This is a genomic window from Pseudoduganella namucuonensis, assembly GCF_900116645.1.
Classification (GTDB): Bacteria; Pseudomonadota; Gammaproteobacteria; order Burkholderiales; family Burkholderiaceae_D; genus Rugamonas; species Rugamonas namucuonensis.
Window position 1 is genome coordinate 1 of the sequence record NZ_FPBO01000034.1, and the last position, 56660, is coordinate 56660.

Consider the following 56660-nt stretch of genomic DNA (forward strand, 5'->3'; position numbering starts at 1 on the left):
AAAGCTGGAGTTCCTGAGCGACAATGGTGGCGCCTACCGGGCCCATGCGACGCACGCGTTGGCGCGCGAGATGGGGCTGGAGCCGATTCATACGCCGGTGTGCAGCCCGCAGTCGAACGGGATCGCCGAAAGCTTCGTGAACACGTTTAAACGGGACTACGTCAGTCTGATGGACCGCAGCAATGCCCAAGTCGTTCTCGCCCAATTGCCAGACGCTTTTACGCATTTCAATGAGGTTCATCCGCACTCGTCGTTGAAGTTGAAATCCCCTCGCATGTTCAGGAGGGAGCTGGCGCGCCGGGCTCAGGAAAGCGGCGTTAACTAAGCGATAGGCTGTGTCCGGTTATACGGGGGCAAGATCATTGCCAAGCTAGTCATCTTCATCCTCTAGAGCTTCTTTTGACTTACGCTGACGTGCGATCGCATGGCGCGCGTCCGTAAGGAGTTCGTCATACAAGTTAAACGCTGGCTCAACACGGCTCAACGAAGCGATCATTTGCACGCAGTGTTGCTCCATCCGAATGTCCTCCGGAAATGGTTCATAGGGAGTTCCGCGGCGAATTCCGGACTGTGCTGCTGCTGCGATTGCTGAGCGAATTTCATCTACCGTTCCCTCACCAATAAGTTCCGCGGCGTTTAGGATGTCTCTGATGAATTTTTGATGCTCATAAATGAGGGTCGGCTGGCTTTCTTGCAGGACTCTGGCAACGAGTGCGGCATGTGCTTGGGTGCCGGAGGACACCCACGCCAAGAGTAGGTCAAGAAGAGGTTGGTCGTAGTCGCCGCAGAGGCCGGCGAATGCTTCACCGAACCGCCTTACACTGGGCATGTCCTTCGATTTAGTGAGCGCCCAGTCGAGAAGTTCCAGCAGCAGACCTGGTCCACCCTCGACTGCCATCAGTCCAAGACCCGTTCCGTTGTATTCCTTGCTCAGCGGATTGTAAGACCAGTCGTTTCGCCGCGTCGCCTCGATTAGTCGCTCCTTAACGAGCTCGACAACGGCTCTGGGTTCTTCTTTAACTGACGCTACGAGGAACGTCCGCACCCAATAGTCGTCCAATTCTTTCAGCACAGCGAGCTTCTTCAATAGCTCGCCTCGTTTGCTTGCGACATCACCTTTCGGGATGGTATCGCCGCCGGCGACCCATATGAACATTTCGTGAGTTGCCCTCATATTGACTTCAAAGTCCGCCAAACAAATGAGTTCGATCGCCAAGGCTGGGCTTCTGCTGGCAATTTGGCGCGCGAGGTTTGACGCGACAAACAGAACTGCCGAGTCTCTGGACTTAAAGATACGCTTGAATAGGTCTACTTCGTGTTGCATGTAGGGACGAGATGGTTCGAACCTAGCGTATGCCTCAGCGAGTTGCGCCAACACCTCAGCGGAACCTTCCGAGCGAGCGACGTAATCATTCACAAGACTGGAGTCGCCGGCCTCGACGACTATGCTTAGCGCTTTACCTACATATGGAGCGAGGTGGCCGGCTCGGGTTTCGTTATTCCTTAGGAGCAGTTCGGTGGCCAGACCTGGTACTGCACCGAGCAGATGATTCACGAGAAGGTAGGGTGATCCATATCCATCATGTCCGACGTTGACGATTTCCTCCAGGCACGCATGCACTTCGTCGAGTAGGTGGCCTGTCTCAGGGAATGCCGCTACGAGATCTGCTGTCAGGAGCTGGCGGTCTCTGTCGTGTTCCTTGCGTTCGAGCGATTCGCTGAGCTCCCATGTTTCCGTTCCCCAGCCGTCGACAAGCACCCGCGTGAGCCGGGTCCTCAGGTCTCGATTCAACAAGGCGAGGATGGATCGAGCCTCAACCGATGTCTCTGGCCAGTGTTGAAACGCATGCCAGGATACCGACTCCGCGACCCGAACCAGTACAACGGGCGACACATGAACTTCGCTCAGCACGACCTGAAGTTCCCGCAAGAGCTTCACGTGTTCGCACTTCCAAGCATGGTCGGACGTGCCGTTGTGCATTGGTCCTCGCAAGGCTTGAGCCATCGTCTGGGCAGCGAGAAATGCTCTGCGAGGTGGGCCTTCCCGCAAATACTTAAACAGTGCTCCTGTTACCTCATTTCTGACGCTCTGAGCTCTCTCCAAGGGAAGATGGTAGTGGCTGATGGTAATGGTCAAGCGCGAGTAGCTCGTTGCTTCCATCTCAGTGCCCAGCGCTCCCTCCAGAATGGCAAAGGGTGTATAGGTCGAGTCGAGGGACGCGGGCCTTTCTAGAAGTTCGAGCGCGAAACTCACGACCTTGCGTATATACTCGACCGGCTTGTTTGGTTGAAATTTAGCCAACTCCTTGAGGATGCGAATGCCGTGACTCGAATGTTGATGTAGTTCCCGACCGTCGTTGCGACCGGCAGTCCACAGGAGATGACATGCTTCCTGGAGATGGTTGTACGTGTACGCTGCGTCGCGTACCATGTTACACACGGACGAGTTGTCTCCATGTCCTTCGGCAATGAGTCGCTTCGCGAAATTCATCGCAAATCTCGGCTGATAGTATGCAACGGCCTCGACAGCTTCCACGTGAGGATTTCGGTATCTCTCGCCCCAATGCAGCTTGGTGCCGAGACTGTTCAGGACCGTGCTGTCATCTGTCTGGCCTTCGCGTAAGCGCCAGTCCAATCTCCCAAGATTGACGAACAAGTTCTTCAAATGGTCCGCACTCGCGCGGTCGAACACCTGTGTGACGCGTATGTTGGCTGTGCCATCCGAGTTGAGGTAGCTCGAGCGAATAATTTCGTCCGCCAACAGGTCTGGGGCAATTCTCGAGCGAACCCCGCGCTTGAACAGAACGCCGGCTGCACCCAGAAGGCGCAGCAGCCGACTAGCGTCCGGCTGCTCAATTCCTTCTGTCTCCAGCAAGATGCTGAGCAAGCCTGGATCGTCTGGGATGATGGGCTGAAGGAGCGCGACGACCCGCAAAATGGCTCGTAGTCTCGGAATGTCTTGTCCCGTAACCAAGGTGGCAGTGATGACGTCTTGAAGACGCGAGAGCACATAGGTACGAAATTCTTGTGCGTTCCCCAGGAGCGACACTGACACATCATCGCGTGCGACCAACTGTGCGGCCAAGACCGTGACCAGCGGCGTTGTGTGAGTTGCATCGGCGATTTCGACAGCGGCTGCTTGTGGACCTTCACACTTAGAGAGAACCGATTCGGCTAATGCTTGTGCTTGTTCTTTGGTCTGCTGACGCATATCAACAAACTGAACTTCCGGTTCCAAGAGGCTCACGTTAGCGGCCTGGAGTCGCAGCGTCTCCTTTCCGTAGGGGCGAAGCGATAGAAGCAACCGCGTGTTGTTTTCGGGTACTGCCGCGTGCCTGAGGAAGGCGGCGAGGTCGTCACGCTCATGGGCATCATCGACAACAAGCAGTGTTATCCCGCCGCGAGTGTTGCGCAGCTTGTCCAAATGATGAGCTTTGACCTCTTCGGTTGGCGACACAAATCGAACGTGTAGGGATGTGTTCTCCGTAAGGCGCTGGGTGGCTTCGCGAAGAACACGGCTTTTGCCGGACCCAGGCGCCCCGACGAGACACGTTAGGAAGACAGATTCATCCCGGGCATGCTGAACAATCTGTGACACCTCCGTGTCACGACCGACAAATTCCCAGCAATGATTGAAGAAGCGGTCCGAAATGAGGAATGGCTTGAAGAAGGCCTCTGGAGTTTGAAAGGGGCCTGGCTCATCAATCCCAAGTAGGTCCAAGCGCTGGCCGCTGAAATAGCGGTCAACTATGTCTAGGCGGTCGTCCAGCGGCAGGTCATGGAGCTTTCGAGTGATGTCCTCTCTATCCCACAACTCCCAGCCAGCATGCGCCGCCATTGCATCGCGAGCTTTCGGACTCGCCACGCTAGACAGCAGGAGTACCTTGAGGTCTGCAGCGTAGGTTTGCTCTGCCACTGCTGTGTGAACCTTCTGGGCACCAAACTCATTGACTCGTTTGCACTGAAATGTATGGATGCCGAAGGGGCCGGTCGCGACGATATCGATGCCGTTTTGCTTGTGGCCTGCGCCACCGTAGCGATGCACATTGCCTCCGCGAGGACGATACATCCGGTCCAAGAGGACTGCACAGAAGCTTTCGAAGGTATCGGGCGGCAGTGCTGAGAGCGGGAGGGGGCGATCATGTGACGTTGCGGTTTTGTCGCGAGGAGCTTCTGTTGCCACTTGGTATCCGGCAGCTATATGGAGCTCATTTTCCTTGGCACCGACAAGCCTTTCCAAGGTCGGAATATCATTCGACCGTGGGCGAGCGAGCCCCTTTTCCCAGCGGCTTACCGACTGTTGAGTCACGCCAAGCGCTGTGGCCAACTCTTGTTGCTTAGCGAACCCTGCGGCCAGGCGGAGCCGAGCGAGCAGTTCGCCGAATGCCACATAGGCTGGAGATGTAGGAATTGCTGGCATATAATTGTACCTGTTCAAACACACATAAAATAGTGTACCATGAACTGGATTTCTCAATATTGTGACCTTTAGTCGTCGGAGGTGCCATGGCGCACAACCCAAGCTCTAATCGTGGAAAAGCCGCGCCAAGCCGCACCTCGCCTGACGATCCGTACTGCGAGTTCCAGGACGATCGCGAACGCCGCCATGCGCTTGTATCCCGCGACCTTCGCATCGTTGGGTGCCGCTTAGTCACTGTGGTCGGAGTTGTCATCCTGGCGCTTTGGACGCCTGCTGGCAGTATGATCGGACTCTTTGCTCGGATGCTCGGGCGCTTCTAACGCAGGTATCACCCATTGGATGGGCAACATATGACAACTATCTTTTTCTCGTATAGCCACAAGGACGAGGTCCTTCGCAATGAACTCGAAGCTCACCTCGCTTTGCTTAAGCACGAAGGTTTTGTCGACGCGTGGCACGACCGTCGAATCGTTGCCGGAGACGAACTCGACGACGCTATCTTCAGCAAGCTGGAAGCGGCGGATATCATCTTGCTGCTTGTGAGTTCGGACTTTATCAACTCGGCCTACTGTTATTCGCGAGAAATGGCGCGTGCCATGGAACGTCATCACGCCGAAGAGGCTCGGGTTATACCTGTCATATTGCGCCATTGCGACTGGGCCAGAGCCCCCTTTGGCAAGCTCATGGCTATTCCTCGAGATGGCAAGCCCGTCGCCTCCTGGCCTGACAGGGATGAGGCTCTGGCGGATGTGGCAAAGCAGGTTCGGCAAGCTGTCGAGGCGATTGGCGCTGACACGGCAAACACTATGGCGAGACCCGCAGTATCGGTGCATTCAGCTGTTGTGGCTAGCCTTCCTCGTTCGAGCAACGTGCGGCTCAAGCAGGAGTTCACCGAGAAGGACGCGGATGACTTTGTCCATTCGACATTCGACTACGTTTGTAAGTTTTTCGATGGCACGATCCAAGCTATTGGAGAGCGCAATCCGGATATCACGGGCACGTTTGAGCGCATCGACTCGCGTCGCATAGCGGCAATCCTCTATCGCAACGGGAAGAAGATTGCGGAGTGCTCAGTTCGGCTTGGTGGACTTGGTCGCAACAATGGAATTGCTTTTTCGCACGACTCTTCAGCTCAGTCAGGCTCGTTTAACGAGCTGCTGACTACAGAGGCGGGCGACCAGTCGCTGCATTTCAAGTCGATGGGGATGGCGTGGGGAGGTGGTCGGGACAAGCGCCTGTCTCAGGAAGGCGCTGCCGAGTTCCTGTGGGATTTGTTCATTCGGCAGGCGCAGGCTTAAGATTGGCCCCGACGTGACAGCAGTGAGTAAGCTCTTTCGCAACGAGAGGTACTTCATCAGCTGCGAAAAACTGATGCAAAAGAAAAACGGCCCGAAGGCCATTTTTTGAAATCCTTACCCACTTTAGTAGGAGCGATGCGCGCCTGGGCGAGATGGTGCAACTTCCACTGTTCCTTCGGCACCTTGTTCCACTGCGGCAACAGGCTCGCCTATCGCCTCCACGGCATCGGTGCTTTGGGGCCGGTCGACGGTAGCCGCCGGGGTCATCTTTGCTGTGATCTTGAAAACCGCAGCACCCTCAATGTGACGTCCATGGCGCGCAGCGCTAGCCGTCAGCAACGCTCTTGCTTTTTCCGCCACAGCAACTTCCGACGGAAACAGGTTCCGGTTGCCGAGATCAAAAGTGAATTTTTTGGTAGCCATGATTGGTGTAGTCTATATCCATTTGGGTCGATCCACAAGAAACAGCGGAACGACATTCCTCAGCGTCAATTGTCGCGAGAGTGCGTTATCGGACCTGCTGTCCAAAGTGGTCTGCCTTTTTTCCGCTGAAACCAGCGTCAGTAACACACCCAGGCTATCCTTGGGAAGCCCGATTTCCTGAGTCCGCCCGCCTGCATCACGCCACAATCCGATGGCACGCGCCGGTCGCGCTTCCAGCCAATTCGAACGGTCTACCATGGCGGCGCTCGTGAAGCTCAAAACCGCAGAACCGGGATCTTCTGCCAATACTGTTGCGTAGCGGCCTGGCCAACGGACCGCTAGTTGCGGGCCATCCATCAAAAGCGCAATGACCAGGTTGGGCCCAACGGCGCGGATCACGTTCATGGCAGGGTCGGCCCGGGCCAAATCTTCACAGATGAGCGTCGTGATCGACATGTCCTTCCGTAGACCGAAAAATGGCAGCTGTCGGTTGCTCACATCGATATCTTCCCACCACTGCTTGTTCTCATGACTCGCGTCAAAGTCTAACGCATATCGATCGACTTGTGACTTGTCAAGGCGCCACCGATGGTGCTTGTTTTGCTGCCGAACTACCGCACCTTCCTCGCCAGGTCGAATGACAAATGTTTGAGCGCGGTTATACGTCTTGCCTGTCTCCTGATCGACATCCAGGACGCCCGCAATGAGGAATTCGATCCCGGAATTCTTGAGCGCCGCCACCAACTCTTTTGCTACCTCGGGAGACAATGCGCATTCTGGCAGCACGACACCATTTGGTGCCCAGTCAGACTGCGCCTGCGCTTCTCGTATCAATGGAAGAAATAATTCCTCCGCCATGCGCTTTCCGGTGATACGCCCCTGCGGCGAGTCAAGCCAGTGTTGCACAAGGGTGAAGTAGGCTGGGATGTTATAGCCGCTACCAAATTTCTCCTGTTTCGAGCTCAGACGGAAGCTAGTGGCATGGATCGTGAACGGAAACGGTACTAGCAGCAGGCGCACATCATAAGGCAGGGCAGCATCCGCGCGGGAAGCTGAGCGTTCCGTACTCGACCAAGTCCAGGATGGGTCGATAATGCTTCTCGGCGGCAGGAGCGCAAGATAATGGCTCAGGGACCGAATCGTGCAGCCAACGGACGCGGTGATCGATTTGGGCATTACGATGGCGCGATCCGGTGGCACCTTGCAGCACATCGACGTCGGAAGGTGAACCATAAACGTCGGATCCGGTCCTTTGTCCGCCATGCATGCCATAGTGAGCCCGGCAAAGGCGCGCCCGCCGACTTCCTCGTCCGTCACGTCCCAGCCGACACCAATACTGGTCTCGTCGGCAATGGCGAACAAGGAGAGCAGGCAATGCACTGCCTGCGCGTTGCCACAGACCGACGCGACATCGACATTACCGAAATCGTTGAGCAACTGATCCCATAGACGGATTACATCGCCGGGTGCTTGAAAACAGTCCCGATTCCACGCATTCGCTGCCATGGAAACGAAGTCCAGAAACTCTCCGTGTGTGGCAAGATTTGTGCGGTCAGGACTGGCGAGCGTGTAACAGCCGGACTGTTCGATGATTGAGCCCATGATCGCAAAAAGGTCAGGGGGCCAGTTCGGACATTCAATTTTTCCGTCAACCCGGCCGCCAATCGATCCAGCGGAACCAGTAACGAGACCTGAGTAAGCGTCGGTGCCAGCAGGCGTGAGATGAAGAATGTATTCGCGAATATTCAAGGGACGGCGACCAGCGCAAAGGATGGAGGGGGCGGAACCTAGACAGGATTTGACTGCGTCCGATTGCACGAAGTGTAGCAGATTATGAGGTTGCCACGGATGCCCAGTCCCACGAGGTTGGCTGGGCATTGTCCAGACCGTTTGAGTGCGCACCGGTCTGCGGCAGACCTGTTTCGCGCACCTTAGAGCTTGCCCGCCTTGAACTGCTCGACCGCATACGCGCAGGCGCGCGCCGTCAGCGCCATGTAGGTGAGCGAGGGATTCTGCCAGGCGCTGGATGTCATGCAGGCGCCGTCGGTCACGAACAGGTTGGGCACGTCGTGCGCCTGGTTGTAGCCGTTCAGCAGCGAGGTCCTGGGATCGCGCCCCATGCGCGCCGTGCCCATCTCGTGGATGCTCAGGCCCGGCGGCCATTCGTCGGTGGACTTGATGTACTTCTTGATGTCCTTGATCCCCAGCGCCTCCATGATGTTGGCCGCCGTGTCCGAGATATCCTCCTGCATCTTGCGGTCGTTGTCGGAGAAGGTGCAATCGATGTGCAGCTGCGGCATGCCCCACTTGTCCTTCCTGGTCGGATGCAGGCTCACCATGTTCTCGTAGCGCGGCAGCATCTCGCCCGAGCCCACCAGCCGGAAGCGCCATTCGCCCGGCGCGCGCACCATGGTCTTGTAGTCCTTGCCGAAGCCCGGCTTGGCCGCCGTCTCGCGCCAGCCAGCGCGCTTGGCGTCGCCGGACAGCGAATAGCCGCGCAGGAAGCCGGGATGCTGGTCCACCACGTTGCGGAAGCGCGGGATCATCGGCAAGGTCGGGCGGCGGCCGGAATAGAACTCGTCCTCGTGGCCCTCGATGCGTCCGGTCGCGCCGGCGCCGTACAGGTGGTCCATCAGGTAGTGGCCCAGCACCCCGGAGGAGTTGGCCAGGCCGGTGGGGAAGGACGGCGAGGTGGAGTTGAGCAGCACCTGGGTGCTGCCCAGCGCGGACGCGCACAGGAACACCACCTTGGCGTGGAACTCGCGCGTCTCCATGGTCTCGGCGTCGATCACGCGCACGCCTGTGGCGCGGTTGGTCTTGGGGTCGTAGATCACGCTGTGGACGATGGCGTTGGTGGCCACGCTCAGGCGGCCCGTGGCGGCCGCCGCCGGCAGGGTCGAGCTCTGGGTGGAGAAGTAGGCGCCGAAGGAGCAGCCGCGATTGCACATATTGCGCGCCATGCAGTTGCCGCGTCCCTGTTCCAGGTGGGCGGCGCTGGGCGCGGTGAGGTGCGCGCAGCGGCCCATGATCATGCGGGCAGGCGCGAAGGCGGCGTCGAACCTGGCCTTCAGCGCCTTCTCCACCGTGTTGTACTCGAACGCGGGCAGGAACTCGCTGTCCGGCAGCACGTCCAGGTTCTCGACGCCGCCGCTGATGCCGACGTGGCGCTCCACGTGGCTGTACCATGGCGCCAGGTCGGCGTAGCGGATGGGCCAGTCCACGCCATGGCCGTCCTTGGCGTTGGCGCCGAAATCGAGGTCGCTCCAGCGGTAGGTCTGGCGCGCCCACGTCAGCGAGCGCCCGCCCAGCTGATTGCCCCGTATCCAGCTGAAAGGGCGGTCCTCCGGTGTGCTGTAAGGCATGTCGCGGTCGTTGTTGAAGAAGTGCTTGTTGTACTCGTCGAAGGCGGCGCATTTGCGCTGCCGCGCATACTGGTCCTCGGCCTGCGCGCGGCCGACCAGCCCGCGGTTGGGCATCCTCCAGGGTTCGACGCCCTCGCCGCTGTAGTCGGCGCGGTGCTCCACGGGGCGGCCGCGCTCCACCATCAGCGTGCGCAGGCCGCGCTCGCACAGTTCCTTGGCGGCCCAGCCGCCGGTGATGCCCGAGCCGACCACGATGGCGTCGAATTGTTCGGCGCTGGTCTTGATGTAAAACGATGCTGCTTGCGTCATGCTCATTCTCTCCAATGCGGGCTTACAGCGCCCAGTTGCGGCGGTTTTTCTTCAACGGCAGGTCGCCCTTGTAGCCGCCCGGCACCGGCAGGTAGACCAGCTCGCGCGTGGCCCCGGCCTCCGACGTGTAGTAGGCAAGGGCGGTGTAGCTCTTGAGCTGCTGGAAGAAGCGCTGGTCCTCGTCGTTGAAGGGTTCCTTGCCCGCGTCGAGCGCGTGCAGCAGCGCGGTCTGTCGCGCCGGCGCCAGCGCCGTGAAGCGCTTGCCGCCCCGGGCCCGCGCGGCGGCGTCGATGCGCGCCAGCCCGGCCAGGAAGCGCGCTTGGTCCTCCGGCGCCGCGCAGGCGCGCAGCAAATGGCTGATGGTGTGGTGCGCGCCGACGGCCAGCGCACCCGGCGTGTCCGTCCTCGGGATGATCAACTCGGCCAGCACGGCGGTCAGCGCCAGCGCGTCCGGCGCCAGCAGGCCGGCGGCGGGTTTGGGCGCGGCCAGCGCCGCCAGCGCGTCGCCGGACAGCGCCAGGCCGCACAGGCCGGCCAGGCGCAGCAGGGTGGCGCGGCGCTCGCCGCTGAAGGCCGGCGCCGCGCCGCGGCCCGCTTCCTCGGTGTTCATGGTGGTGTCTCCAGTGTGTTGTGGGTGTTAGTAGGCGCCCAGCGCGTTGATCTTGCCGGCGGCGACCGAGCGCTGGTATTCCTTGGGCGTGAGCCCGACCACGCTGCGGAACTGCTTGGTGAAGTAGCTTTGCCCGCCGAAGCCGGTCTCCAGCGCCACCCGCGCGATGCTCGCGCTGCCGGGCAGCAGGCGGCACGCCTCGTGCACCTTCATGCGCAGGATGTATTGCTTGGGCGTGAGCAGGAAGTGCTGCTTGAACTTGCGCTCGAAGGTGGACATCGACATGCACGACAGGCGCGCCAGGTGTTCGACGCTGACGTCGTCGGCCAGGTGCTCCTGCATGTATTCGATCGCGTCCTTGAAGGCGTGGTAGGGGGCGATGATGTCCTGCGAGCGCTGGGCGTCGCGGCTGAAACCCTCGACGCCGATGATCGCGCCGCGCTGGTCGCGCAGCGGCGCCTTGGTGGTGAACAGCCATGTCAGCACGCCGTTCTCGCTGCCGATGACTTCGAGCTTGTTCTTGACGGCGACGCCGCTGGCCATCACCGCCAGGTCGTCGGCGCGGATGCGGTCCGCGATGTCGCGGCGGAAGAAATCGTGGTCGCGCTTGCCGATGATGTCGTCGACATGGGGCAGCCGGTGCCTTTCCTGCAGCAGGCGGTTGCCCCACACGAAGCGGCCCTCCCTGTCCTTGGCGAAGTAGAAGGTGTCGGACAGTTCGTTGAACAAGCCGCTGGGCGGGGAGATGCCGTGGATGGCGAAGAAATCGGCCCGCGCCGCGGCGGCCGGGGCGGCGCCGGCGAGGCGTGGTTTTTTGTCACTTTCGGCCGCCGGGTAGCCACTGGCGACCACCATGCCGATCCCGATCCTCACCGTGCCCATATGCGCTCCGCCCAATGTCTATCACGGCTTCATGGTAGCACCGGGGTGAAAAAGGCGGTGTCATGAATTCGGAGATTTTTATAACAAATTCGGCAAAGCGGCCCGTGTCCGCGCGCTCAGGGATAGCGTGGCCGGGACATCCGGAACAGCTGCTCGCCGGTGATGGCGAAGTAGTCGCCGGGACCGCCGCCGCGCAGGATGGGACTGGCGGCGGCCGTGTCGTAAACGCCGTCCTTGAGCAGGTGCGTGGCGATGTGCACGCCCACCACCTCGCCCAGCGTCAGCCACACGCCGACGTCGCCTCCAGCGGTGTTTTTCAGTTCGACGATTTGCGTCATGCGGCACTCGAAGGCCACCGGGGTTTCGGCCACGCGCGGCGCCCGCACGGTGCGCGACGTGGCCGGCGTCAGCCCGGCCAGCACGAATTCGTCGACCTCGGGCGGGGCCGGCGCGCAGCTGCGGTTCATGGCCTCGGCCAGCGGGCGGGTGGCGAGATTCCACACGAATTCGCCGGTCTCCTCGATGTTGCGCAGGGTGTCCTTGCGGCCGAGGCTGGCGAAGCCGATGATGGGCGGCGTGTAGCAGAAGGCGTTGAAGAAGCTATACGGCGCCAGGTTCAGGACGCCGTCGCCGCTGCGCGTGGAGATCCAGCCTATCGGGCGCGGGCCGACGATGGCGTTGAAGGGATCGTGCGGCAGGCCGTGGCCGCGCGCGGGTTCGTAGTAGTAGTGGTCTGTAGTCATGGCAGCGATGATAACCCAGGGGACAGACCCTACGCGCCACGCGCCTTCGCAATGGCATGAGGCGCTGAACGCGGGTCTGTCCCCGGTGGATGCCGGCAGAAAAAAACGGGCGCCGAAGTGCCGGCGCCCGCGTAAATTCCCCACCAACCAAGTCACATCAAGGCAGATATTTCCATTGCCCTTTTTCGAGCTTCACCATCACCACCGCGCGCTCGTCCGAGCCGAAGCGGCTGTCGCGGCGGAAGTTGTAGACGCCCTGCGTGCCCACCAGTTCCTTGGTGCTGGTCACCGCGTCGTGCAGGGCGACGCGGAACTCCGCCGTGCCGGGCTGCTTTTTCGCCAGCGCGCGCTGGGCCGCGTCGGTGAAGATCAGCCAGGCGTCGAAGGCGTAGGGCGCGAAGGCGTCGGTGGGCACGGCCTGGAAGGTCTTCTGGTACACGGCGCGGAAATCGAGCGCCACCTTGCGCGAGGGATGGCTGGCGGGCAGCTGGTCCGCCACCACCACCGGTCCGGTGGGCGCCAGCAGGTTTTCCAGCGAGGCGCCGCCCACCCGGATGAAGTCCGGATTGATGATGCCGTGCGTGCCGTAGATCTTGCCGCGGTAGCCGCGCGCGCTCAGGCCCAGGTAGGGCAGGGCGCCCGGCGTTCCCGAGTTGCCCGCCAGTACCGCGTCCGGCTTGGCCGCGACGATCTTCAGCACCTGGCCCGTCACCGAACTGTCGGTGCGCGCGTAGCGCTCGTTGGTCAGCACCGTGAGGCCGTGCTTCTTGGCGGCGGCCTGCAGCGCGTCGTACACCAGGTCGCCCCAGGCGTCCGAGAAGCCGATGTAGGCGACCGTCTTGACGCCGTTCTGCTTCATGTGGGCGGCCACCGTGTCGATCATCAGCGGCGCCGATTGCGGCACCGTCACCATCCAGGCGCCGTCCGGCCCGTCCACCTTGGACTGGGAGATGGAGATGAAGGGCACCTTGTATTCCAGCGCCACGCCGTTGATGGCCAGGCCGGACGGCGTGCCGGCCGTGCCGATCAGCGCGTCCACGTTGTCCTCGACGATCAGCTTGCGGGCGTTGCGCGCCGCCGTGGTCGGGTCGGACGCGTCGTCCAGCTGCACCACGGTCACCTTCTTGCCGTCCACGTTGGGGCGGAAGGCCATGCCGGCCTGCAGTCCCTTCGCGTACGGTATCCCGAGCGAGGAGGCCGAGCCGGACAGGGAGGTGATGAAGCCCAGCTTCAGATCGGCCGCGTGGGCGAGCAGCGGCAGGGACATGGCGGCGGCCAGTGCGGCGGACCGGATGGGCGTAAGACGTTTCATTGAAACTCACTCCTCGAAGAATTATGGGGCGGGACGACGGCGCCGCGTTCCGGCGCATGGGTGTTTAGGGAATAGTAGGAGTTGTCGTGGGATAAATCAAATTCATGCCACCTATGAAGCGCATCAGCTCAGCTGATTTGGTCTTCACGCGGCGCCGCATTCCACGCTGCGGCTGATGCGGCGGAAGGTCCGGTCGAAGTAGACCAGGGCGTCGGCGTCGCCGCGGATGGCGATGTCGTCGATCTCGGCGAAGATGACGGCGTGCGTGCCGACCCGCGTCACCTCCACGATGCGCCCGGCCAGGCGCACCAGGGCCGGCGCCAGCCGCGGCAAGCCGTCGCCGTCGGCCCCGCCGTCCTCCAGCCAGCTCGCCTCGCCGAAGCGCTGCTCCATCGACAGGCCGCTCATGCCGGCGAAGTGCTTGGCCAGCTCGTCGCATTCGCCGGGCAGCACGTTGATGCAGAGGCGCTGGTTCTGCTCGAACGCCGACACCGTCGAGCTGTTGCGGTTGACGCAGAACAGCAGCGTCGGCGGCGTGTCGCTGACGGAGCACACGGCCGTGGCCGTGATGCCGCAGCGCCCGGCCGGCCCGGCGGTGGTGACGATGTTGACGGCCGCCGGCAGGTTGGCCATGGCGTCGCGGAAGCGCTGGCGCAGCGCGTTGGTGTCATTGGTTTGCGTGGTCATGTTCGTCACCTCAAGGATAGCCGGGGAAGGGGGGCACGCCGACCAGCACCGCGCCGGCGCCGTCGTAGACGCCGCTGCTCAGGAAGGCGTGCTGCGTGACGACCATCGAGTCGCGCACGATGCGTTGCAGCGGGTGCTTGCTGTAGATGGTCGCCATGCCGCCCAGGCGGTAGGCGGCGCGGATCACGTCGGCGGCCACCTGGGCGGCGTTGGTCGCGCTCAGCCGCAGGGTGCTGGCCTGCGCCGCCGTGACGTCGTCGCCCCGCAGGATGGCGGCGTACACGGATTCGATCGCATCGAAGAACCAGGCGCGCGCGCCGCGGTACTGCGCCTCGGCCTGGGCCAGTTCGATGCGGAAGTAGGAGCGGTCCGCCATCCGCGGCGCGCCGGTGGTGGTGACCTTCCCGCCGGACATCTCGTTGACGATGTCCAGCGCGGCCTGCGCCAGGCCGAGGTTGACCGAGGCGTGGACCTGCGCCTGGTAGCACACGGCGGGATAGCGGTACAGCGGCTCGTCGATGATGGGCGCGCCGCCGCGCTGGAAGGTCCAGTCGTCGGCCACGAACTGGCCGCTCACGCGCAGGTCGTGGCTGCCCGTGCCCTCCAGTCCCACCACGTCCCAATCCTCCACGATCTCGACCCGGGCCGCCGGGAACACCGCGGTGACCGGCTTGACGCCAGGGCCGCCGCCTATGCCCACGCCCAGCCACTCGGCGCCCATGCAGCCGCTAGCGAACTTCCATTGTCCGTTCACCAGCCAGCCGCCGTCCTGGCGCGCCGCCGGTTGCGCCGGGTACAGCGCGCCGGCGAACACCTGGTCCGGGCCGTTGGCGTAGATCAGCGCCTGCGTCGCCTTGGGCAGCGCGGCCAGGTAGGTGTTGGCCGAGCCGAAGCTGGCCACCCAGGCGGCCGAGCCGTCGACCTCGGCGATGCGCGCGACGATCTTCAGGAAGTCGGCCGGCGCCATGGCGTCGCCGCCGAAGCAGCGCGGCGTGCCGGCGCGGTAGATGCCGGCGCGCTTGAATTGCGCGACCATGTCGCGCGGGACGTGGCGCAGCGTGGTGAACTCGGTGCGGCGCGCCGCGACCTCGGCCAGCACCGCCTCGAGCGGGAGCGGGGCGTCGGCCGGCGGGGTTGCGTCGCGGGGGACCGGGTGGAGCAGGGTGGTGGCGGACATGGTGTCTCCTTCTTCAAAAATTGGATAGGCGGCGGGCGCTGAAGCGGCAGACGCCGCCGTGCTGCGCAGCGCAGCGGTGCTCGGTGACGGCGACCTCGCCGTCCAGCAGCACGCCGGCCAGGCTGTGCAGGATGCCGTTGATGGGCGCGCAGACCGGACGGCCGGACGGGCCGTGGCCCTGGACGAACGGGCTGTTCTCGACTTCCAGTTCCAGCCGCTGTTCGAGTCGGCCGTCGGCGCCGGTGATGCGCCACACGCCCCAGCCCAGGCCCGCCGCGCTGTCGATCACGGTTTGCCGCAATCGCGCGCGGCCGGCCGCGCCGAGATAGGCGGCCAGGCTCTTGCCGCCGTGCTTGCGGGTGGATGCGGCCAGCGCCTCCAGCACCGCGGCCCCGGTGGCCGGCGGCAGTTCGTGCAGCATGCCCATGAGGACGTCGGCGCGCATCAGCAGGTAGCGGCGGTCGGCGTCGTGGATGGCGCCGGCCTGTTCGTCGAATCGCAGGCGATCCTTGAAAACGCTCATGAACTGCTCCTTGGTTGGGCTGGAAAAACATCACAACGCCGGGGCTTTTTTCTGTAATGTTGCGGAAAGAAGCGGCGATGGGGAACGATAGTCGCCGCCCGTGTTGACTGTCAAATGAAGATCGGGAATCGGCACTATGCTGGAAATGAATACAGGAACGGTGGACCTCAACCTGCTGCGGGTCTTCCTCGCCATATGGGAAACCAACAGCCTGACGGTGGCGGCGGACCGCCTGGCGCTGTCGCAGCCGGCGGTCAGCCACTGCCTGCGGCGCCTGCGCGACCTGTTCCAGGACCCGCTGTTCGTGCGCACGGCCGAGGGCATGCAGCCGACCGCCGCCGCCATCCGCCTGCACGGCCCGATCGACCGCGCGCTGGACTTGATCAACGGCGCCATGCAGCAGCACGCCGGCTTCGACGCGGCCAGCTCCACGCGGCGCTTCCGCATCTCGATGTCGGACATGTCGGAGTTCTACTTCCTGCCGCCGCTGCTGGCCGCCCTGCAGCAAAGCGCGCCCGGCGTGGGGCTGGACATCGTCCAGGTTCCGCTGCACCAGGTGGAGGGCGGCATGCGCTCGGGCGACATCGACTTCGCCATCGGCTACGTGCCGGGGCTGTCGGCGGACTGCGTGTCGCAGACGCTGTTCCACGACGAGCACGTGTGCATGGTGCGCGCCGGCCACCCGCTGGCGCGGCGCGCGCTGACCAAGGAGCGGCTGGGGGAACTACGCTATGTTTTCGCCAGCAGCAACGCCACCGGCCATGGCCTGATCGAGAAGTGGTTCGGGGAGTTGGACATCAAGCGCAACATCGTGCTGCACTCGCCGCATTTCACGGTGGTGCCCGAGATCGTGCGCGGCACCGACCTGGCGGTGGTCTTCCCGCGCAGCATAGCGGAGCGCTTCAACCGCGGCCGCGCCTACCGGCTGCTGCCGCTGCCGTTCGCGCTGCCGCCGATCGAGGTCAAGCTGCACTGGCACCAGCGGTTCGCCAGCGACGCCGGCATGGCGTGGCTGCGCGAGACCATCGGGCAAATGTTTTGCGGCCAGCGGACCGCCTAGGCGAACTCGCAGACCTCCTCGAATGCCAGCTTGGGATGGCGCGGGAACAGGCCCGCCGGGTCGCCGTAGCCCAGGCCGCACAGGAAGTTGACCTTCCATGTGCGGCCGGCGAAGAAGGTCTGGTTCACCAATTCCTCATTGAAGCCGGACATGGGGCCGCAGTCCAGTCCCGCCATGCGCGCGGCGATCATCAGGTAGGCGCCTTGCAGCGTGCCGTTGCGGAAGGCGGTGGCCTCGCTCAGGCGCGCGTCGTCGCGGAACATGTCGCCCGCCCGCGGCCGGTGCGGGAACAGGAAGGGCAGCTTGTCGTAAAAGGCGCTGTCGTAGGCCACCACGGCCACCACCGGCGCCGTCAAGGCCTTGTCGACATTGCCCGGCGCCAGCGCCGGCGCCAGCCTTTGCTTGGCCCGCTCGGTGCACAGGAACAGCAGCCGCAGCGGGGCCGTGTTCATGCTGGTCGGGCCCCACTTCATCAACTCGTAGACCTCGCGCAGCAGGCCGGGGTCCACGCCGCGCGCCTGCCAGCGGTTCTGGCTGCGCGCCTCGCGGAAGATCACGTCGCGCACCGCGTCGCCGCACACACACTGTTCCATGGTTCAGCCTTTCCGCGCCGCGCCGATGAAGATGAAGGCCATCGTGGCCGGCAGCTCCGTCTTGTTGCGCCAGGCGTGGCGGGTGCCGTTCTGCACCACCACGTCGCCCCGGCGCACCAGCTTTTGCGCGCCGCCGTCCAGCTCCAGCCACAGCTCGCCGTCGAGCACGATGCCGTAGTCGACGCTGTCGGTGGTGTGCATGCCGGGGTGCTCCGGCTCGAAGCGCTCGATCAGGCCGGGCAGGGCGGCGCCCAGTTCGGCGCCGGCCGCCGCGCCGTCGATGTCCGGGCTGGCCATCACCGTGTCCGGCGGGAAGGTCACGACCAGCAGGCTGCTGCCGCCGGGCGCCGGCACCAGCGGCCCGTTGGCCAGCGTCGGGTCGCCGTGCGGCGCCGGCAGCGCCGCGCCGGGCTCGGTGGCCCACACCTGCGCGACCGCGTGGCCGGGAATGCTCTTGAACGCGGTGGCGCGCGGCGCGTCCGATTCGGACAGGAACACCGACCTGCCCTCGGCGTCGTGGCCGGTGACGATGCGTTTGATCTTCATGGGGCGCTCCTTCAGGGGCAGATGACGAAGTTGCTGAAGCCGCCGGCGCGGTTCTCGATGCCGCCGATGGCCTGGTTGACCTGCTCCAGCGGGAACACGTGGTGCTCGAAGATGGACATGTCCACCACGCCCGCCTCCACCAGGTCCGCCATCTGCTGGCCCTGGGCGGTGGTGAACCACGCGGAGCCGATGACGGAGATGTCATTATCCATCAGCACGTGCAGGTTGAGCGGCACATCGCCGGCCACCGCGCCGATGTTGACCAGTTTCCCGCCGCGGCGCAGCGTGCCCAGCGCGTCCAGCAGCGCGCCGTGGCCGGCGCCCGGTCCCAGCGCGTCGATCACCGCGTCCACGCCTTCGCCCCGCGTGACCTCCTCGGCCCACTCGCCCATCGGGCGCTCGCCCAGCGCGTGCACGTGGATGCGGTCCGGCGCCAGCGCCTTCACGCGCGCCAGCAGGTCCTTGTTGCGGCCCGTGCCCATCACGCGGCGCGCGCCCAGCGCCAGCGCGAACAGCGCGCCGCCCAGCCCCAGGGTGCCGCTGATGCCGTTCACCAGCACCGTGGAACCCTGCTTCACGCCGGCGGTTTGCAGCGCGCGGTAGGCCGTGCCCAGGTAGCCCAGGCGGGCCGCCTCCTCGAAGCGCATATTGTCCGGCAGGCGCACCAGGCTGGTCTGCGGCGCCGTCATGTATTCGCACAGGCCGCCGTAGGGGTACTGGTCGTAGATCTGCTGCGAATGCTTGGAAAAGCCGAAATAGCCGTTGAAGGTGTAGTGGGCGCAGGAAGTGGTCTCGCCGGCGCGGCAGTTGCGGCACGCGCCGCAGTAGCGGGCCGGGTTCACGTACACGCGGTCGCCCGGCTTGAAGCCGATCACCTGCGAGCCCACCGCCTCGACCACGCCGGCCGGGTCCAGGCCGAACACGGCCGGCAGCTTGGGCAGCGGCAGGTGGGGGAACCATTTGCCCCAGTTGCTCAGCACATTGCCAAGGTTCGGCACGATGCCGCAGGCCTTCACGTTTACCAGCACGTCCGTGGGACGCACCTCGGGTACCGGGATCATTTCAATTTCCATCGGCTGGCCGACTTCATGCATCCGCGCCGCGCGCATCATCTTGGTCATCATCGTCTCCTTCGTTTTATGGGTTTGTTTGTTGTTAGCGCAGGCCGTCGTTGCCGACGACATCGGCCGCCGCCAGGCCGCCCAGGCGGGCGTGGACGCGTCCCCCGGTCGCCATCGCCAGGCCGAAGGCGATCTCGCCCCGGCGCGGACCGTCCCACACCGTCATGTCGGCGGTGCCGAAATGGCTGCGCACATAGGCGGCGTGGATATGGCCCAGCGGCATGGCGAGCCGGGTGCCGACGCCGCCGATGGTTTTCGCCGCCGGCACGATGGCCTTGGGCTGTCCCAGCGCCTCGCGCATGGCCCAGCCGCCGGCCTCGTGCCACACGGCGCCGTGTTCCAGCTCGCCGTCCTCGCCCACGACGGCACCCTTGCCGTAGGCCTCCACCTGGTCCGCGCCGCCCAGCGCGGCGATCAGCCGCGAGGACAGTTCGGCGCCCAGCTGGCGCAGCTCGGCCATGAAGGGCAGCAGGTCCGCCTCGTAGCGGCCGGCGTAGGGGTTGTCCACCACCGCCACCGCCACCGCCACCCGCAGCGGCCGCGCCAGGACGGGACCGCCCTCGTGCCGGATTTCCTCGACATCCAGTTTGTACTTGCGCACTTTCACCAGCGACATCAACATCTCCTTAGGTATGAGGGGCGCGGCGTGGACAGCCCCGCCCTGTGCTTAAAATTATACATGCAAGACTGTTTTATGCAAATTAAATATTTTTATGCACAAAATGCGAAGAGCTCCTATAATTGGTCCAGGTCTGGCGCATGCCCGTCCCCCGAACAACCAAGGAGAAATGTATGAAGTTGATTTCGTATCGCCGCGCAGGCAAGCCGTGTTTCGGCGCGGTCGTCAATGATGGCGTGGTGGAGTTGAGCGGCCGCCTCGAGGGCGTGGCCGACCTGGCCGCGCTGCTGGCCGACGACGCCGCGCTGGCCAGGGCCAGGGAGCTCGCGGCCAGCGCCGGGGCCAGCCATCCGCTGGCCGGCGTGCAGCTGGAACCGGTGATTCCCAAGCCGGGCAAGGTGGTCTGCGTCGGCATCAACTATGTCGAGCACGCGCACGAGGCGGGCCGCAAGATCGGCGCGCACCCCGTCATCTTCCAGCGCTACCACGAGACGCTGATCGCCGCCGGCGCGCCGCTGCTGCGTCCCAAGGTGTCCGAGCAGTTCGATTTCGAGGCCGAACTGGCGGTGGTGATCGGCAAGGGCGGCGCCCATATCGATCCGGCCGACGCCATGGACCACGTGGCCGGCTACACCTGCTTCAACGACGCCAGTGTGCGCGACTGGCAGTTCCACACCCACCAGTACGGCATGGGCAAGAACTTCCAGGCCACCGGTGCGCTGGGCCCGTGGCTGGTGACGGCCGACGAGATCGCCGACTACCGCGAGCTGCGCGTGACCGGCCTGCTGAACGGCGAGCAAATGCAGCATGGGTCGCTGTCCGAGCTGGCCTTCGACATCCCCACGCTGATCGCCTACATCTCCAAGGCGCTGCCGTGGAATCCGGGCGACATCCTCGCCACCGGCACGCCGAGCGGCATCGGCTTCAAGCGCACGCCGCCGCTGTTCCTCAAGGCCGGCGATACTTTCGAAGTGACGATCACGCAGATCGGCACCTTGTCCAACCCCGTCGTCGACGAAGCCTGATAGGAAGCGATCATGTCCCAACTGCCACGCATACAGTACACCCACACGGGCATCTTCTGCGCCGACCTCGATATGATGGTCGAGTTCTACCGCTCGAAGATCGGCTTCATCGTCAGCGACCGCGGCGTCGCCTCCACCGGCCACCGCCTGTTCTTCATGACGCAGGACCCGGAGATCCACCACCAGCTGGTGCTCTTCGACGGCAAGCCCACCGGCCTGCCGTTCAACCCGATCAACCAGCTGTCCTTCCTGCTCGGCTCCCTGGAGGACCTGCAGGCCTATTACCGCAAGGCGCTGGAATTCGGCTTCGCGGTGGACCAGGTGGACCATGGCAACGCCTGGTCCATGTATTTCACGGACCCCGAGGGCAATCCGATCGAGATGTATGTCGACACGCCGTTCTACACCGCGCAGCCGTGCCGCGAGCCGCTGGACCTGTCGCTGCCCACCGGCGACATCCTGGCCACCACCGAGGCCATGTGCCGCCGCCGCCCCGGCTTCCTGACGCGCGAGGAATGGATCGCCGCCACCCGCGAGCAGATCCGCCTGCAGCGGGCCTGAGCATGAAGCGCGACCATAAAAAAGAGGGGGAGGCGGCATGGAATTCGATGTGATGATCGTGGGCGCCGGGCCGGTGGGCGCCGTGGCCGCGAACCTGGCCGGGATGTGGGGCCTGCGCACGCTGGTGGTCGACAAGCTGCTGGACGTGTACGACAAGCCCCGCGCCTTCGGCCTGGACCACGAGGTGATGCGCGTGTTCGACAACGTCGGCATCGCCGGCAGGATCGCCGGCCACGTGATGCCGTACCGGACCTCGGAATACCACGGCGCCGGCGGACGCGTGATCAAGCGCATCGCGCCGGCCAGCGAGCCGTATCCATTGGGCTGGGCGCCCAACTATGTGTTTTCCCAGCCCGCCGTGGAGGGCGCCCTGCGCGCCAGGCTGGGCGAGCGTCCCGGCGTGCGCCTGGAACTGGGCACGGAGGCGCTGTCGGTGACGGCGCTGGACGACGGCTACGCCGTGCGGCTGCGGGACAGGAACGGCGCCGAGCGCGAGGTGCGCGGCCGCTACGTGCTGGCCTGCGACGGCGGCACCAGTTCCCTGCGCGGCAAGCTGGGACTGGAGATGGAGGACCTGAAGTTCGACGAGCCCTGGATGGTGGTCGACGTGATCGTGTCGCAGGAGGCGCTGGACAAGCTGCCGGCCACCAACATCCAGTACTGCGAAACGGAGCGGCCCTGCACCTATGTGGTCGGGCCGGGACGGCACCGGCGCTGGGAGTTCATGATCAATCCGGACGAGACGCCGGCCGGCATCGCGCAGCCGGAGGCCGTGGGCAAGCTGCTGTCGCGCTGGCTGGCGCCGGGCGAATACGAGATCTGGCGCGCATCGTCCTACCGCTTCCACGCGCTGATCCTCAAGTCCTGGCGCGAAGGCGGCCAGTTCTTCCTGGGCGACGCGGCCCACATGACGCCGCCGTTCATGGCGCAGGGCATGTGCCAGGGCATACGCGACGCCTCCAACCTGGTGTGGAAGCTGGCGATGGTGCACCGCGGCCTGGCGTCGCCGGCGCTGCTCGACAGCTACCAGGAGGAGCGCCTGCCGCACGTGCGCCAGACCACGCTCGTGACCAAGGAGTTCGGTCAGGTGATCTGCGAGCGCGATCCGGCGCGGGCCGAAGCCCGGGACCAGGCCATGCTGGCCGAGATGGCGCGCGCCAGCGGGCCGACGGTGCGGCAATCGCTGATACCGGGCTTGTCCGGCGGCTTCCTGGCGCCGCTCGACAGCGTCGGCGCGCGCGGCGCGCTGTTCCCCCAGCCGATGGTGAGCGACCATTCGGGGCGGGGCGGTTTGCTGGACAGCTTCACCGGCCTGGCCTTCCGGGTCGTCGTCGCGGCCGGGGTGGACCTGGCGCCGTTCGAGGCGGCGGTGCGCGCGTCGCCGGTGCTGGCAGGCCTGCCGCTGGCGTTCGTGCGGCTGCGCGGGGAGGGCGTGCGGGAGGCGGCGGGCCTGCACGACTACCAGGAGCAGGGCCCCTTGCTGCGCGACTGGATGGCCGGGCGCCAGTGCCGGGTGGTGGTGGTGCGGCCGGACCATTACGTGTTCGGCACCGCCGCGACTGAAGCGGAAGGCCTGCAACTGCTGAACGCCTTGCGCGAAAAGCTCGCCGGCCACGACGGGCAGGGCGTTGCGGCGGACCATGGCTTGAACATGGCCTGACCCCGCCGCCGCGGCCGGTGTCCATCATCCCCGTCCCTTCAAGGGCGGGGATGTTTTTTTTTGGGGCCCCCCGCGGACTGGCACCCGGCGGTATCTCCAACACGCCAGCAGGCCACTAAGGCCACAAGTGCCTGGTTCGCGTTCCTTGCGAGCCAGGTACCGAATCCGCGCCCGTGGCGAACGTACCAGGCCCGCGAACCCGAGGACCTGGCGTTGGAAGTCGCACGGCGTGGCTCAGGCGCCGAGCGAGTCGCCCACGCCCGCCGCGGAAGCCTGCTTGCGATCCAACCGCCCCGGCGCCGTCTCCTTCAGCGCGAACGCCAGCAGCGCGGCGACCACGGCCGCCCCCGACGCGATCAGAAACGGCGCCTGCGCCCCGAAATGATCGGCGGCGTAGCCCTCGATGGTGGGCGCGATGAAACCGCCCGCCACCTCGCCGACACCAATCACCAGCCCGATCGCCCGCCCCGCGTGCGCGATGCCCACCGTCTCGGCCGGGATGGTCGCCAGGAACAGCGGGAAGCAGCCGTAGCCGAAGTAGGTAACGAACAGCAGCGCCCCGAGCGCCGGCAGCGACACTTGCGCGTACACCAGCACCAGCGGCACCGCGACGGCGACCGCGGCGAAGAACACCATGGTCGGCCTCCTGCCGATCCGGTCCGAAATCGCCGGCACCACGAAGCCGCTGATGACGCTCGATATCCCGAGGATGGTCATCAGCAAGCCCATCTCGCCCGGGCTGAAGCCGCGCGTCTCCATCAGGTAGATGGGCGTGAAGGTCATCAGCGCGACGAACCAGGTGATGAGCAGGCAACTGATGACCAGGCACAGGCCGATGTTGCGCTGCCGGACCATGCCCATGAACGACAGCCGCTCCGCATGAACCAGGCCGGCCTCCGCCCTGGGCGCGAACTGCCTGGGTTCGACCAGGTACCTGGCCAGGAAGAGGGCGATGATCAGTCCCGGTATGCCGGCCACGAAGAAGGTCACGCGCCAGCCGTACTCGGTGGCCAGCGGCACCACGACCATGGGGGCCAGCACCGCGCCCAGCAGGCCGCCGGCGGATGCCTGGATGAAGCCCATGTTGAAGCCGCGGCGGGAATCGCTGGAGGCGTAGCCCATCAGCGACTGGCTGATCGGCAGAACCGGTCCCTCGGCCAGCCCCATCACGGCGCGCGCCGCCAGCAGCATCAGGAAGCTGCCGGCCAGCCCGGAGCCGATGGAGCAGACCGAGAACACGACCACGGCCACGACGAGCATGGGCTTGCGGCGTTTCAGCCGTTCCGCCCAGGTGGCCAGGAAGTAGCCCGACACTGCCCAGGTCAGCGCCAGCGCCGAGGTGAGCATGCCGATGCGGCTGTTCGTCAGTTCGAACTCGGCGCGCATGAAGGGGAACAGGAAGTTGATCGACAGGCGGTCGAAGAAAACGAAACCGACCGTGAAGAACAGGAGCAGCAGCAGCCTGTTCTCATAGGTGTTGAAGGGTGCGCGGGGCATGGGTGTCTCCTTGAGGTTTAATGTTTACGCATATTATACTAATTTATGCATAAATTAACGGGACGGCGTTTCCCTTCGCGGCCGTCGCACCAATTAAATAATTTGCATTTTCATTCGTTTTACGCATAAAATACGCCATCTCCCCCTTCAGGATCGCCCACCATGGAAAAGCTCGCCGCTGATTCCGCCACCGCCACCGGATCGTCCTTGATCGAGGTCGCCCTTTACAAGATGAAGCGCGCCATCGTTTGCGGCGAACTCGCCCCCGGAACCAAGCTCAAAGTGGATGCGCTGTCCAAGGCCTATGGCCTGAGCAGCTCGCCGATCCGGGAGGCGTTGAACCGCCTGGCGCAGGAGGGCATCGTCACCGCCAGCGAAAACAAGGGCTTCCGGGTGGCGCCGATCACGGTGGCGGACTTCCAAGAGATCACGCGCATCCGCCGCCTGCTGGAGGGCGAGGCGCTGGCCGACGCGATCGAGCACGGCGACGACCAGTGGGAGGGCGACGCGCTGGCCGCCTACCACCGGCTTGGCATGGTGGAAAAGCGCATGGGCAAGGGGCCGCTGGCGCTGGACGACGACTGGGCCGAACGCCACAAGGCCTTCCACTTCGCGCTGTTCTCGGCGTGCCCGTCGACGCTGTTGCTGGGCATGGTCGACTCCCTGTTCGACCGCGCCGAGCGCTACCGCCGGTTCTCGGCGCGGCACCGCCAGTCCGAGCGGCACAAGAGCAATGAACACCAGGAGTTGCTGGACGCGGCGCTGGCGCGCGACAAGGACAGGGCCGTCGCGCTGCTGCGCGAGCACATCGGCCACACCGAGGCCAGCATCAGCCAGGCCATCGAGCGGCAGCAGGCGACGCTGCAGTAGGGCTCGCACCGCGCTGCGGTATCGCAAGACACACGGCCACAGGACCTCTTAGCATTGCAATCAATTGCAACCGCGCGAAGGAGACCATGTGGATGACGTCTTTGCCAAATGGTTCGACGACAGCACTGTTATCGTCCGGCGTTCGCCTGAACTGGATGGGTTCATGACGGATGATCAAATCGCTCGCATCGTCGGAGCTCCGCGGGACAGTTCTATCGTCGTCAGCGCGGATGATGGGGCCATTGCGTTCAAGGTAGACAATAAAATTTTCAGCGAGCCGATGTTTCGATGGGGATATCCCGGGGGCGTCCCGTGCCGCAATGGATTCGTCGTTCCGCAATTGCAGTAGAATCGGGGAACTGGTATCGACTGACGAGGGTTGCGAGCAATGGCTTGTTCACGGCCAAAGTGCCGAGTTATCCTTTGACCTCGCTCCAGACTCTACGAGTTGGCGGCAGCTTGCCCGTTACATGAGCTCGAAAGGAATTTTGCCATGAGCAACAAGGCACTCGCGATTTTGCGAAAAAACACCAAGCCCAAGACCAAGTCGGAAGTACAGGAATACCTCGTCAAGCGTCATGGGGCTGTGGCGCGTGAAAACGCCAGCGCGGATTTGACCGCACTGGATGACCGCGCGCGCTTGCTGGTCCTGGCATCCGCGAAGAAGAGCAAGACGCGCGCCGTCCGATAGCCGGCCGCCATCAAGGTTTCTGAAACACTCCCGTCAACACGATCAGGTCGTCGACCTTTTCGATATAGCTGGAGCGCGGCTCCATGTTCTTGCTGACCGGGTTCAGCCACTGGAAATCGACCCAGCCCTTGCCTTTCTCCTTGGCCAGCTTTAACTCCTCCCTGACGAAATACTTGCCGTTCACGTCCCGCAGGTCGAACAGCGGTTTGTTGATCAGTTTCGGATGCAGCGGGTCCGCCAGCAGCACGCCCGTCATGTCGAGCACGATGATGTACAGTTCGCGGTCGACGAACGCCCCCTGCGGGTTGTTGAAATCCTGCAGCGCCTTGTCCTTCCCTTGCTGGCGCAGATGCGCGACCGCCTTCTTGACGAACTGGATCGCGTCGTCGCGCGAGGCCGGTTGCTGGGCGAACGCCGTCCACGGCAGCGCGCCGAGCAGCAGGGTGGCCAGCAGTTTGACGAAATAACGTTGCATGTTGTTCTCCTTGTGACGACTATGGAAACGCCGCGCCCCGGCCGGAAAAAACCGGGGCGCGGCGGGCTTCAGGACACGGCGCTGCTCATGCGTTGCGGCGCGGCCGCTTCCTCATCCTTCTCATCCCGCGGCTGCGCTTGCGCGGTGGGCCTGAGCAGGAAGTGCGCCAGCGCCGGCAGCAGGATCAAGGCGCCCAGCATGTTCCAGATGAACATGAACGCCAGCAGGATGCCCATGTCGGCCTGGAACTTCAGCGGCGAGAACGCCCAGGTGGCCACCGCCACGCCCAAGGTCACGCCGGTCAGCACCACCACCTTGCCGGTGAACAGCAGCGCCTTGTAATAGGCCTCCGACAGGCTCGCGCCCCGGCGCAATTCCACCAGCGTGACCGACACCACGTACAGCGCGTAGTCCACGCCGATGCCCACGCCCAGCGCGATCACCGGCAATGTCGCCACCTTCACGCCTATGCCCAGCCACACCATCAGCGCCTCGCACAGCACGGAGGTCAGCATCAGCGGCAGGATCGCGCAAATCACCGCGCGCCACGAGCGGAAGGTGATGAAGGCCAGCAGCGTCACCGCCGCGTACACCAGCAACAGCATCTGCGTGTTGGCCTTCTTCACCACGATGTTGGTGGCGGCCTCGATGCCCGCGTTGCCGGCGGCGGACAGGAACTGGATGTCCTTGCTGTTGTTGGCGGCGGCGAAGGCCTCCACCGCCCGCACCACGCCGTCCAGCGTATCCGCCTTGTGGTCCTTCAGGTAGACGTAGACGGTGAGCAGGTCGCAGTTCTGGTTCAGCAGCTCGCGCGGCGCGCGGGTGGTGATGGCGTTCAGCATGTCCTGCGAGCGGGGCAGGTCGAACCATTTCATGTTCCCCTCGTTCATGGCGGCCGAGGCGCGCTTGCTCAGCGTGGCGTAGGAATTGGTGGACTCCACGCCGGCCAGCTGCTGCAGCTTCCATTCCAGCGCCTCGACCTGCGCCAGCGTGGCGTATTGGGCGCACATGTATTGCGGCGTCTTCACCATGACCACGAAGTTGTCGCTGCTGGCCGCGTAGCTGGCGGCCATGAAGGCGCTGTCGCGGTTGTAGCGGGAATCGGGCCGCAGTTCCGGCGCGCCGGGATCGAGGTCGCCTATCTTCAGGTGCAGGCTGACCGCGCCGCCGGCCACCGTCAGCACGGCGGCCACCGCGAGCGCTCCGCTGGCCCACTTGCGCTGCGTGAAGCGGTCCAGGAAGGCCCAGAAGGCCAGCTTTTGCGGGGCCTCCTCGTCGCGCAGGCTGCGCAGCGCGGCGGCGGGGCTGACGCCGACATAGGACAGCAGCACCGGCAGCAGGATCAGGTTGGTGAAGATCAGCACCGCCACGCCGATGCTGGCCGACAGCGCCAGGTCGTGGATGACGGGGATGTCGATCACCATCAGCACGGCGAAGCCCACGGCGTCGGCCAGCAGCGCCGTCAAGCCGGCGAGGAACAGGCGGCGGAAGGTGTAGCGCGCCGCCACCAGCTTGTGGGTGCCGCGGCCGATGTCCTGCATGATGCCGTTCATCTTCTGCGCGCCGTGGCTCATGCCGATGGCGAACACCAGGAAGGGCAGCAGGATGGAATACGGGTCCAGCTCGAAGCCCAGCAGCGGCAACAACCCCAGCAGCCAGACCGCCGCCACCAGCGAGCACGCCACCACCAGCAGCGTGCTGCGCACGCAGCGCGTGTACCACAGCAGCATGGCGGTGCAGATGGCCAGCGCCACCGCGAAGAACAGCAGCACCTGGCGCATGCCTTCGATCAGGTCGCCCACCACCTTGGCGAAGCCGGTGATATGGATCTTCACGCCTTGCGCCTCGTAGCGCGCGCGCAGCTGTTCCAGGCTGTCGGACAGGCGCACGTAGTCCAGCCGCTTGGCGCCGTCGGTTTCCAGCAGCGGCACCACGATCACGGTCGAGCGCAGGTCCGGCGCCACCAGCGAGCCGATCTCGCCGGAGCGCTCGATGTTGGCGCGCAGCTGCTCCAGGCTGGCCGGCGAGCCGTCGAAGCCGTCCGGAATCACGGGGCCGCCGTCCAGGCCTTCCTCGGTCACGCCTATCCAGCGCACGGCCGGCATCCAGATCGACTTCATGAAGGAGCGGTCGACGCCGGGCAGCAGGAACAGTTCGTCGTTCAGCTTGCGCACGGTGTCCAGGTAGGCCGCGTCGTAGATGGTGCCCTTGTCGGTGGCGATCGCGATGCGCAGCGTGTTGCCCAAGCCGCCCAGGTCGGCCTTGTGCGCCTGGTAGTTGAGGATGAAGGGGTGCTTGGCCGGGATCATGCGCTCGAAGCTCGGATTCAGGCGCAGGCCGAAGGCCTGCCACGCCAGCGCCGCCGTGATCAGCAGGAACAGGGTCACCACCACGACGCGGTGGTTGAACAGCAGGCGCTCCAGCGGGGAGCCGGAGCGGCGGTCGAAATCGTCCGGATTGGCGATGACGGGATGGTCGGATGCCGGGAGCTTCATGGTTGTGCCTTGATGGAGTTCAGGGCGACGCTGGTGATGCCGCGTACGCCGGATAACAGCAGCTTGCCGTCGCCGTGCTGCACCACGGCGGTGAAGGGCGACGGCTGCGGCGGGGCGATGTGGACGAAGCGTTTGCCTTCGTCCGTGCTGCGGTACAACTGCCCGGTTTCGTCGGCCAGCAGCAGCGATGCGTCGCGCAGCCGCAGGCCGGCCGTGATGGACGCGCTGGCGGGAATCTCGCTCTTTTGCCAGGTGGCGCCGGCGTCGTCGCTGCGGCGCACATTGCCGCGCATGCCGAACACCAGCGCACCGCGCGGCGACAGCGCCAGCGCGCCGAAGTAGCTGCCCTCGTAGCCGGTGGCCAGCGTGGTGAAGGTCTTGCCCATGTCGGTGGAGCGGTACACCGCGCCCTGTTCGCCGGCGATCAGGCAGGTGGCGCCGTCGCCCACGATCGAGTACAGGTGCTTGCCCTGCGGGTTGGCCACGCGCTGCTGCGCCGGCTGCCAGGTCTGGCCGCCGTCCGCGGTGGCGAACAGCAGGCCGAAGGCGCCGATCAGCAGGCCGTTTTGCGCGTCGAAGAAGTGCAGGTCGAGGAAGGGCTTGCTGGGGCCGTCGGCCACCATGCGTTCCGCCTCGGCCTTGGCCTCCGCCAGCGCCGGGCCTTGAGCGCCCGCCGCCTTGGCGGCGTTCAGCACCAGGGCGGCGGCCTGCTTGCCGTCCATCTGCTTGGCCCAGGTCTGGCCGCCGTCGCGCGTGCGCAGCAGCACGCCGCTGTGGCCCAGGGCCCAGCCGTCGCGCGCGCTGGTGAAGCGCAGCGCCGTCAGCGACACGCTGACCGGCACGCTGGCCTGGCGCCAGCTGGCGCCGCCGTCGTCGGACCAGATGATGATGCCGCGCTCGCCGGCCGCGACCAGGCGCGTGCCCGCCTGCGCGAGCGCCAGCAGGACCGAGCCGGCCGCCTTCGCGCTCTGCATGGCCGGGCGTTCCAGCACGTCCGGTTCGGCGCGCGAGGGGCCGCACAGCAGCGCCGTCAGCGCGGTGAGGGCGAGCGTCGCCATTGCCGCTGGGCGCGGCTTGAATGATGTGAGTGTCATGATGTATTCCTTGAACGCGGCCGGGCGCGTCGCGCGCCCCCGGCCGTCGTGCGTGTGGGGCAGGGGAGAGCGTTAGCGCGAGCCCTTGGCCGCCAGGTTTTCCGGGGTGAAGTAGCTGTCGCTGAAGGGCGGCAGCTGCTTGTACTGGTAGGCCTTTTCACCCGGGTAGTTGGCCAGCACATAGGTGTTGGCCAGCAGGTTGTACAGGCCGAAGGTCTGCGCCACCGAGCCCGGCACGTCCGGCATCGCCATCGGCAGCGTGTAGCCGACGCGCCAGATCTGGCCCTGGCCGTCCCACATGTCCGACAGCACCATGTTGTAGGTGTCCTCGTCCAGGTAGTAGCGGCGTTTCGGCACGGCGTGGCGCTTGCCGGGAGCGACGGTGGCCTCCACTTCCCACACGCGGTGCAGCTCCCAGCGCACGTGGTCGGGATTCAAGTGCTGCGGCCCGAGCAGGTCCGGCGCCTTGGCCAGCCAGGTGCGGTTGCTGTTGTAGGGGACGTAGAGTTCCTTCTTGCCGATGATCTTCCAGTCGTAGCGGTCCAGCGACCCGGAGAAGCCGTAGGCCTCGTCGAAGTAGAAGGCGCCCGACGCCACGCTGTCCGGCGTGTCGTAGCCCAGGGTCGGCGCCTTGCGGGTGCGGCGCTGACCCACCAGGTACTGCCAGGCCTGGCGGCCCTTGTCGGCGTTGATGGTGTCGCGCAGCAGGATGGACTCGCCGGCCTTGAACGGCGGCCCGTAGGTCACCAGCATCAGGTTGTGGAAGTCGCCGTTGAACTTGTCGGGCGAGCCGTCCTTGAACCAGTACGGAGACTGCACCTCGGCCAAGCCGTCCGACGCCATGGTGGACTTGCCGTCCGAGGTCGTCACGAACAGGCGGAACAGCATGGTGCTGGCCTGGCCCTTCCAGGCCAGCAGGTGGTTCCACATCAGTTCATGGCCGGTCTTGGGAATGGGGAAGGGCACGCCGCCATGGCAGCCCTCGATCGACTGGCCGCCGTCCTTGGTCTTGCAGCGGGTGGCGTTCTTGAACGTGTTCTCGTAGGCCCACTGCGGCATGGCGGCGGTGCGGTGGCTCGGGTAGACGTCGATGCGGTAGCTGGGGTACTTCTTCATCAGCGCCTTCACGCCCTCGGTCAGCTTGTCCGCGTGCTGGTCCATGTTCTTGGCGCTGATCGACAGCAGCGGCTTCTCGTTGGCGTAGGGATCCGGCCGCGGCTCGCCCTCCTTGTAGCCGGCCGGCGCCTTGGTGTAGCCGCCGTCCCAGGCCGGGATGGTGCCGGCCTTGTTGCCGGCCTTCTCGGCGCCGGTCGGCGTCAGTTCGCCCTTCAGCTTCGCCGCCTCGTCGGCGCCGACGGCCGCCTGCGCGCACGCCATGCCCAGTACCAGTGTGGCCGCCACCGCGCCCAAGCTCGATTTGTTCATCTCTAGTCTCCTTGTCGTTAGAATGTGCTTTGCAGCGAGACCGAGATGAAATCGCGGTCCTTGTTGGTCTGCTTGTAGTTCAGGATGGTGGCCGCCGGCGCCGTGTTCGACGAGATGAAGGTGCCTGCGCCGCCGTAGAAGTGCACCAGGTTCACGCTCAGCTTGAACTGCTTGCGGAAGTCCAGGCTGGCGCCCAGGCTCATGTCGCCGCCATGCTCGGCGCCGCCCGCGAACTTCACGTTGGTGGACGAGCGGCCACTGATGGTGTAGCCCACCCCCGCCGTCACCGCCAGGTCGACGCCCGGCGAGACCTGGTAGTACTCGGGTATGAACAGCGCCCGCACGGCGGACGCGTCGCGCGTGGAGTTGCGGTCCAGCGCGCCCGGATTGCGGCTCACGCTCAGGCGGCGGTTCCACGCCACCTCGGCCAGGATGGCGCCGCCGTCCCACAGCGGACTGCCGTTCAGCACATAGATGGCGGAGATGTTGGCGTGCAGCGAATTGCCGACCGCGTAGGCGGGATTGCCGGCGTTGTCGGCGACGAAGGCCACCTGCGGATCGCTCACCAGCGGCACGTTGCGGCGCGTGACGAGCTCGAAGCCCACGTTGGCGCCGGCCAGCGTGGTGCTGGCGCTGGCGCCGAAGGCCTTGATGTCCTCGCCGTACACCAGCTGGTAGCTGCCGATCGAGGGCAGGGCCGGTATCGCGGCGGGCTTCAGGTAGAGGTTGAAGTCCTTGTCGTGATAGCGCGTGGCGTACAGGCCGAATTCCGCGATCTCGCTTTCGGGGCGGAAGCGCAGCTGCAGGCCGCCTTGGCCGCCGTCCCTGGGCCGCATGTCGGCTTCCCGGTCGAAATGGACGTGGGCGAAGGAGCCCGGCGCGAAGAAGCGCTCGGCGCCCGGTCCCACGTGGTCGCCGCCGGAGAAATAGCTGCCGGAGCCGGGGATGCGGTTGGCGCGCCACTCGAACTGGTAGTAGCCGCCCAGCGTCACGTTGGGCAAGACCTGCAGTTGTCCCGACAGCTGGTTCACCGGCATCAGCAATTCCTTGAACTGCGTGCCCGGCACCGACAGCAGCTTGATCACGTCGAACGGCGCCTGGCCGCCGGCGATGCCGTTGTCGCCGAAGAACAGCGATTCGCCGTACAGCACCGTGTGGCGGCCCAGCCGGGCGGACGCCTGCATGCCGCCGATGTCGCCGCGGGTGTAGACGAAGGCGTCCAGCAGTTCGGCCTTGCGGCCGTGCAGGTCGCGCGTGCTCCTGGTGAAGCGGTTGTAGGGGACGCTGCTCTGGCTGGCGGTGGACGGCGAGTCGTGGTCGTTGGCGCGGTTGTAGACCGCGTCGTACCAGGCCGCGCCGCTGATGCGCAGGCCGGAGTCCTTGTGGGACAGGTCGATCTCGGACAGCAGGTCGACCCGGTTGGAGATCAGGCCCTTGTTGAAATTGCGGTCGCCGTCGTCCATGTTGGCGTCGGCGACCAGGCCGGGCGCGCGGTCCTTGACGCGGAACGCGGCGTTGTATTTGACGGTGTTGTCCCACCTGAGTTTGAGCTCGGGATTGCCGGTTTCCACTTCCATCGCCCAGCCGGACGAGACCGCTGCGCATTGCAACAGCAGCGTCGCCACCGCCGGCTTGAACACGCGCTTGTTGTTTGTACTTTTCACTGACGTCTCCTGGTTATGGCGGCCTCGGGGCCGCGTTTTTATCACTGCGCTTTCATTATGCATCAAATACAAATTTGTGCATAGTTTGAAAAAATATGCGTAAAAATAAAATCGATAGTGTTGTGAAATGCGCGACGCGGGTCAGCGGCCCCGGGCCTTGAGGCGGGCGTCCAGGCGCGGATAGACGCGCCGCGCATTGCCTTCGAAGATCTTGTGCCGGTCCTCGGCCGTGAGGCCGAGCGCGTCGATGTAGCGCCGCGTGTCGTCGAAGTTGTGGCCCGTCTCGGGATCGACGCCGCGCACCGCGCCGATCATTTCGGAGCCGAACAGGATGTTGTCGCTGTCGATCACCTTCGCCAGCAGGTCGATGCCGGGCTGGTGGTAGACGCAGGTGTCGAAATAGACGTTGCGCATCAGGTGTTCCGGCAGCGGCGGCTTGCCCAGCATGTCCGCCAGCCCGCGGTAGCGCCCCCAGTGGTAGGGCACGGCGCCGCCGCCGTGCGGAATGATGAAGCGCAGCTGCGGGAAATCGCGGAACAGATCCCCTTGCAGCAGCTGCATGAAGGCGGTGGTGTCGGCGTTGATGTAGTGCGCGCCCGTGGTGTGGAAGCAGGCGTTGCAAGATCCCGACACATGGATCATGGCCGGCACGTCCAGCTCGACCATCTTCTCGTAGAAGGGATACCAGGCCCGGTCGGTCAGCGGCGGCGCGGTCCAGTGGCCGCCCGAGGGGTCCGGGTTGAGGTTGCAGCCGACGAAGCCCAGCTCCAGCACGCAGCGCTCCAGCTCCCCGATCGCGTGCGCGATCGGCACGCCCGGCGACTGCGGCAACTGGCAGACGGCGGCGAAGCTGTCCGGGAACATCTGCACGATGCGCGCGATCAGGTCGTTCGAGGCCACGGTCCAGGCGTGGCTCACGTCCTCGCCGCCCACGTGGTGGCCCATGCCGGCGGCGCGCGGCGAAAAAATGGTCATGTCGACGCCGCGCTCGCGCAGCAGGCGCAGCTGGTTCTGCTCGATGGAAGCGCGGATGTCGCCGTCGCCGATGGACGGGTAGAGCGGCGGCGCGTCCGCGTCCGCTCCCTTCTTCACGTGCGCCACCTGCGCCTCCCGGAAGTCGTGGTGGCCGCGTGGCTCGGTCGTGTAATGGCAGTGGCAGTCGATGATCATGGGCGTCTCCTTTTCGCGTTGACATTCGTTTTGGTTTTCAGATACTCTACGGTATCCATTCTGCGTTGGCAAGTCGCCGGCGCGCATGGCGCCAACAAAAAAATCAGCAGGAGACGAGAATGAAACACCAGGCAATACCAGGGGGCGCGGCCGCGCCGCCGCTACTGGAAATCGAGGATGTGTCGGTGCGCTTCGGCGGCGTCCAGGCGCTGGGCAACGTCACGCTCAGCGTCGAGGCGGGCGAAATCTGCGGCCTGATCGGCCCCAACGGCGCGGGCAAGACCACGCTGTTCAATTGCGTGACCCGCATGTGCGGCATCACCGGCGGCGCCATCCGCTTCGACGGCGCGCGCATCGACACGCTCCCGGCGCGCGACATCATCGCGGCCGGCGTGGCGCGCACCTTCCAGAACCTCGGGGTCTACCCGCGCATGACGGTGCTGGAAAACGTGATGCTGGGCGCGCACCACATCTGGGGCGGCGCCACGCTGGACACGCTGCTGCGGCCCCGGAGCACGGACCGCGCTGAACGCCGCATGCTGGACTGGTGCCGCGACGTCCTGCGCGAACTGGGGCTGGAGGCCGTCGCCCACGAACTGGCGGGCGCCATGCCCTACGCGACCCTGAAGCGCATCGAGCTGGCGCGCGCGCTGGCGGCGCGTCCCAGGTTGCTGCTGCTGGACGAGCCGGCCGGCGGGCTGACGCACGGCGAGGTGGCGGAGTTCGGCGAACTGGTGCGCCGCATGCGCGACCGGCACCAGCTGACCATCCTGCTGGTGGAACACCATATGGGCCTGGTGATGAGCCTGTGCGGCCGGCTGGCGGTGCTGCACCTGGGCCGCAACCTGGCGCAGGGCACGCCGGCCGAAATCCGCGCGCATCCGGACGTCATCGGCGCCTACCTCGGGAGGGCGGCATGAGCATGCTGACGGTAGAGGGGCTGGACGCCGGCTACGGCGCCACCAACGTGCTGCGCAAGCTGTCCTTCTCGGTGCAGCGCGGCGCCATCGTGGCGCTGCTGGGCGCCAACGGCGCGGGCAAGACCACCGCCTTGCGCGCGCTGTCCGGCGAGATTCCCGCGCGCGGCCGCATCGCCTTCAACGGCGTGGAGCTGGCCGGCCTGTCCGCCGCGCGGCGGGTCGAGCTGGGACTGGCGCTGGTGCCGCAGGGGCGGGGCACGTTCACCGACTTCACGGTCGAGGAAAACCTGGAACTGGGCGCCTACACGGTGGCCTCGCGCGGCCAGATCGCCGCCGACATCGAACGCTGGTACGCGCTCTTCCCGCGCCTGCGCGAGCGGCGCCGCCAGCCGGCCGGCACGCTCAGCGGCGGCGAGCAGCAGATGCTGGCGATCGCGCGCGCGCTGATGTCGCGGCCCCGCATGCTGATGTGCGACGAGCCTTCGCTCGGCCTGGCGCCCGCCATCACGCAGGAGATGTTCGCCATCTTCGAGCGCGTCAACGCGGAGCAGGGCACCACCATCCTGATCGTCGAACAGAACGCCGAGCTGACCCTGCGCATCGCCAGCCGGGGCTATGTGATGGAAGTGGGCGAAATCATGCTGGAGGGATCGGCGGCGGAATTGCTCGCCTCGTCCACCATCCAAAACGCCTACCTGGGAGCCTGACATGGAACTTTTTCTTCAGCAAACCGTCGATGGCCTGGCCTCCGGCGCGGTGTACGGCGCCTTCGCGCTGGCGCTGGTCCTGATCCACCGCGCCACCCATATCGTCAACTTCGGCCAGGGCGAGATGGCGACCTTCACGGTCTATGTGGCCTGGCAGCTGGCCGAGTGGGGCCTGCCGCTATGGCTGGCGCTGGCCGCCGGCGCCGCGCTGGCCTTCGTCCTCGGCGTGGCCGTGTTCCGCGCCGTGGTGCGGCCGGTGTCGCGCGCCCCGGTCGAGACGGTGGTGGTGGTCACGCTCGGCCTGTTCCTGCTGTTCGACGCCCTCAGCCTGTGGCTGTGGGGCTCCGACCAGCGCGCCTTCCCCAGCGTCTTCCCCGACCATGGCTGGACCGTGGGCGGGGTGCGGCTGACGGCCGCCATGCTGGGCGTGCTGGCCGTGCTGGGCGCGCTGGCCATCGTGCTCGGCGCGCTGTTCCGCTACACGCGTTTTGGCCTGGCGATGCGGGCCTCGGCGGCCGAGCGCGAGAAGAGCGTGCTGGTCGGCATACGGGTGGAAACCATGCTGATGTTCGGCTGGGGCCTGGCCGCCGTGGTGGGCTTCCTGGCCGCCGCGCTGGTGGCGCCGCGCCTGTTCCTCAGCCCAGTGATGATGGCGCCGGTGCTGATCTACGCGCTGGCATCGGCCACGCTGGGCGGCTGGGACAGCCCGGTGGGGGCCGTGCTCGGCGGCCTGCTGATCGGCGTGGCCGAAAGCGTGGGCGCCGCCTTTCTGAGCTTCATCGGCGCCGAACTGCGCCTGGCCATCCCCATCGCCGTCACGCTCGCCATTCTATTCATTCGACCGGCCGGCTTGTTCGGCAAACAGGGAGTCGTACGCGTATGAACACCATTGCAATCCAACCGGGCGCGCCGCGCCTGGCGCTGTCGCTGGGGCTGATTATGGCGCTGGCCGGCCTCGCCGTACTGCCCGCGCTGCTGCCGTCCTTCATGCTGTTGCAGCTCAGCCTCACATTGACCTACGCGATGGCCATCCTCGGCCTGAACCTGTTGTTGGGCTATAGCGGCCAGGTCTGCTTGGCGCAGGGCGCGTTCTTCGCCTGCGGCGCGTACACCACCGGCATCCTGGCCGCCAAATACGGCTGGGATCCCTTGCTGACCCTTCCTGTCGCCGCATTGGCCGCCGCCGCCGTCGGCGTGCTGATCGGCCTGCCCGCGTTGCGGCTGGGCGGGCTGCAGCTGGCCATCATGACCTTCGGCATCGCCATGGTGGCGCCGCAGCTGATCCTCAAGCTGGAGCGCTACACCAACGGCGTGACGGGCCTGGGCATCGACCAGCCGGCGCCGCCGGCCTGGTTCCCCGCCAGCGCCGAGGTGTGGCTGTACTGCCTGTGCGTGGCCGGGGCCGCGCTGTGCGTGCTGCTGATGCTGCGCCTGGTGCGCGGCGACACCGGGCGCACCCTGCGGGCGCTGCGCGACAACCCGAAGATCGCCGAGGCGCTGGGTGTGAACCTGACCCGCACCAGGCTGGCCGTGTTCGCCGTCAGCTCCGGTTTCGCCGGTTTGGCCGGCGGCCTGTACGCCATCGTCAACGCCTATATCAGCCCGCAGTCCTTCCTGGCCGCCAAGTCGATCGAGATCCTGATCGGCGCCATCGTCGGCGGCATCGCCAGCATAGGCGGCGCCTTCCTCGGCGCGGCCTTCGTGGTGTTCGTGCCCGAGTGGAGCGCCGAGATCGACCCGGCCATCGGTGGCCTGGTCTACGGCTGCTGCCTGATCGCGATGATGCTGCTGGCCCGGCAAGGGCTGGCGGGGCTCGCCGCGCAGCTGCGGCGCCGCTTCGGCGCGCGCCTGGCGCCATTCACCGCATTTCAACGGCCGCGCACTCCCGCCGCGTCCAATAACCAGGAGATAGCACATGGGAACACTTAACACGATACGCCGCGGCCTGTTGCGGTTCGGCCTCGCCGCCACCAGCCTGCTCGCCGGCGCGGCCGGGGCACAGGGCATCACCGACACGGCCGTCAAGATCGGCGTCAGCGGCGCCCTGACCGGCCCGGTCGCGGCGGTGGGCGCCGTCGTCGAGGGCATCCGGGTCCGCGTCGCCGCCGTCAACGCGGCGGGCGGCGTGAAAATGGGCGACGGCAAGACGCGCAGCATCGAACTGGTGGTGCAGGACGACGCCCTCGATCCGCAGCGCACCATGACCAATGTGCGCAAGCTGGTCGAGCAAAGCGGCGTGTTCGCGCTGGCCGGCATCGCCGGCACGCCGAACAACCAGGCCATCGGCCGCTATCTTGACCAGCGCAAGGTGCCCAATCTGTTCATGTATTCCGGGGTGCACGAGCTGGCGGACGGGCGCGCGTGGCTGATCGGCCTGGTGCCGTCGTTCACGACCGAGGCCGCCGTCTTCGCCGACTACCTGAAGAAGAACAAGCCGGACGCCAAGCTCGCGCTGTTGTACGTGAACACGGAGACGGGCCAGACCTTCCAGGCCGGCCTGCGCACGGCGATCCAGGGCTCGAAGCTGCAGATCGTCGCCGCGCAGGCCGTCACCTCGGCCGACCCGACCATCGACACCCAGCTGTCCACGCTGAAGGCCTCGGGCGCGGACACGCTGGTCGTCGTCGCGGCGCCCAAGCAAAGCGCGCAGGCGGTGCGCTTCGCCGCGGAAAGCGGCTGGCGTCCGGTCACGATGCTGTCCTACATCGGCGCGTCGCCGTCGTCGCTGAAGCCGGCCGGCCTGGCCAACGCCAAGGGCGTCATCACCAGCGCCTTCGCCAAGCCGGTGACCGCGGCTTCCACCGACCCCGCCGTGCGCCAGTACCTTGCCGACCACGCGGCGGCCAAGGCGCGCTTCGACACGGGCGACTCGATGGGCCAGATCGGCTACATCACCGGCGAGGCGCTGATACGGACGCTGGAGGCGGTGAAGCAGCCGACCCGGCAAGCCCTGATCGACGCCGCGCAGAACATGAACCAGGTCGGCGTCGGCCTGCTGCTGCCCGGCGTCACGCTGACCACGAAGCGGGACAGCGGCGACATCTACCCGATCGAGTCGCTGCAGCTGTTCCGCTTCGACGGCGAGCAATACCAGGCGCTTGGAGGGCTGGTGTCCTTCGAGGGCAGGACGCCCCGGCATTGAACCGCAAGTAAAACGAAGATCCACAACGAGGAGACAAAAATGAAAATCAAGAAGACATGCAGGGTGCTGGCCGTTGCGGGCTTGCTGGGCTACGGCGCGGCTGGCCATGCGGTGGAATGGAGCGACACGTCCATCGGTGTGAAGGCGGGCGACCGCTATGCCGAGCCGGGCATCGCGCAGCCGATACACAAAACCGTTTATGAATTCGTCCACATCAACGGCGACAAACTGGGCAAGAACCTGGTGGTGGCCCAGATCCTGCAATCGGACAGCACGGATCCGGCTGCGGGCGGCACCGGCACCGGCGCGCAGGAGTTCTTCGGCTTTTACCGGCGCGCCTTCTCGCTGTCCAGGCTGACAGGAAACACCGTCGCCTTCGGGCCGGTCAAGGACGTGTCGCTGGTGGCGCGTTTCGACCGGGGCCCCAAGAACATCTCATTCGCGGCGGCCACGCACAAGGCCATGGCCGGCCTGGGCCTGGACTGGAATGTGCCGGCCGGCTATGTCGAATCCAGCCTGTACGCCTACCACGAGAAGGGTTACAACGGCTTCGTCGGCCGCGAGATCGCCTACGACACCTTCAGGGCCGACACCAACTGGTCCTTCCCCTTGAACCCCGGCATACCGCTGCGCTGGAACGGAGGCCTGGCCTTTGTCGGCGAAAAGGGGCGCGACGGCTTCGGCAACGCGACCAAGCCGGAGACGCGCCTGTACACCGAGCTGCTGATGGAGGTCGGCCAGAAGACCGGCTTCCTGGTGGGCGTGGCCTACGAGATGTATCGCAACAAATACGGCGCAGACAAGTCCCGCATCCCCGGCGCCAAACAGAGCACGGTGCTGCTGGTGGGCGAGTACCACTTCTAGTGCCATCCACAACCGCCACAACCTCAAGGAGCTGAAATTGAAACACCTGTCCCTGCTTGTCCCCGCCTTCCTGCTGGCCGTCGCCGGCGGCTCGCCGGGCATCGCCTGCGCCGCCTGGGAAATCGATCCTGCGCACACCCACGTCAGCTTCCAGGTCGGCCACCTGGGCATCAGCCACACGCCCGGCGTCTTCCGCAAGGTGGAGGGAACGCTGGCCTTCGACGACAAAAGCGTCGAGGCCTCGCGCGTGACCATCGCCATCGACACCGCTTCGATCGACACCGTGCACGAGCAGCGCGACGCCGACCTGCGCACGGCCAACTGGTTCGACGCGGAGAAAAACCCGAAGATCACCTTCGTCTCGACCGCCGTGCGCCGCGTGGACGCCAGCAACTACGTGATCTCGGGGAACCTGACGATACGCGGCAAGACCATGCCGGTCGCGTTCAACACCGTGCTGACCAACCGCCTGGTGCATCCCTTCCTCAAGGTGCCGGTGATCGGCTTCGCCGGCAGCGCCAGGATCAAACGCAGCGACTTCGGCATGACGCAGTACCTTGCCGTCATTTCCGACGAAGTCGATTTGAGGATCGCGCTCGAACTGGTTCAGAAACCGTAATGAAACACGCCGGGCCGTCCAGGCCCGGCCCACAAGGAGAAACAGCATGGCAATCGTAATGACGAATACGCCCAGGACCGAACAGGAAGTGGTGCTTGGCCTGGGTGAACTGGGCGTGGCCACCGTGCACGAGGCGCAGGGGCGCAAGGGGCTGCTGGCATCCCATCTGCGGCCGATCTACCGCCCGGCGTCGGTGGCGGGCAACGCCTTGACGTGCGAGGTGGCGCCGGGCGACAACTGGTCCATCCACCTGGCCGTCGAGCAGGCCAGGCCGGGCGACATCCTGGTGGTCAGCCCGACCTCGCCCTGCGAGGACGGCTACTTCGGCGACCTGCTGGCGACCGCGCTGATGGCGCGCGGCGTCAAGGGACTGATCATCGACGCCGGCGTGCGCGACATCGCCGTGCTGACGCGCATGGGCTTCCCGGTCTGGTCCAAGGCGGTGTACGCGCAGGGCACGGTCAAGGAAACCCTGGGCAATGTGCAGGTGCCGGTGGTGTGCGGCGGGGCGCTGATCCATCCCGGCGACGTGATCGTCGCCGACGACGACGGCGTCTGCGTGGTGCGGCGCGGGGAGGCGGCCGCGGTGCTGGCCACGGGCCGGGCGCGCGAGCGGGACGAGGAGGGGAAGCGGGCGCGCTACGCGGCCGGCGAGCTGAGTCTGGACGTCAGCGATATGCGTCCGCGCTTGCTGCGGAAGGGGTTGAAGTACGTCGAGTTCCAGTCCTGACGGGCCCCGCCGGGCTTGAAGGGCGGCGCCTCGCGGCGCCGCCTTCGCATCAAGGAACGATGACGTAATTGCTGAAGCCGCCGTGGCGGCTGGCCAGGCCGGAGATGGCCTGGTTGATGTCGTCCAGTTTCGCGACCTCGTGCTCCAGTATCGACAGGTCGATCGCGCCGGTGCGCAGCATCTCGACCATGTCGTAGCCCTCGGTGGCCGTGAACCACGCCGAGCCGGTGATGGTCATCGAATTATCCATCAGCCACTTCATGTCGATCGGCAGCTTGCCCACCGTGCCGCCGATGTTGACGATGGTGCCGCCGCGCGCCACACCGTGCATGGCGTCGTCGAACACGTCCAGCGAGACCGCCGCGCCCAGCGTGTCGACCATGAAGTCGGCGCCATGGCCACCGGTGCGCGCGCGCGCCCACTCGGCGATGGAGCCGTCCTCGGTCGAGAAGACCTCGATGCGCTCCGGCGCCAGCGCCTTCACGCGTTCCAGCAGCGCGTGGTTGCGGCCGGTGCCGAGGATGCGGCTGGCGCCCATGGCGAGCGCGAACAGCGTCGCGCCCAGGCCCAGCGTGCCGGAAACGCCGTTGATGATCACCGACTTGCCGGCCAGGCGGCCACACTTGCGCAGCGCCGCGTAGGCGGTGCCGAGGTAGCCCAGGCGCGCGGCCTCCTCGAAGGAGATGTTGTCGGCCAGCCTGACGACGGCGTACTGCGGCGCCGCCATGTATTCGCCGAAGCCGCCGTTCGGGTACAGGTCGTACATGGTCTGCGACTTGTGCTTGTCGAAGCCGAAGTAGCCGTTGAAGACGAAGTACTCGCAGGCCACGCGGCGGTCGGACAGGCACGCGGGGCAGGCGCCGCACGAGCGCACGGGGCTGACGTAGACCCGGTCGCCGGGGCGGATGCCGACCACCTGCTCGCCCACCTCGACCACCACGCCGGTGGGATCGAGGCCGAAGATGGCGGGCAGCTTGGGCAGCGGCAGGTGGGGACACCAGGTGGGCCAGTTGGCGAGCACGTTGCCCAGGTTGGGCACCATGCCGCAGGCCTTGACCTGCACCAGGACGTCGGTGGCGCGCGGCACGGGGCGCGGCACCGTGTCGATCGTCATGGGTTGGCCGACCGCGTGCATACGGGCGGCGCGCATCATTTGGGACATGCGATATCTCCTGATTGTTGGATGGGAAGTTGGGTAACGTCGGGCATTTCGCCGTATTTGACATTCTCGACGGTTTCTATATACTACTTGGTATCTGAAATCGGCGCAAGGAAAACACCTTCGAACCCAGGTGGTCCGCTCCGATGCGGCATGGACCGCGCGCGCCGATTGAAACCCCATGCCGACCCGAACCACCCACCCATTGCACGATAGGAGACTGCTGCATGAAGTACTTGAAGAACCAATGGTATGCCGCCGCTTTCAGTGACGAGCTGAGCACCACCCCTTTGCAGCGCACGCTGCTCGAAGAGCCGATGGCGCTGTTCCGCGGCGAATCCGGCAATGCCATCGCGCTGAACGACCGCTGCCCGCACCGGTTTGCCCCGCTGCACCAGGGCACCGTGTTCGGCGATAACCTCCGCTGTCCTTATCACGGCTTGCGCTTCAATCCGGACGGGGCCTGTGTCCACAATCCTATCGGGGACGGCAAGATTCCCAAGGCTGCGTGCGTCAAGAGTTATCCGCTGGCCGAACGTGACGGCATCGTGTGGCTGTGGTGGGGGGACGAACCGGCCGACGTTTCGAAGATTCGCCGTTACGTGGAACTCGACGATCCGGCGCGCTACGCCTGCGTGCAGGGCTACATCCACGTGCGCGCCAACTTCGAACTGGTGATCGACAACCTGCTCGACCTCAGCCATGCCGAGTTCCTGCACCCCTATCTGGCGACCGAGGGCTTCAATCGCCGCACCCAGTACTCGATGGAGCAGGACGGCAATATGGTGGTCGCCCGCAACTGGCGCCCCAGCGAGCCGATCACCCAGTTGTTCGCCCTGGCGTACGGCGAGGGCGCTCCCGACCACGTCGATCACCTGTCCGTCGTCACCTGGGTGCCGCCGTCGACGATCCGTCTCGACATTGGCGTCACCCGTCCTGGCCGTCCGCCCGAGGAGGGGCCGCGTTCCTTCCAGGCGCACTTGCTGACGCCCGAAAGCGAACACACCGCTCATCTGTTCTGGAAGTGGGCGCGCGACTTCCGCGTCCAGGATGAGGCGCTCTCGGTTCAGCTCCAGGGCACCCTGCAGGAGGCTTTCGAGACCGAAGACGAACCCATGATCCAGTCACAATCGATACACATGGCAGGACGTACGCTGGAAGAACTCAAGCCGGTGCTGCTGCCCACCGATTCGGCCGCGCTGCGCGCACGCCGCGTGCTGCGCCAGCTGATTGCACAGCAGGTGGAAGCATGATCGAGGTTATCGTCACAGGGCGCCGCGACGAGGCGGATGGCATTTGCAGTTTCGAACTGGCCGCAGCGGATGGCGTGGCGCTGCCGCCGTTTGAACCCGGCGCGCATATCGATGTGCACCTGGATGGAGGGCTGGTTCGCCAGTACTCGCTTTGCCCAGGGCCCGGCCAGGCAGGGCGTTACCTGCTCGGTGTGCTGCGCGAACCGGTCTCGCGGGGCGGCTCGGCCGCCATGCATGCGTTGAAGACCGGCCAGCGCCTGCATATCAGCGCACCGCGCAACCATTTCCCGCTTGCCAGGGATGCGCAGCGCCACGTGCTGTTCGCTGGCGGCATTGGCATTACGCCGCTGCTGGCGATGGCCGAGCACCTGGCGGCATCCGGATGCGACTTCGCTTTGCACTACTGCGCCCGTGCCGCCAGCCGCATGGCGTTCGCCGAACGTATCCGCGCCGGGATCGTTGGCGAGCGCGCCACGTTCCATGCCGACGATGGCGGCCCGCAGCAGAAGCTGGACCTGGACGCCGCGCTGGGCGAGCCGCGGGAGGGCGTCCACGTCTACGTCTGCGGGCCGGGCGGCTTCATGGACTGGGTGCTGTCCGGCGCCCGCGCGCGCGGCTGGCCGGAGGATAGGCTGCACAAGGAGTATTTCGCGGCGCCGTCACAGCCGGCCGGCGCGCGGGACCAGCCGTTCGAGGTGCAGATCGGCCGGGGCGGCGCGATCCACACCGTGCCCGCCGGCCTGAGCGTGCTGGAGGTGCTGGCGCGGAACGGCATCGACATTCCGGTGTCGTGCGAGCAGGGCGTGTGCGGCACTTGCCTGACGCGCGTGCTGGAAGGCACGCCGGAGCACCGCGACGTGTTCCTGACCGACCAGGAGCGGGCCGCCAACGACAGCTTCACGCCTTGCTGTTCGCGCGCGCGCTCGGCCCGGCTGGTGCTGGACCTATAAATTCATTCATCGACACCAGGAGACCATTCATGACCACCGACACATCCAACACCATCCTCCTCGCCGGCGGAGCCCTGGGCTTCAACTGGCTTCCCGTTTTTGTCGCGCAGAAGCAGGGCATCTTCGCGCGCCACGGCCTGACCGTGGAACTCATGCGCATGGGCAGCGTGGACAAGGCCAGCACCGCCGTGCGCGAGGGCGCCGCGCACATGGCGATCACCCCGCCCGAGGGCGCGATCGCCAGCGCGGTCGCGGGCGGCGGCCTGCGCATCGTGGCCGGCAACGTCAACCGCCTGCCGCTCACGCTGATCGCCCAGCCGGACATCAAGAGCATCGAGCAGCTCAGGGGCAAGGTGCTGGGCACCTCGTCGCTGACCGAGGGCACGGCCATCTACACGCGGGAGATGCTGTCGCAGCACGGCCTGGGCTACCCGGACGACTATTCGTTCGCGGTGGCGGGCGTGCACCCGGCGCGCTGGAAGGCGCTGCAGGAGGGGACGATAGACGCGGCCGTCCAGCTGATACCGCTGAACTTCGTCGCGGTGGAGGCGGGCTACAGCGACTTGGGCGAGGTCAGCGACTATATTCCGGAAATCGTCTTCACGGCGCTGATCGCCGACCAGGCGTGGGCGGCGGAGAACGGCGAGCGGATCGTCGCGCTGATGCGCGGCCTGATCGAGGCCACCGCGCTGCTGTACGACGCGGCCAACGACGAGGCGCTGCTGCCGATCGTGATGGAGATCACCCAGTCCGACCTGGCGTACGCGCAGAAGTCGCTGTACTACCTGCGCGAGAAGGGCGTGTTCGCGCGCGCGCTGGAGATTCCGCCGGCGGCGCTGGAGAAAACGGTGGAACTGATGCGCAAGGCGGACCTGCTGGCGCCCGGGAAGACGGCGGAGGCGCTGGCGGCGTTTGACGCGCGCTGGGTGCGGAGGGCCGTCGAGCCCGCGAAGGAGGGCGCATGATGGACTTCGGGGCCAACGACTCCCTGGCGATCCTGCGCGTCATGTGCGGCGTGTGGTTCGTTCCGCACTGCATCGGCAAGCTGCGCAACATCGGCCCCGCCTCGCAGACGTTCGAGAAGGCGGGCCTGCGTCCGGCGCGGGCCTTCGTCATCCTCACCATCGCGCTCGAGCTGCTGGCGGGCGCGGGCCTGGTGCTGGGCGTCTATCCGCGGCTGGCGGCGGCGCTGGCGGTGGTGGTGCTGCTGGGCGCCAGCTACGCGGTCGTCAAGATCAACGGCTACAACTGGCGTTGGCAAAAGCACGGGCCGGAATTCATGATATTCTGGTCCGTTGTCTGCGCGCTGTCCGTCCAGGGCTGACGCCATCCCGGGGGAGCCTCGCGCTCCCCGGCGGACCTTGCATGCGGTGGTGCGCCTTCAATCGATACCGCGTAGAATGCTGCGCAAACAAACCATCGTGCAAGGAGTAGTGAGTGTCCCGTGTAACTCGTCTGACCCGTGAAGAAAGCCGCGCCCTGACGCGAGAGAAGCTGCTGGCGTCCGCCCGCGAGGTGGTCGCCCGCGAAGGCTATGAAAGCGCGTCGGTCGAGCGCATCGCGGAGGAAGCCGGTTTCAGCAAGGGGGCGTTCTATTCCAATTTCAACAGCAAGGAAGAGATCATCCTCGAGCTGCTGGAATCGCATTCGCTGCAGGATGTGAAGGAGATCACCGAGCTTCTGGGCGACACCAAGGCGCCGGCCGGGATGATCGAGATCATCGGCAACTGGGCGTCGCAGCGGGCCAGCGATCCAAGCTGGGGCTTGCTGGCGCTGGAGCTGTTCCGGCGCGCGCGCCGCGACGCCACTTTCGGCGAACGCCATTCCAACCTGTTCCGCGCGCAATGGCGGGGCCTCGGCGAGATCCTGCTGACCATGTTCCCCGCCGACGCGGCGCCCGCCGACGCGGAAACGCTGGGCGGCATCGTGTTCGGCCTCACCTACGGTTCCGCCTCCAGTTTCAAGAGCGGACCGGGCGTGGGCGAGATGGTCAAGGTGGTGCTGTCGGGATTGCACGGCGCCCACGGCAAAAAACGGCCCGCCGCGCGCAAAGCCGTGTAGGGCCAGGGCCGGGCGGTCGGGATTTCGCCAGCCTCTCGAAAATCACTTTTCCAAACTAGAGTAAAATTGTTATTGTTTTGTGGAAACCAATGACTATGGAAAAGAGACCGATACCGGCTTTTGCGACCGAGCTCAAGGATTTGGCGGTCAAGCGCGCGATGGATGTGAAATCGATTTCAGTGATGGCCAAGGAGTTCGGGCCGTCCGCGATGCGGGCGCCGTTGTGAAAATGCTACAACGCTTGCCACTGTTGTGGAAAATGCTGTTCCCGCTTGCAATCGCCGCGGTTTGCTCGCTGGTCTACCTGGGCTCGTCCACCCTCGTCCTCAAGCACAACAACAGCCGGCTTGCCCACGTGCGCGACGTGCTGTTCCCCGTGCTGGAAATCACCACCGACAATGTCGGCGCCCTCGACAAGATCATCGAGCAACTCAACGACGCCGCCAGCTCCGGCGAAAAAGACCCGTTGGACGCGGCCGCGACGATCGCCGCCAAGGTGCGCGCCAACTATGCCAGGCTGCGCGGCATCGACGCGGACAAGGCCGAGGAATTTCGGCAACTGGCCGCCGAATTCGACGCTTACTACAGCGCCGCCCACGCAGTGGCGAAAGAAATGATGGACAAGAGCGGCGCGCCCGATCCGCGGTCGCTGCAAGCGATGTCGGCCAAGCTCGACACCTATCGCAAGGATCTGCTGTCGTTTAGAGATAGCGCTAACAGCCGCTTCACCGGCACCATCGGCGACGCCACCAGCGACGCCGACGGAGCCGTGAGCACCGGGATCGCCATCGGCCTGCTCAGCCTCTGCCTGACGCTGGGCTTCGGGATCGCCATCGCCCGCGCCCTGTTGCGGCAACTGCGGCAGGCGCTCAAGGTCGCCCAAACCGTCGCCGCCGGCGACCTGACCAGCCGCATCGAGGTCACTTCCCACGATGAAACCGGCCAGCTGCTCCAGGCGCTGAAAGACATGAACGACAGCCTGGCGCGCTCCGTCGACGAGCATAAACGGCTGGAAGCGTTGCTGCAGCATCAGGCCAGCCACGACACGCTGACCGGATTGCCCAACCGCGCGCTGCTGCAGGACCGTCTGAAACAGGCCATCGCGACCGCCGTGCGCTCCCCCTCGCCGATCTGGATCATCTTCGTCGATCTCGATCGATTCAAGCTGGTCAATGACAGCCTGGGCCACAAGGCCGGCGACGCGATGCTCAAGCAGGTCGCCGCGCGGCTGCAGTCCGCGGTGCGGGAGGCGGACACGGTGGCCAGGTTGGGCGGCGATGAATTCGTGCTGGTTCTGCCCGAAAGGATAGACGGTAGTGGCAGCCTGTCCGCGGCGGTCGTGCAGCGCATCCTGGATGCCGTGGCACAGCCGATGATGATCGAAGGGCACGAGTTTGTGACGACTTGCAGCATGGGCATCGCGGTCCACCCGAACGATGGCGCCGATGGGGAAACCTTGATGACGCACGCCGACATCGCCATGTATTGCGCCAAGGAGGTCGGGCGCAACAACTTCCGGTTTTATTCGCCGGCCATGGATGCGCGCATCCTTGAACGCTTGCGGCTCGAGGGCGAATTGCGCCATGCGCTGGAGCGCGACGAATTCGAACTCCATTACCAGCCCCAAGTGGACTTGCGCAGCGGCCGCATCGTCGGCATGGAATCCCTGATCCGCTGGAACCATCCCGAGCTCGGCATGATTTCTCCGGCGCGCTTCATCACCCTGGCCGAGGAAACCGGCTTGATCGTGCCCATCGGCGCCTGGGTGATACGCACGGCGTGCGCCCAGAACCAGGCATGGCAGCGCGCCGGCCTGGGCCGCTTGCGCGTCGCGGTCAATCTGTCGGCGCGCCAGTTCGCCCAGAAAAATCTGGCCGAGTTCATCATGAACATCCTCGACGAAACCGGATTGGCGGCCGAGGACCTGGAAATCGAATTGACCGAGAGCCTGGTCATGACCGATGTCGAGCGCGCGGTCGGCGTGCTCGACGATCTCAAGAGGATCGGGGTGCAGTTGTCCATCGACGACTTCGGCACCGGTTACTCCAGCCTGTCCTACCTGAAGCGATTCCCCATCCACGTGCTCAAAATCGACCAGTCCTTCGTACGGGACATCGCGACCGGCGCGGACGATGCGGCGATCGTGGCGTTGATTATTTCGCTGGCGCACAGCCTGAAGCTGAACGTCATCGCCGAAGGCGTCGAGACGCCGGAGCAGCTGGCCTATTTGAATCTGCACGACTGCGACGAAATGCAGGGATATTTCTTCAGCAAGCCGGTGCCGGCCGAGGCCTTCGAGAAAATGCTGCGCAGTGGTAAAAGCCTATCCTCGGGGTTCGACCGCGCATCGGCATAGCGGGCCCGGTTTGGTCGCATCGCGAACCAGGCCCCGGTTTATACTCAAAGTTTGCTGACCGGCACAGGCTTGCCTTGTTGCACCTTGGTCAGGTAAACCTTGTTCAATCCCTGGTGGTCCTGCGGGCCGAAGGCGATATCGAGGCCGCCCAGGTTGACGCTCATTTTTTCCAGCGCGGCGAGGAAGTTGGCGCGGGTCAGGTCGGGGCCGGTTTTCTTCAAGCCTTCGACCAGCGCGACCGCGTCGATGTAGCCTTCAAACGAGGTGTAGTCGAATTCGTGGACGCCGGCCGCCTTCATGTCGGCCTGGTATTGCTTGACGATGGGGATGGATTCATCGTACGGCGACGGCACCACCTGGGTGATGTAGACGCCTTCCCCGGCATCGCCGGCGGCCTTGATGAAGTTGGACGTGCCGACAAAGGACAGGTTGAAGAACTTCGGTTTGTAGCCGGCGGCGTGGGCCTTCCGCACCAGCGCGGCGCAGGCCTTGTAGGTGCCCACCATCAGCACCGCTTCCGGCTTGGCCGCCAGCAGGGCCGCCAGGCCCGCGTCGACGTCCTCGGTGTTGCGCGTGTAGTGGCCTTCGGCGGCGATGGTCATCTTGCGCTTTTGCAGTGCCAACTGCAGCCCTTCCTTGCCCACCTTGCCGTAGGTGTCCTCCTGGTAGAACAGGCCGAACTTGGTCACGCCGGCATCGCTGACCAGCCGTTCGACCTGCATCTCGATCTCGTTAAAGTAGGATGAACGGATATTGAAGATGTATTTGTTGACCGGCGAGCGCAGGAACTCGGCGCCGGTGAACGGGCCGAAAAACGGCACGTCGTTGTCGACGGCCAGCGACAGGGCGGCCTTGCTGGTCGGCGTGCCGACGTAGCCGAACAGGGCGAACACGTTGTCCTTCTTGATCAGCTTTTCGGTCGCGGCGCCGGTGCGCAGCGGATCGTAGCCATCGTCTTCGCTGACCAGGGTGATCTTGCGTCCGTTCACGCCGCCCGTCGCGTTGACCTTCTTGAAGTATGCGGCGCTGCCGGACTTGATGCCCAGGCCCAGCCCCGCGGTCGGTCCGCTCAGGGCGTTGGCCATGCCGATCTTGATTTCCGTGGCGGTAACGCCGTTCTCCGCCATGGCGGACGAGGCCAGCGATGCAAGGGACAGTCCAACGGCGGAAAGAAGAATTTTGATTTTCATTTTTTCACTTTAAGTTACGCCGGTGTCTGGCAGCCAGTATCCGTGTCGCCCCATGTTACCGCTACCTGTTCTCCTTGGCAACATTTAAGTGCCGGCGCGCCTCAGGGCCTGCCGGGGTCTGGCCGGCTAGTGCGCCAGCAGCAGCACCACGCCAACCCCGATGGACATCAGCATCAACTGCGGCACGGTGCCGCGCACGGTTTCCTCGCGCTGCAGACGGGGCATCAGATGGCTGACCGCGATGTAAATGAAGCCGGCCGAGGCGAACGCCAGCACGTAGGGCACCATGTCCCCGGCGCGGCCCAGCGTGAAGTAGCCCAGCAGGCCGCCGGCCACCGCCATCAGGCTGCACAGCAGATTGAACAGATAGGCCCGCGCGCGCGTATAGCCGGCGTCGAGCAGCACCACGAAGTCGCCGATCTCCTGCGGGATCTCGTGCGCGGCGATGGCCAGCCCGGTCAGGATGCCCAGGCCGGGGTCGGCCAGGAAGCTGGCGGCGATCATGATGCCGTCGGTGAAATTGTGCAGCGCGTCGCCCGCCAACACCATCCAGCCGGAACGCTGTCCTGAATGGGCGTGGTGGTCGTCCCCGTGGCGCAGGATCGCGAATTTCTCAAGGAAGAAGAAGGCGAGCAGGCCCGCCAGCACGGTGGCGAACAGGCGGTGCGGGTCGGCGCCGCTCTCCACCGCGTCGGGCAGGGCGTGCAGCAGCGAGGTCGCCAGCATCACGCCCGCCGACAGGCTGAGCATGCGCTCGGCCACGTTCGACAGCAGTGTGAAGGAGAAGAAGGCGGCGGCGCTGATGCTGGCCACGCCGGCGATGGCCGTGGTCAGGAGGATGGCGCTGTCGGGACCTCTTTACAACATGGTTATCGGTGCGCCCAGCGCCAAATAGGCCCGCTCGGCTTACTGCGACACGCCGCTGGCCTTGGCCGTGTGCGTGGCGATGGCGTCCATCAGCGCGGGCGACAGGCTGTCGTAGTACGGCAGGTCCAGTTCGGCCAGGCGGGCGCGCACGGCGCCCATGTCCGCCGGGTTGGCGCCGGACTCGATGATGGACGACACGAAGGCGGCGAATTCGGCGCGCGACCAGCCGGCGTCGGCCGACAGCTCGGTGTGGATGAAGTCCAGGCCGTGGAACGGGTGGCCCTGGTTCTCGATGCGGCCGTACATGTGCACGCCGCAATCCCGGCAGGCGTGGCGCTGGATCGCCGCCTTGGGGTCGACCACGGCCAGCTTGCCGGCGTTGGCCGTCACGTCGACCTTGTCGCGCGGGACCACGGCGACCTGCGAGAACAGCGCGCCTTCGGGCTTCCAGCGCGGATTGCGCAGCGCCAGCACCAGCGCGCCGTGGCCGCCCATCGAATGGCCCATGATGCCGACGCGGCCCGCGATCGCCGGGAGGTTGGCGAGCACCAGCGCATGCAGTTCCAGCACGTAGCTGTACATGCGGTAGTGACGCCGCCATGGCTCCTCGGTGGCGTCGACATAAAAGCCGGCGCCCGCGCCCAGTTCCCAGCTGTCGGTCTCGCCGGGCACGCCGGCGCCGCGCGGGCTGGTGTCCGGGGCCACCAGCATCATGCCCGCCCGCGCCGCGTGGCGCTGGGCGTCGGCCTTGGTCATGAAGGTCTCCTCGTTGCAGGTCAGCCCGGCCAGGTAGAACAGCGCCGGCACCGGCCCTGCCGCGGCTTGCGGCGGCAGGTACACGGAGAAGCGCATGGCCAGGCCGATGGCCCGGGAGTGGTGTTGGTAGTAGCGCTGCACGCCGCCGAAGCAGGCGTGCTCGCTGATCAGTTCCAGCATGGCGCGCCCCGCTCAGTACAGCACGACCGAGCGGATCGACTCGCCGCGCTTCATCAGGTCGAAGCCCTCGTTGATGCGCTCCAGCGGCAGGCGGTGCGTGATCAGGTCGTCGATATTGAGCTTGCCTTCCATGTACCAGTCGACGATCTTCGGCACGTCGGTGCGGCCGCGCGCGCCGCCGAAGGCCGAGCCGCGCCATTCGCGGCCCGTCACCAGCTGGAACGGACGGGTGGAAATCTCTTGGCCCGCCGCCGCCACGCCGATGATGAAGGACTTGCCCCAGCCCTTGTGCGTGCACTCCAGCGCCTGGCGCATGGTGGTGGTGTTGCCGACGCACTCGAAGGAATAGTCCGCGCCGCCGTCGGTGATCTGCACGATGGCGTCGACCACGTTCTCGACTTCCTTCGGGTTGACGAAGTGCGTCATGCCGAACTTGCGGGCCATTTCCTGGCGCGCCGGGTTGATGTCGACGCCGATGATCTTGTCGGCGCCCACCATGCGCGCCGCCTGGATCACGTTCAGGCCGATGCCGCCCAGGCCGAACACCACCACATTGGCGCCGGCTTCCACCTTGGCCGAGAACAGCACCGCGCCCACGCCGGTGGTCACGCCGCAGCCGATGTAGCAAACCTTGTCGAACGGCGCGTCCTCGCGGATCTTCGCCAGCGCGATCTCGGGCACCACGATGTAGTTGGAGAAGGTGGACGTGCCCATGTAGTGGAACAGCGGCTTGCCGTCCAGCGAGAAGCGGCTGGTGGCGTCCGGCATCAGGCCGCGTCCCTGCGTGGAGCGGATCGCCTGGCACAGGTTGGTCTTGCGCGACAGGCAGAATTTGCACTCGCGGCATTCCGGCGTGTACAGGGGGATGACGTGGTCGTCCTTCCTCAGCGTCTTCACGCCCGGACCGACGTCCACCACCACGCCGGCTCCCTCGTGGCCCAGGATGGCGGGGAAAATGCCCTCCGGGTCGGCGCCGGACAGGGTGTAGTAGTCGGTGTGGCAGATGCCGGTGGCCTTCAGTTCCACCAGGACCTCGCCGGCCTTCGGGCCTTGCAGGTCCACTTCCTCTATCGTCAGCGGCGCGCCGGCCTGCCATGCGATTGCTGCTTTGGTTTTCATGTGTGTGCCCTCGTGTGTTGAAAATGCTGAAGGCGATTGTGATGGCGGAAGGGGCTCCCGCGCGGAAGCGGCGCACGGATTGGCCGCATTTGATGCCATAATGACCGGAAATTGATGTCCCCCGACTGCCACACTCTCCATGAATTCCAAACCAGCGCGTCCCGCCAGGACGGTCGATGTCATCGTGTACCCCGGTTTCAAGGCGATGGAGGCGATCGGGCCGATGTCGGTGTTCGAGTACGCCAACCTGCACCTGGGGCGCCGCGGACAGCCCTTGGGCTACGACGTGCGGATCGCCTCGTCGCGCATCGGCCCGGTGGCGTCCGACACGCTGATGTCGCTGCAGGCCACCAAGGCCTTGTCTCCGCTGGCCCTGCCGGACGACGCCATCATCGTCGGCGCGCGGCACATCGACGCGGCACTGGAGCAGGGCGCCGGCCTGGTTGACTGGGTGCGCGACGTGTGGCCGCGGGTGGGCCGGCTGGCGGCGCTGTGCTCCGGCGCGTTCTTCCTGGCCGCCGCCGGTGTACTGGACGGCAAGCGCGCCACCACGCACTGGGGCGTGGCCGCGCGGCTGCAGGAGCGTTTCCCGGACATCTCGGTCGACGCCGACGCCATCTTCGTGCGCGAAAAAAACGTATGGACCTCCGCCGGCGTCACGGCCGGCATCGACCTGGCGCTGGCGTTCGTCGAGGAGGATTTCGGGCGCGAGCTGGCGCTGGAGGTGGCCACCGAGATGGTGGTGTACTTGAAGCGGCCGGGCGGGCAGTCGCAATTCAGCTCCCACCTGCTGGTGCAGCGCACCGCGCGCCCCAGCATCCGGGAAATCCAGGACTGGGTGCTACAGAACCTGCACCAGCGCTTGCCGGTGGCGCTGCTGGCGCAAAAGGCGATGATGAGCGAGCGGCACTTCACGCGCGTGTTCCAGCAGGAAGTCGGCCTGAGCACCCAGGAGTTCATCGAGGGGTGCCGTTTCGAGCGGGCCGGCCAGTTGCTGGCCGACCTGTCGCTGCCGATCAAGACCGTGGCCGCCCGCAGCGGCTTCACCGACGAGGCCCAGATGCGCAGGGTGTTCCAGAAGAAGCTGGGCATCACGCCCAAGACCTACCGCGAGCGCTTCGCCACCACCGGCGTGTACGACGCCGAAAACTAGGCCCCGGCCTGGGCCAGCAGCCACTGGCGGAACCGCGCCAGCGCGGGCGTGTCCGGCGCCGATTCGGGCGTGACCAGGTAATACGCCCGCTGCCCGCCCAGCGGCTTGTCGCACACCACCCGCAGCTCGCCCCTCGACAGTTCGGCCTCCACCAGCATGCGTGGCAGCAGCGCCACGCCCAGGCCGTGCGCGGCGGCCACCGCCTGCATCGAAAACAATTCGTAGCGCGGCCCATGCATGGCCAGCTCGGACTCCACTCCCATCGCGTCGAACCACTGGCGCCAGGCATCGGGACGGGTGCTCTGCTGCAGCAGCGGCAGGCGCGCGATGTCTTGCGGCTCCCAGCGCTTGCGCCCGGCCAGCAGCAGGGGACTGGCCACCGGCAGCACCGTTTCCGGCATCAGCATCTCGGCGCGGGTGCCGGCCCAGTTGGCGATCTGCTCCGGGCTGCCCGCGTACAGGGCTGCGTCGAACTCGGCCTCGGTGAACATGAAGGGACGGGTGCGGGCGTCGATGTGGACCACGATGTCCGGATGGCTGGCGCGCAGGTCGGCCAGGCGGGGCAGCAGCCAGCGGGTGGCGAAGGTGGGCACCGACGCCAGCCGGATGGTGCCGCCGCCGCCTTGCCCGGCCATCGCGTCCAGGGTGTCCCGTTCCAGCCCGGCCAGGCGCAGCGCGACCTGACGGGCGTAGGCCGCGCCGGCCGGCGTGAGCGCAACGCCGTGGCGGGTGCGCTGGAACAGGCGCACGCCGAGGAAGTCCTCCAGCGCCGCCACCTGGCGCGACACCGCGCCCTGGGTCAGCGACAGTTCGCGCGCGGCGTTGGTGTAGCTCTCGTGGCGGGCCGCCGCCTCGAAGCAGCTGAGCGACTGGAGCATGGGGATCTTGCGTGTCATGACATGCCTTGCTTGAATAGGTGGATGAATCCGGCTTGCCGCGCAAGCTTACCGCGCAAGCGCCTCGGGCGGCAAGATATGAGCGGAGTGCATATCTGGGTGAGAATAAATCGTTTGCCCCGAGTCCGCGGCGGCGCTAAGATCGGTCCATCCCATTAACCGACAGACAACAAGCACACCGAGGCCGAGATGAGCAAAACCGCATTCAACTGGAGTTCCCCACTGTTGCTGGAAGACCAACTGCACGCCGAGGAGCGCGCCGTGCAGGACGCCGCGCGCGAGTATTCCCAGGGCCGCCTGGCCGGCCGCGTGCTGGAGAACTTCCGCCACGAAAAGACCGACGCCTCCATCTTCCGCGAAATGGGCGAGCTGGGCCTGCTGGGCGTGACCATCCCCGAGGCCTACGGCGGCACCGGCCTGAACTACGTGTGCTACGGGCTGGTGGCGCGCGAGGTCGAGCGCGTCGACTCCGGCTACCGCTCGATGATGAGTGTGCAGTCCTCGCTGGTGATGGTGCCGATCCACGAATTCGGCAACGAGGCCACGCGCCAGAAATACCTGCCCAAGCTGGCCAGCGGCGAATGGATAGGCTGCTTCGGCCTGACCGAGCCGGACCACGGCTCCGATCCCGGCTCCATGGTCACCCGCGCCCGCAAGACGGACGGCGGCTACCTGCTGTCCGGCGCCAAGATGTGGATCACCAACAGCCCGATCGCCGACGTCTTCGTGGTGTGGGCCAAGGACGACGAGGGCGCCATCCGCGGCTTCGTGCTGGAGAAGGGCTGGAAGGGCCTGAGCGCGCCCGCCATCCACGGCAAGATGGGCCTGCGCGCCAGCATCACCGGCGAGATCGTGATGGACAATGTGTTCTGCCCCGAGGAGAACGCCTTCCCCGAGGTGCGCGGCCTGAAAGGCCCGTTCACCTGCCTGAACTCGGCCCGCTACGGCATCGCCTGGGGCGCGCTGGGCGCGGCGGAGGACTGCTTCGAGCGCGCGCGCCAGTACACCATGGACCGCCAGCAGTTCGGCCGTCCGCTGGCGGCCAACCAGCTGGTGCAGAAGAAGCTGGCCGACATGCTGACCGAGATCACCATGGGCCTGCAGGGCTGTTTGCGCCTGGGCCGCATGAAGGACGAGGGCACGGCGGCGGTGGAGCTGACCTCCATCATGAAGCGCAACAGCTGCGGCAAGGCGCTGGACATCGCCCGCCTGGCGCGCGACATGATGGGCGGGAACGGCATCAGCGACGAATTCGGCGTGATCCGCCACCTGCTCAACCTGGAGGTGGTGAACACCTACGAGGGCACGCACGACGTGCACGCGCTGATCATCGGCCGCGCCATCACCGGCCTGGCGGCCTTCTCCTGACCATGGCGGCCGACAAGGAAACGGGCGCGCCGCGCGGCGCCGCGCTGGCCGGCGTCAA

Annotated in this window: 54 protein-coding genes (1 of these 54 running past the window's edge); 26 read left to right on the top strand and 28 right to left on the bottom strand. The window is 65.8% G+C overall.

What is annotated here, in order from left to right; translation table 11 throughout:
- Positions 1-325, top strand: a 325-nt coding sequence (locus BM436_RS27395; RefSeq protein ID WP_143133324.1) for an integrase core domain-containing protein, incomplete at its 5' end; no start/stop codon positions are given.
- 45 nt (positions 326-370) lie between these two features.
- Here the strand turns inward: BM436_RS27395 and BM436_RS27400 are convergent.
- The gene (locus BM436_RS27400; protein ID WP_229490792.1) at positions 371-4477 is read right to left on the bottom strand and encodes a helix-turn-helix domain-containing protein; all 4107 of its coding nucleotides are present in this window, start codon (positions 4475-4477) and stop codon (positions 371-373) included.
- Positions 4478-4770: 293 nt separating this feature from the next.
- Between BM436_RS27400 and BM436_RS27405 the strand changes: the two genes are divergently transcribed.
- Positions 4771-5718 carry a toll/interleukin-1 receptor domain-containing protein gene (locus tag BM436_RS27405; RefSeq protein WP_093558751.1) on the top strand — a complete coding sequence of 316 codons (948 nt, stop codon included), beginning with the start codon at positions 4771-4773 and terminating at the stop codon, positions 5716-5718.
- A gap of 123 nt (positions 5719-5841) precedes the next feature.
- On the opposite strand, the gene BM436_RS36475 is transcribed toward BM436_RS27405, so the two are convergent.
- From BM436_RS36475 to BM436_RS27450, 10 genes are all read right to left on the bottom strand, one after another.
- Positions 5842-6141 (bottom strand): hypothetical protein, encoded by a 300-nt coding sequence (locus BM436_RS36475; RefSeq protein WP_143133325.1) that lies wholly within the window; start codon positions 6139-6141, stop codon positions 5842-5844.
- A 12-nt stretch (positions 6142-6153) separates the two neighbouring features.
- Positions 6154-7890, bottom strand: a complete 1737-nt coding sequence (locus BM436_RS27410) for a hypothetical protein (protein ID WP_143133326.1) — start codon at positions 7888-7890, stop codon at positions 6154-6156.
- A gap of 182 nt (positions 7891-8072) precedes the next feature.
- Positions 8073-9812 carry a GMC oxidoreductase gene (locus BM436_RS27415; RefSeq protein WP_093558906.1) on the bottom strand — a complete coding sequence of 580 codons (1740 nt, stop codon included), beginning with the start codon at positions 9810-9812 and terminating at the stop codon, positions 8073-8075.
- Positions 9813-9834: 22 nt separating this feature from the next.
- The gene (locus tag BM436_RS27420; protein ID WP_093558755.1) at positions 9835-10422 is read right to left on the bottom strand and encodes a gluconate 2-dehydrogenase subunit 3 family protein; all 588 of its coding nucleotides are present in this window, start codon (positions 10420-10422) and stop codon (positions 9835-9837) included.
- 27 nt (positions 10423-10449) lie between these two features.
- The gene (locus BM436_RS27425) at positions 10450-11304 is read right to left on the bottom strand and encodes an AraC family transcriptional regulator (RefSeq protein WP_093558757.1); all 855 of its coding nucleotides are present in this window, start codon (positions 11302-11304) and stop codon (positions 10450-10452) included.
- A 116-nt stretch (positions 11305-11420) separates the two neighbouring features.
- A complete protein-coding gene (locus tag BM436_RS27430; protein ID WP_093558759.1) occupies positions 11421-12047 on the bottom strand; it encodes a flavin reductase family protein in 627 nt (208 codons plus the stop codon).
- Between the two features lie 157 nt (positions 12048-12204).
- Positions 12205-13359: an ABC transporter substrate-binding protein gene (locus BM436_RS27435; protein WP_093558761.1), complete on the bottom strand. Its 1155-nt coding sequence runs from the start codon at positions 13357-13359 to the stop codon at positions 12205-12207.
- 144 nt (positions 13360-13503) lie between these two features.
- Positions 13504-14046 (bottom strand): flavin reductase, encoded by a 543-nt coding sequence (locus tag BM436_RS27440; protein ID WP_093558763.1) that lies wholly within the window; start codon positions 14044-14046, stop codon positions 13504-13506.
- A 10-nt stretch (positions 14047-14056) separates the two neighbouring features.
- The gene (locus BM436_RS27445) at positions 14057-15223 is read right to left on the bottom strand and encodes an acyl-CoA dehydrogenase family protein (RefSeq protein WP_093558765.1); all 1167 of its coding nucleotides are present in this window, start codon (positions 15221-15223) and stop codon (positions 14057-14059) included.
- A gap of 13 nt (positions 15224-15236) precedes the next feature.
- Positions 15237-15746: a V4R domain-containing protein gene (locus BM436_RS27450; protein ID WP_093558767.1), complete on the bottom strand. Its 510-nt coding sequence runs from the start codon at positions 15744-15746 to the stop codon at positions 15237-15239.
- Between the two features lie 136 nt (positions 15747-15882).
- Between BM436_RS27450 and BM436_RS27455 the strand changes: the two genes are divergently transcribed.
- Positions 15883-16806, top strand: a complete 924-nt coding sequence (locus BM436_RS27455) for a LysR family transcriptional regulator (protein ID WP_093558769.1) — start codon at positions 15883-15885, stop codon at positions 16804-16806.
- On the opposite strand, the gene BM436_RS27460 is transcribed toward BM436_RS27455, so the two are convergent.
- From BM436_RS27460 to BM436_RS27475, 4 genes are read right to left on the bottom strand one after another with little or no spacing between them, the layout of a single operon-like run.
- Positions 16803-17399, bottom strand: a complete 597-nt coding sequence (locus BM436_RS27460) for a malonic semialdehyde reductase (protein WP_093558771.1) — start codon at positions 17397-17399, stop codon at positions 16803-16805. The two genes, BM436_RS27455 and BM436_RS27460, sit on opposite strands and share 4 nt — an antisense overlap.
- A gap of 3 nt (positions 17400-17402) precedes the next feature.
- On the bottom strand, positions 17403-17945 hold the full coding sequence (locus BM436_RS27465; protein ID WP_093558773.1) for a cupin domain-containing protein: 543 nt from the start codon (positions 17943-17945) through the stop codon (positions 17403-17405).
- A gap of 11 nt (positions 17946-17956) precedes the next feature.
- Entirely contained in the window at positions 17957-19066 is a 1110-nt protein-coding gene (locus BM436_RS27470; RefSeq protein WP_218164937.1) for an alcohol dehydrogenase catalytic domain-containing protein, read from the bottom strand.
- 34 nt (positions 19067-19100) lie between these two features.
- On the bottom strand, positions 19101-19682 hold the full coding sequence (locus BM436_RS27475) for an amino acid synthesis family protein (protein ID WP_093558777.1): 582 nt from the start codon (positions 19680-19682) through the stop codon (positions 19101-19103).
- Between the two features lie 176 nt (positions 19683-19858).
- Here BM436_RS27475 and BM436_RS27480 point away from each other — a divergent pair, with 176 nt between their 5' ends.
- Genes BM436_RS27480 through BM436_RS27490 form a run of 3 tightly spaced genes read left to right on the top strand, consistent with a single transcriptional unit; the run spans position 19859 to position 22931 of the window.
- A complete protein-coding gene (locus BM436_RS27480; protein WP_093558779.1) occupies positions 19859-20710 on the top strand; it encodes a fumarylacetoacetate hydrolase family protein in 852 nt (283 codons plus the stop codon).
- A gap of 12 nt (positions 20711-20722) precedes the next feature.
- Positions 20723-21271, top strand: a complete 549-nt coding sequence (locus BM436_RS27485; protein ID WP_093558781.1) for a VOC family protein — start codon at positions 20723-20725, stop codon at positions 21269-21271.
- Positions 21272-21308: 37 nt separating this feature from the next.
- A complete protein-coding gene (locus tag BM436_RS27490) occupies positions 21309-22931 on the top strand; it encodes a bifunctional 3-(3-hydroxy-phenyl)propionate/3-hydroxycinnamic acid hydroxylase (RefSeq protein WP_093558783.1) in 1623 nt (540 codons plus the stop codon).
- A gap of 234 nt (positions 22932-23165) precedes the next feature.
- On the opposite strand, the gene BM436_RS27495 is transcribed toward BM436_RS27490, so the two are convergent.
- Positions 23166-24428: an MFS transporter gene (locus BM436_RS27495; RefSeq protein WP_093558785.1), complete on the bottom strand. Its 1263-nt coding sequence runs from the start codon at positions 24426-24428 to the stop codon at positions 23166-23168.
- Positions 24429-24590: 162 nt separating this feature from the next.
- On the opposite strand from BM436_RS27495, the gene BM436_RS27500 reads away from it, so the two are divergent.
- The 3 genes from BM436_RS27500 (at position 24591) to BM436_RS27510 (ending at position 25989) form a co-directional block, all read left to right on the top strand.
- On the top strand, positions 24591-25298 hold the full coding sequence (locus tag BM436_RS27500) for a GntR family transcriptional regulator (RefSeq protein ID WP_093558787.1): 708 nt from the start codon (positions 24591-24593) through the stop codon (positions 25296-25298).
- An 88-nt stretch (positions 25299-25386) separates the two neighbouring features.
- Positions 25387-25647 (top strand): hypothetical protein, encoded by a 261-nt coding sequence (locus BM436_RS27505; protein WP_093558789.1) that lies wholly within the window; start codon positions 25387-25389, stop codon positions 25645-25647.
- 144 nt (positions 25648-25791) lie between these two features.
- The gene (locus BM436_RS27510; RefSeq protein ID WP_093558791.1) at positions 25792-25989 is read left to right on the top strand and encodes a hypothetical protein; all 198 of its coding nucleotides are present in this window, start codon (positions 25792-25794) and stop codon (positions 25987-25989) included.
- A 10-nt stretch (positions 25990-25999) separates the two neighbouring features.
- Here BM436_RS27510 and BM436_RS27515 read toward each other — a convergent pair whose 3' ends face one another.
- From BM436_RS27515 to BM436_RS27540, 6 genes are all read right to left on the bottom strand, one after another.
- Positions 26000-26464, bottom strand: coding sequence for a cache domain-containing protein (locus BM436_RS27515; protein ID WP_093558793.1), 465 nt, complete (start codon positions 26462-26464; stop codon positions 26000-26002).
- Positions 26465-26532: 68 nt separating this feature from the next.
- Positions 26533-28959, bottom strand: a complete 2427-nt coding sequence (locus tag BM436_RS27520; RefSeq protein WP_093558795.1) for an efflux RND transporter permease subunit — start codon at positions 28957-28959, stop codon at positions 26533-26535.
- Positions 28956-30053 (bottom strand): WD40/YVTN/BNR-like repeat-containing protein, encoded by a 1098-nt coding sequence (locus BM436_RS27525; RefSeq protein ID WP_218164938.1) that lies wholly within the window; start codon positions 30051-30053, stop codon positions 28956-28958. The genes BM436_RS27520 and BM436_RS27525 overlap by 4 nt, the downstream gene beginning before the upstream one ends.
- Positions 30054-30125: 72 nt before the next feature.
- Positions 30126-31478, bottom strand: a complete 1353-nt coding sequence (locus BM436_RS27530) for a DUF1329 domain-containing protein (RefSeq protein WP_093558797.1) — start codon at positions 31476-31478, stop codon at positions 30126-30128.
- A 17-nt stretch (positions 31479-31495) separates the two neighbouring features.
- Positions 31496-33142, bottom strand: coding sequence for a DUF1302 domain-containing protein (locus BM436_RS27535; protein WP_229490795.1), 1647 nt, complete (start codon positions 33140-33142; stop codon positions 31496-31498).
- Between the two features lie 141 nt (positions 33143-33283).
- The gene (locus tag BM436_RS27540; protein WP_093558799.1) at positions 33284-34312 is read right to left on the bottom strand and encodes an amidohydrolase family protein; all 1029 of its coding nucleotides are present in this window, start codon (positions 34310-34312) and stop codon (positions 33284-33286) included.
- 119 nt (positions 34313-34431) lie between these two features.
- On the opposite strand from BM436_RS27540, the gene BM436_RS27545 reads away from it, so the two are divergent.
- From BM436_RS27545 to BM436_RS27580, 8 genes are read left to right on the top strand one after another with little or no spacing between them, the layout of a single operon-like run.
- On the top strand, positions 34432-35232 hold the full coding sequence (locus BM436_RS27545; protein ID WP_093558801.1) for an ABC transporter ATP-binding protein: 801 nt from the start codon (positions 34432-34434) through the stop codon (positions 35230-35232).
- On the top strand, positions 35229-35939 hold the full coding sequence (locus BM436_RS27550; protein WP_177307545.1) for an ABC transporter ATP-binding protein: 711 nt from the start codon (positions 35229-35231) through the stop codon (positions 35937-35939). The genes BM436_RS27545 and BM436_RS27550 overlap by 4 nt, the downstream gene beginning before the upstream one ends.
- A gap of 1 nt (position 35940) precedes the next feature.
- On the top strand, positions 35941-36822 hold the full coding sequence (locus BM436_RS27555; RefSeq protein ID WP_093558805.1) for a branched-chain amino acid ABC transporter permease: 882 nt from the start codon (positions 35941-35943) through the stop codon (positions 36820-36822).
- Entirely contained in the window at positions 36819-37868 is a 1050-nt protein-coding gene (locus BM436_RS27560) for a branched-chain amino acid ABC transporter permease (RefSeq protein WP_093558807.1), read from the top strand. Before BM436_RS27555 ends, BM436_RS27560 begins: the two co-directional genes overlap by 4 nt.
- Positions 37855-39081 carry an ABC transporter substrate-binding protein gene (locus tag BM436_RS27565; protein WP_093558809.1) on the top strand — a complete coding sequence of 409 codons (1227 nt, stop codon included), beginning with the start codon at positions 37855-37857 and terminating at the stop codon, positions 39079-39081. Before BM436_RS27560 ends, BM436_RS27565 begins: the two co-directional genes overlap by 14 nt.
- Positions 39082-39120: 39 nt before the next feature.
- A complete protein-coding gene (locus BM436_RS27570; protein ID WP_093558811.1) occupies positions 39121-39945 on the top strand; it encodes a hypothetical protein in 825 nt (274 codons plus the stop codon).
- 37 nt (positions 39946-39982) lie between these two features.
- Positions 39983-40564 (top strand): YceI family protein, encoded by a 582-nt coding sequence (locus BM436_RS27575; protein WP_093558813.1) that lies wholly within the window; start codon positions 39983-39985, stop codon positions 40562-40564.
- Between the two features lie 46 nt (positions 40565-40610).
- Positions 40611-41294 (top strand): 4-carboxy-4-hydroxy-2-oxoadipate aldolase/oxaloacetate decarboxylase, encoded by a 684-nt coding sequence (locus BM436_RS27580; RefSeq protein ID WP_093558815.1) that lies wholly within the window; start codon positions 40611-40613, stop codon positions 41292-41294.
- A gap of 49 nt (positions 41295-41343) precedes the next feature.
- On the opposite strand, the gene BM436_RS27585 is transcribed toward BM436_RS27580, so the two are convergent.
- Positions 41344-42456, bottom strand: coding sequence for an alcohol dehydrogenase catalytic domain-containing protein (locus BM436_RS27585; RefSeq protein WP_093558817.1), 1113 nt, complete (start codon positions 42454-42456; stop codon positions 41344-41346).
- Between the two features lie 224 nt (positions 42457-42680).
- Here BM436_RS27585 and BM436_RS27590 point away from each other — a divergent pair, with 224 nt between their 5' ends.
- The 6 genes from BM436_RS27590 (at position 42681) to BM436_RS27615 (ending at position 49073) form a co-directional block, all read left to right on the top strand.
- Positions 42681-43706: an aromatic ring-hydroxylating dioxygenase subunit alpha gene (locus BM436_RS27590; protein ID WP_177307547.1), complete on the top strand. Its 1026-nt coding sequence runs from the start codon at positions 42681-42683 to the stop codon at positions 43704-43706.
- Positions 43703-44656 (top strand): PDR/VanB family oxidoreductase, encoded by a 954-nt coding sequence (locus BM436_RS27595; RefSeq protein ID WP_093558821.1) that lies wholly within the window; start codon positions 43703-43705, stop codon positions 44654-44656. Before BM436_RS27590 ends, BM436_RS27595 begins: the two co-directional genes overlap by 4 nt.
- A gap of 29 nt (positions 44657-44685) precedes the next feature.
- Complete coding sequence (locus BM436_RS27600) at positions 44686-45621, top strand: ABC transporter substrate-binding protein (protein ID WP_093558823.1); 936 nt, start codon at positions 44686-44688, stop codon at positions 45619-45621.
- Positions 45618-45980, top strand: coding sequence for a DoxX family protein (locus tag BM436_RS27605; protein WP_218164939.1), 363 nt, complete (start codon positions 45618-45620; stop codon positions 45978-45980). The genes BM436_RS27600 and BM436_RS27605 overlap by 4 nt, the downstream gene beginning before the upstream one ends.
- 113 nt (positions 45981-46093) lie before the next feature.
- Positions 46094-46717, top strand: a complete 624-nt coding sequence (locus BM436_RS27610) for a TetR/AcrR family transcriptional regulator (protein WP_218164940.1) — start codon at positions 46094-46096, stop codon at positions 46715-46717.
- Positions 46718-46796: 79 nt separating this feature from the next.
- Positions 46797-49073: a putative bifunctional diguanylate cyclase/phosphodiesterase gene (locus BM436_RS27615; protein ID WP_143133327.1), complete on the top strand. Its 2277-nt coding sequence runs from the start codon at positions 46797-46799 to the stop codon at positions 49071-49073.
- A gap of 44 nt (positions 49074-49117) precedes the next feature.
- Here the strand turns inward: BM436_RS27615 and BM436_RS27620 are convergent, their stop codons facing one another.
- From BM436_RS27620 to BM436_RS27635, 4 genes are all read right to left on the bottom strand, one after another.
- Positions 49118-50263, bottom strand: a complete 1146-nt coding sequence (locus tag BM436_RS27620) for an ABC transporter substrate-binding protein (protein ID WP_218164941.1) — start codon at positions 50261-50263, stop codon at positions 49118-49120.
- Positions 50264-50389: 126 nt separating this feature from the next.
- The gene (locus BM436_RS27625; protein WP_229490797.1) at positions 50390-51076 is read right to left on the bottom strand and encodes a ZIP family metal transporter; all 687 of its coding nucleotides are present in this window, start codon (positions 51074-51076) and stop codon (positions 50390-50392) included.
- A 93-nt stretch (positions 51077-51169) separates the two neighbouring features.
- Positions 51170-52066 carry an alpha/beta hydrolase-fold protein gene (locus tag BM436_RS27630; RefSeq protein ID WP_093558829.1) on the bottom strand — a complete coding sequence of 299 codons (897 nt, stop codon included), beginning with the start codon at positions 52064-52066 and terminating at the stop codon, positions 51170-51172.
- Between the two features lie 12 nt (positions 52067-52078).
- Positions 52079-53185 (bottom strand): S-(hydroxymethyl)glutathione dehydrogenase/class III alcohol dehydrogenase, encoded by a 1107-nt coding sequence (locus tag BM436_RS27635; RefSeq protein WP_093558830.1) that lies wholly within the window; start codon positions 53183-53185, stop codon positions 52079-52081.
- A gap of 139 nt (positions 53186-53324) precedes the next feature.
- Here BM436_RS27635 and BM436_RS27640 point away from each other — a divergent pair, with 139 nt between their 5' ends.
- A complete protein-coding gene (locus tag BM436_RS27640) occupies positions 53325-54338 on the top strand; it encodes a GlxA family transcriptional regulator (protein ID WP_093558832.1) in 1014 nt (337 codons plus the stop codon).
- Here BM436_RS27640 and BM436_RS27645 read toward each other — a convergent pair.
- On the bottom strand, positions 54335-55234 hold the full coding sequence (locus BM436_RS27645; RefSeq protein ID WP_093558834.1) for a LysR substrate-binding domain-containing protein: 900 nt from the start codon (positions 55232-55234) through the stop codon (positions 54335-54337). The two genes, BM436_RS27640 and BM436_RS27645, sit on opposite strands and share 4 nt — an antisense overlap.
- A gap of 189 nt (positions 55235-55423) precedes the next feature.
- Here BM436_RS27645 and BM436_RS27650 point away from each other — a divergent pair, with 189 nt between their 5' ends.
- Together BM436_RS27650 and BM436_RS27655 are read left to right on the top strand one after the other, a co-directional pair.
- Positions 55424-56602: an acyl-CoA dehydrogenase gene (locus tag BM436_RS27650; protein ID WP_093558836.1), complete on the top strand. Its 1179-nt coding sequence runs from the start codon at positions 55424-55426 to the stop codon at positions 56600-56602.
- 2 nt (positions 56603-56604) lie between these two features.
- A protein-coding gene (locus BM436_RS27655; protein ID WP_093558838.1) for a CaiB/BaiF CoA transferase family protein crosses the window boundary here: on the top strand, positions 56605-56660 show its 5' end (the start). 1198 nt of this gene lie beyond the right edge of the window; only the first 56 of its 1254 coding nucleotides appear in the window; it begins with the start codon at positions 56605-56607; its stop codon lies off the right edge, out of view.

Bases quoted from the DNA above. Each gene is read 5' to 3' on its own strand.
- BM436_RS27455 (WP_093558769.1), top strand. From the start codon at position 15,883: ATGCTGGAAATGAATACAGGAACGGTGGACCTCAACCTGCTGCGGGTC.
- BM436_RS27530 (WP_093558797.1), bottom strand. From the start codon at position 31,478: ATGAACAAATCGAGCTTGGGCGCGGTGGCGGCCACACTGGTACTGGGC.
- BM436_RS36475 (WP_143133325.1), bottom strand. From the start codon at position 6,141: ATGGCTACCAAAAAATTCACTTTTGATCTCGGCAACCGGAACCTGTTT.
- BM436_RS27585 (WP_093558817.1), bottom strand. From the start codon at position 42,456: ATGTCCCAAATGATGCGCGCCGCCCGTATGCACGCGGTCGGCCAACCC.
- BM436_RS27405 (WP_093558751.1), top strand. From the start codon at position 4,771: ATGACAACTATCTTTTTCTCGTATAGCCACAAGGACGAGGTCCTTCGC.
- BM436_RS27605 (WP_218164939.1), top strand. From the start codon at position 45,618: ATGATGGACTTCGGGGCCAACGACTCCCTGGCGATCCTGCGCGTCATG.
- BM436_RS27470 (WP_218164937.1), bottom strand. From the start codon at position 19,066: ATGACCAAGATGATGCGCGCGGCGCGGATGCATGAAGTCGGCCAGCCG.
- BM436_RS27520 (WP_093558795.1), bottom strand. From the start codon at position 28,959: ATGAAGCTCCCGGCATCCGACCATCCCGTCATCGCCAATCCGGACGAT.
- BM436_RS27480 (WP_093558779.1), top strand. From the start codon at position 19,859: ATGAAGTTGATTTCGTATCGCCGCGCAGGCAAGCCGTGTTTCGGCGCG.
- BM436_RS27430 (WP_093558759.1), bottom strand. From the start codon at position 12,047: ATGACTACAGACCACTACTACTACGAACCCGCGCGCGGCCACGGCCTG.
- BM436_RS27475 (WP_093558777.1), bottom strand. From the start codon at position 19,682: ATGTCGCTGGTGAAAGTGCGCAAGTACAAACTGGATGTCGAGGAAATC.
- BM436_RS27515 (WP_093558793.1), bottom strand. From the start codon at position 26,464: ATGCAACGTTATTTCGTCAAACTGCTGGCCACCCTGCTGCTCGGCGCG.
- BM436_RS27645 (WP_093558834.1), bottom strand. From the start codon at position 55,234: ATGACACGCAAGATCCCCATGCTCCAGTCGCTCAGCTGCTTCGAGGCG.
- BM436_RS27595 (WP_093558821.1), top strand. From the start codon at position 43,703: ATGATCGAGGTTATCGTCACAGGGCGCCGCGACGAGGCGGATGGCATT.
- BM436_RS27640 (WP_093558832.1), top strand. From the start codon at position 53,325: ATGAATTCCAAACCAGCGCGTCCCGCCAGGACGGTCGATGTCATCGTG.
- BM436_RS27550 (WP_177307545.1), top strand. From the start codon at position 35,229: ATGAGCATGCTGACGGTAGAGGGGCTGGACGCCGGCTACGGCGCCACC.
- BM436_RS27590 (WP_177307547.1), top strand. From the start codon at position 42,681: ATGAAGTACTTGAAGAACCAATGGTATGCCGCCGCTTTCAGTGACGAG.
- BM436_RS27510 (WP_093558791.1), top strand. From the start codon at position 25,792: ATGAGCAACAAGGCACTCGCGATTTTGCGAAAAAACACCAAGCCCAAG.
- BM436_RS27465 (WP_093558773.1), bottom strand. From the start codon at position 17,945: ATGAAGATCAAACGCATCGTCACCGGCCACGACGCCGAGGGCAGGTCG.
- BM436_RS27415 (WP_093558906.1), bottom strand. From the start codon at position 9,812: ATGACGCAAGCAGCATCGTTTTACATCAAGACCAGCGCCGAACAATTC.
- BM436_RS27435 (WP_093558761.1), bottom strand. From the start codon at position 13,359: ATGAAACGTCTTACGCCCATCCGGTCCGCCGCACTGGCCGCCGCCATG.
- BM436_RS27635 (WP_093558830.1), bottom strand. From the start codon at position 53,185: ATGAAAACCAAAGCAGCAATCGCATGGCAGGCCGGCGCGCCGCTGACG.
- BM436_RS27565 (WP_093558809.1), top strand. From the start codon at position 37,855: ATGGGAACACTTAACACGATACGCCGCGGCCTGTTGCGGTTCGGCCTC.
- BM436_RS27650 (WP_093558836.1), top strand. From the start codon at position 55,424: ATGAGCAAAACCGCATTCAACTGGAGTTCCCCACTGTTGCTGGAAGAC.
- BM436_RS27490 (WP_093558783.1), top strand. From the start codon at position 21,309: ATGGAATTCGATGTGATGATCGTGGGCGCCGGGCCGGTGGGCGCCGTG.
- BM436_RS27580 (WP_093558815.1), top strand. From the start codon at position 40,611: ATGGCAATCGTAATGACGAATACGCCCAGGACCGAACAGGAAGTGGTG.
- BM436_RS27485 (WP_093558781.1), top strand. From the start codon at position 20,723: ATGTCCCAACTGCCACGCATACAGTACACCCACACGGGCATCTTCTGC.
- BM436_RS27545 (WP_093558801.1), top strand. From the start codon at position 34,432: ATGAAACACCAGGCAATACCAGGGGGCGCGGCCGCGCCGCCGCTACTG.
- BM436_RS27495 (WP_093558785.1), bottom strand. From the start codon at position 24,428: ATGCCCCGCGCACCCTTCAACACCTATGAGAACAGGCTGCTGCTGCTC.
- BM436_RS27440 (WP_093558763.1), bottom strand. From the start codon at position 14,046: ATGACCACGCAAACCAATGACACCAACGCGCTGCGCCAGCGCTTCCGC.
- BM436_RS27560 (WP_093558807.1), top strand. From the start codon at position 36,819: ATGAACACCATTGCAATCCAACCGGGCGCGCCGCGCCTGGCGCTGTCG.
- BM436_RS27425 (WP_093558757.1), bottom strand. From the start codon at position 11,304: ATGGGCACGGTGAGGATCGGGATCGGCATGGTGGTCGCCAGTGGCTAC.
- BM436_RS27450 (WP_093558767.1), bottom strand. From the start codon at position 15,746: ATGAGCGTTTTCAAGGATCGCCTGCGATTCGACGAACAGGCCGGCGCC.
- BM436_RS27600 (WP_093558823.1), top strand. From the start codon at position 44,686: ATGACCACCGACACATCCAACACCATCCTCCTCGCCGGCGGAGCCCTG.
- BM436_RS27445 (WP_093558765.1), bottom strand. From the start codon at position 15,223: ATGTCCGCCACCACCCTGCTCCACCCGGTCCCCCGCGACGCAACCCCG.
- BM436_RS27525 (WP_218164938.1), bottom strand. From the start codon at position 30,053: ATGACACTCACATCATTCAAGCCGCGCCCAGCGGCAATGGCGACGCTC.
- BM436_RS27555 (WP_093558805.1), top strand. From the start codon at position 35,941: ATGGAACTTTTTCTTCAGCAAACCGTCGATGGCCTGGCCTCCGGCGCG.
- BM436_RS27630 (WP_093558829.1), bottom strand. From the start codon at position 52,066: ATGCTGGAACTGATCAGCGAGCACGCCTGCTTCGGCGGCGTGCAGCGC.
- BM436_RS27570 (WP_093558811.1), top strand. From the start codon at position 39,121: ATGAAAATCAAGAAGACATGCAGGGTGCTGGCCGTTGCGGGCTTGCTG.
- BM436_RS27500 (WP_093558787.1), top strand. From the start codon at position 24,591: ATGGAAAAGCTCGCCGCTGATTCCGCCACCGCCACCGGATCGTCCTTG.
- BM436_RS27540 (WP_093558799.1), bottom strand. From the start codon at position 34,312: ATGATCATCGACTGCCACTGCCATTACACGACCGAGCCACGCGGCCAC.
- BM436_RS27420 (WP_093558755.1), bottom strand. From the start codon at position 10,422: ATGAACACCGAGGAAGCGGGCCGCGGCGCGGCGCCGGCCTTCAGCGGC.
- BM436_RS27460 (WP_093558771.1), bottom strand. From the start codon at position 17,399: ATGGAACAGTGTGTGTGCGGCGACGCGGTGCGCGACGTGATCTTCCGC.
- BM436_RS27620 (WP_218164941.1), bottom strand. From the start codon at position 50,263: ATGAAAATCAAAATTCTTCTTTCCGCCGTTGGACTGTCCCTTGCATCG.